Annotated in this window: 52 protein-coding genes and 1 pseudogene (1 of these 53 running past the window's edge); 31 read left to right on the forward strand and 22 right to left on the reverse strand. The window is 71.9% G+C overall.

The annotated features are described in order from the left end of the window. Positions 1-181 precede the first annotated feature (181 nt). Entirely contained in the window at positions 182-442 is a 261-nt protein-coding gene (gene rpsT, locus IF89_RS0103785; protein WP_030030523.1) for a 30S ribosomal protein S20, read from the reverse strand. A gap of 199 nt (positions 443-641) precedes the next feature. Between rpsT and lepA the strand changes: the two genes are divergently transcribed. The 3 genes from lepA to hemW all read left to right on the forward strand — a co-directional run bounded on the left by lepA (position 642) and on the right by hemW (position 5,984). Then, entirely contained in the window at positions 642-2,507 is a 1,866-nt protein-coding gene (gene lepA, locus IF89_RS0103790) for a translation elongation factor 4 (protein ID WP_030761032.1), read from the forward strand. Between the two features lie 235 nt (positions 2,508-2,742). Beyond that, a complete protein-coding gene (locus IF89_RS0103795) occupies positions 2,743-4,635 on the forward strand; it encodes an AMP-dependent synthetase/ligase (protein ID WP_030761034.1) in 1,893 nt (630 codons plus the stop codon). A gap of 116 nt (positions 4,636-4,751) precedes the next feature. Next, positions 4,752-5,984, forward strand: a complete 1,233-nt coding sequence (hemW, locus tag IF89_RS0103800; protein ID WP_030761036.1) for a radical SAM family heme chaperone HemW — start codon at positions 4,752-4,754, stop codon at positions 5,982-5,984. 55 nt (positions 5,985-6,039) lie between these two features. Here hemW and IF89_RS0103805 read toward each other — a convergent pair whose 3' ends face one another. Both IF89_RS0103805 and IF89_RS0103810 read right to left on the reverse strand, forming a co-directional pair. Continuing rightward, positions 6,040-6,849, reverse strand: a complete 810-nt coding sequence (locus IF89_RS0103805) for a DUF3097 domain-containing protein (protein ID WP_030761040.1) — start codon at positions 6,847-6,849, stop codon at positions 6,040-6,042. Between the two features lie 34 nt (positions 6,850-6,883). Then, positions 6,884-7,603 carry an MBL fold metallo-hydrolase gene (locus IF89_RS0103810; RefSeq protein ID WP_030761042.1) on the reverse strand — a complete coding sequence of 240 codons (720 nt, stop codon included), beginning with the start codon at positions 7,601-7,603 and terminating at the stop codon, positions 6,884-6,886. Between the two features lie 153 nt (positions 7,604-7,756). Between IF89_RS0103810 and hrcA the strand changes: the two genes are divergently transcribed. The 14 genes from hrcA (at position 7,757) to era (ending at position 21,087) form a co-directional block, all read left to right on the forward strand. Then, positions 7,757-8,773 (forward strand): heat-inducible transcriptional repressor HrcA, encoded by a 1,017-nt coding sequence (gene hrcA / locus IF89_RS0103815; RefSeq protein ID WP_030761045.1) that lies wholly within the window; start codon positions 7,757-7,759, stop codon positions 8,771-8,773. Next, positions 8,774-9,913: a molecular chaperone DnaJ gene (dnaJ, locus tag IF89_RS0103820; RefSeq protein ID WP_030027782.1), complete on the forward strand. Its 1,140-nt coding sequence runs from the start codon at positions 8,774-8,776 to the stop codon at positions 9,911-9,913. A 157-nt stretch (positions 9,914-10,070) separates the two neighbouring features. Continuing rightward, positions 10,071-11,162: a nitronate monooxygenase gene (locus IF89_RS0103825; protein ID WP_030761049.1), complete on the forward strand. Its 1,092-nt coding sequence runs from the start codon at positions 10,071-10,073 to the stop codon at positions 11,160-11,162. Then, on the forward strand, positions 11,159-11,902 hold the full coding sequence (locus IF89_RS0103830) for a 16S rRNA (uracil(1498)-N(3))-methyltransferase (protein WP_030761052.1): 744 nt from the start codon (positions 11,159-11,161) through the stop codon (positions 11,900-11,902). Before IF89_RS0103825 ends, IF89_RS0103830 begins: the two co-directional genes overlap by 4 nt. Before the next feature lie 79 nt (positions 11,903-11,981). Then, positions 11,982-12,341: a histidine triad nucleotide-binding protein gene (locus tag IF89_RS0103835; protein WP_030761056.1), complete on the forward strand. Its 360-nt coding sequence runs from the start codon at positions 11,982-11,984 to the stop codon at positions 12,339-12,341. 3 nt (positions 12,342-12,344) lie between these two features. Continuing rightward, a complete protein-coding gene (locus IF89_RS0103840; protein ID WP_030761059.1) occupies positions 12,345-13,250 on the forward strand; it encodes a ribonuclease Z in 906 nt (301 codons plus the stop codon). 151 nt (positions 13,251-13,401) lie between these two features. Beyond that, the gene (locus IF89_RS0103845; protein ID WP_030761063.1) at positions 13,402-14,496 is read left to right on the forward strand and encodes a carbohydrate kinase family protein; all 1,095 of its coding nucleotides are present in this window, start codon (positions 13,402-13,404) and stop codon (positions 14,494-14,496) included. Positions 14,497-14,644: 148 nt separating this feature from the next. After that, positions 14,645-15,685 (forward strand): PhoH family protein, encoded by a 1,041-nt coding sequence (locus IF89_RS0103850; protein ID WP_030761065.1) that lies wholly within the window; start codon positions 14,645-14,647, stop codon positions 15,683-15,685. A gap of 13 nt (positions 15,686-15,698) precedes the next feature. Beyond that, positions 15,699-16,196, forward strand: a complete 498-nt coding sequence (gene ybeY, locus IF89_RS0103855) for an rRNA maturation RNase YbeY (protein WP_030761068.1) — start codon at positions 15,699-15,701, stop codon at positions 16,194-16,196. Beyond that, positions 16,193-17,497, forward strand: coding sequence for a hemolysin family protein (locus IF89_RS0103860; RefSeq protein ID WP_030761070.1), 1,305 nt, complete (start codon positions 16,193-16,195; stop codon positions 17,495-17,497). The genes ybeY and IF89_RS0103860 overlap by 4 nt, the downstream gene beginning before the upstream one ends. After that, positions 17,494-17,847 (forward strand): MmcQ/YjbR family DNA-binding protein, encoded by a 354-nt coding sequence (locus IF89_RS0103865; RefSeq protein ID WP_030761073.1) that lies wholly within the window; start codon positions 17,494-17,496, stop codon positions 17,845-17,847. Before IF89_RS0103860 ends, IF89_RS0103865 begins: the two co-directional genes overlap by 4 nt. A 70-nt stretch (positions 17,848-17,917) precedes the next feature. Next, the gene (locus tag IF89_RS0103870; protein ID WP_030761077.1) at positions 17,918-18,274 is read left to right on the forward strand and encodes a cytidine deaminase; all 357 of its coding nucleotides are present in this window, start codon (positions 17,918-17,920) and stop codon (positions 18,272-18,274) included. Between the two features lie 1,015 nt (positions 18,275-19,289). Further along, positions 19,290-19,952 carry a hypothetical protein gene (locus IF89_RS49285; protein ID WP_324605297.1) on the forward strand — a complete coding sequence of 221 codons (663 nt, stop codon included), beginning with the start codon at positions 19,290-19,292 and terminating at the stop codon, positions 19,950-19,952. Positions 19,953-20,136: 184 nt separating this feature from the next. Next, positions 20,137-21,087 (forward strand): GTPase Era, encoded by a 951-nt coding sequence (gene era, locus IF89_RS0103880; protein WP_037878811.1) that lies wholly within the window; start codon positions 20,137-20,139, stop codon positions 21,085-21,087. Positions 21,088-21,117: 30 nt separating this feature from the next. Here the strand turns inward: era and IF89_RS0103885 are convergent, their stop codons facing one another. The 4 genes from IF89_RS0103885 to IF89_RS0103900 all read right to left on the reverse strand — a co-directional run bounded on the left by IF89_RS0103885 (position 21,118) and on the right by IF89_RS0103900 (position 24,147). After that, positions 21,118-21,804 carry an SAM-dependent methyltransferase gene (locus tag IF89_RS0103885; RefSeq protein ID WP_030761082.1) on the reverse strand — a complete coding sequence of 229 codons (687 nt, stop codon included), beginning with the start codon at positions 21,802-21,804 and terminating at the stop codon, positions 21,118-21,120. 132 nt (positions 21,805-21,936) lie between these two features. Beyond that, positions 21,937-22,752: a GNAT family N-acetyltransferase gene (locus IF89_RS0103890; protein WP_030761084.1), complete on the reverse strand. Its 816-nt coding sequence runs from the start codon at positions 22,750-22,752 to the stop codon at positions 21,937-21,939. 39 nt (positions 22,753-22,791) lie between these two features. After that, complete coding sequence (locus IF89_RS0103895) at positions 22,792-23,061, reverse strand: protealysin inhibitor emfourin (protein ID WP_030761087.1); 270 nt, start codon at positions 23,059-23,061, stop codon at positions 22,792-22,794. 9 nt (positions 23,062-23,070) lie between these two features. Continuing rightward, positions 23,071-24,147: a M4 family metallopeptidase gene (locus tag IF89_RS0103900; protein ID WP_030761091.1), complete on the reverse strand. Its 1,077-nt coding sequence runs from the start codon at positions 24,145-24,147 to the stop codon at positions 23,071-23,073. A gap of 438 nt (positions 24,148-24,585) precedes the next feature. Between IF89_RS0103900 and leuA the strand changes: the two genes are divergently transcribed. Beyond that, positions 24,586-26,349: a 2-isopropylmalate synthase gene (leuA, locus tag IF89_RS0103905; protein WP_030761093.1), complete on the forward strand. Its 1,764-nt coding sequence runs from the start codon at positions 24,586-24,588 to the stop codon at positions 26,347-26,349. A 76-nt stretch (positions 26,350-26,425) separates the two neighbouring features. On the opposite strand, the gene IF89_RS0103910 is transcribed toward leuA, so the two are convergent. Beyond that, complete coding sequence (locus tag IF89_RS0103910; RefSeq protein WP_030761095.1) at positions 26,426-27,184, reverse strand: SDR family NAD(P)-dependent oxidoreductase; 759 nt, start codon at positions 27,182-27,184, stop codon at positions 26,426-26,428. A gap of 150 nt (positions 27,185-27,334) precedes the next feature. On the opposite strand from IF89_RS0103910, the gene IF89_RS0103915 reads away from it, so the two are divergent. From IF89_RS0103915 to IF89_RS45810, 5 genes are all read left to right on the forward strand, one after another. Beyond that, a complete protein-coding gene (locus IF89_RS0103915; RefSeq protein WP_030761098.1) occupies positions 27,335-28,030 on the forward strand; it encodes a TerB family tellurite resistance protein in 696 nt (231 codons plus the stop codon). 555 nt (positions 28,031-28,585) lie between these two features. Next, positions 28,586-30,145: a nucleobase:cation symporter-2 family protein gene (locus IF89_RS0103920; RefSeq protein ID WP_030761101.1), complete on the forward strand. Its 1,560-nt coding sequence runs from the start codon at positions 28,586-28,588 to the stop codon at positions 30,143-30,145. An 82-nt stretch (positions 30,146-30,227) separates the two neighbouring features. Next, entirely contained in the window at positions 30,228-30,974 is a 747-nt protein-coding gene (recO, locus tag IF89_RS0103925; RefSeq protein WP_030761103.1) for a DNA repair protein RecO, read from the forward strand. 11 nt (positions 30,975-30,985) lie between these two features. After that, entirely contained in the window at positions 30,986-31,813 is an 828-nt protein-coding gene (locus IF89_RS0103930) for an isoprenyl transferase (RefSeq protein WP_030761105.1), read from the forward strand. Between the two features lie 25 nt (positions 31,814-31,838). Continuing rightward, a complete protein-coding gene (locus IF89_RS45810; protein WP_051806755.1) occupies positions 31,839-32,405 on the forward strand; it encodes a YcxB family protein in 567 nt (188 codons plus the stop codon). A gap of 96 nt (positions 32,406-32,501) precedes the next feature. Here IF89_RS45810 and IF89_RS41735 read toward each other — a convergent pair. Beyond that, positions 32,502-32,816: pseudogene (locus tag IF89_RS41735) on the reverse strand (Fur family transcriptional regulator); the annotation flags it as partial. On the opposite strand from IF89_RS41735, the gene IF89_RS47440 reads away from it, so the two are divergent. Continuing rightward, a complete protein-coding gene (locus IF89_RS47440) occupies positions 32,748-32,903 on the forward strand; it encodes a hypothetical protein (protein WP_234327647.1) in 156 nt (51 codons plus the stop codon). The pseudogene IF89_RS41735 and the gene IF89_RS47440 sit on opposite strands and share 69 nt — an antisense overlap. A 24-nt stretch (positions 32,904-32,927) precedes the next feature. Here the strand turns inward: IF89_RS47440 and IF89_RS0103945 are convergent, their stop codons facing one another. The 3 genes from IF89_RS0103945 to IF89_RS0103955 are packed head-to-tail and all read right to left on the reverse strand — an operon-like array spanning position 32,928 to position 35,616. Then, positions 32,928-33,791: a metal ABC transporter permease gene (locus IF89_RS0103945; RefSeq protein WP_043192825.1), complete on the reverse strand. Its 864-nt coding sequence runs from the start codon at positions 33,789-33,791 to the stop codon at positions 32,928-32,930. Continuing rightward, entirely contained in the window at positions 33,791-34,609 is an 819-nt protein-coding gene (locus IF89_RS0103950) for a metal ABC transporter ATP-binding protein (RefSeq protein WP_420706868.1), read from the reverse strand. The genes IF89_RS0103945 and IF89_RS0103950 overlap by 1 nt, the downstream gene beginning before the upstream one ends. Beyond that, positions 34,609-35,616: a metal ABC transporter substrate-binding protein gene (locus IF89_RS0103955; RefSeq protein ID WP_030761120.1), complete on the reverse strand. Its 1,008-nt coding sequence runs from the start codon at positions 35,614-35,616 to the stop codon at positions 34,609-34,611. Before IF89_RS0103955 ends, IF89_RS0103950 begins: the two co-directional genes overlap by 1 nt. A gap of 156 nt (positions 35,617-35,772) precedes the next feature. Here IF89_RS0103955 and IF89_RS0103960 point away from each other — a divergent pair, with 156 nt between their 5' ends. Further along, complete coding sequence (locus IF89_RS0103960) at positions 35,773-37,155, forward strand: glycine--tRNA ligase (RefSeq protein WP_030761123.1); 1,383 nt, start codon at positions 35,773-35,775, stop codon at positions 37,153-37,155. A gap of 168 nt (positions 37,156-37,323) precedes the next feature. Here the strand turns inward: IF89_RS0103960 and IF89_RS0103965 are convergent, their stop codons facing one another. From IF89_RS0103965 to IF89_RS0103975, 3 genes are all read right to left on the reverse strand, one after another. Further along, on the reverse strand, positions 37,324-37,917 hold the full coding sequence (locus tag IF89_RS0103965) for a TetR family transcriptional regulator (RefSeq protein WP_030761126.1): 594 nt from the start codon (positions 37,915-37,917) through the stop codon (positions 37,324-37,326). Between the two features lie 21 nt (positions 37,918-37,938). After that, positions 37,939-39,045, reverse strand: a complete 1,107-nt coding sequence (locus tag IF89_RS0103970; RefSeq protein ID WP_030761129.1) for an aldo/keto reductase — start codon at positions 39,043-39,045, stop codon at positions 37,939-37,941. Positions 39,046-39,239: 194 nt separating this feature from the next. Continuing rightward, complete coding sequence (locus tag IF89_RS0103975) at positions 39,240-40,688, reverse strand: MFS transporter (protein WP_030761132.1); 1,449 nt, start codon at positions 40,686-40,688, stop codon at positions 39,240-39,242. Positions 40,689-40,721: 33 nt separating this feature from the next. Between IF89_RS0103975 and dusB the strand changes: the two genes are divergently transcribed. From dusB to IF89_RS37620, 3 genes are all read left to right on the forward strand, one after another. Next, complete coding sequence (gene dusB / locus IF89_RS0103980) at positions 40,722-41,882, forward strand: tRNA dihydrouridine synthase DusB (protein WP_078628068.1); 1,161 nt, start codon at positions 40,722-40,724, stop codon at positions 41,880-41,882. Between the two features lie 364 nt (positions 41,883-42,246). Further along, positions 42,247-44,955: a pyruvate, phosphate dikinase gene (gene ppdK / locus IF89_RS0103985; protein WP_030761138.1), complete on the forward strand. Its 2,709-nt coding sequence runs from the start codon at positions 42,247-42,249 to the stop codon at positions 44,953-44,955. A gap of 386 nt (positions 44,956-45,341) precedes the next feature. Further along, positions 45,342-46,340, forward strand: coding sequence for an ArsR/SmtB family transcription factor (locus tag IF89_RS37620; RefSeq protein ID WP_030761141.1), 999 nt, complete (start codon positions 45,342-45,344; stop codon positions 46,338-46,340). A gap of 53 nt (positions 46,341-46,393) precedes the next feature. On the opposite strand, the gene IF89_RS0103995 is transcribed toward IF89_RS37620, so the two are convergent. Next, positions 46,394-47,554, reverse strand: coding sequence for an alkaline phosphatase PhoX (locus IF89_RS0103995; protein ID WP_030761144.1), 1,161 nt, complete (start codon positions 47,552-47,554; stop codon positions 46,394-46,396). Between the two features lie 518 nt (positions 47,555-48,072). Between IF89_RS0103995 and IF89_RS0104000 the strand changes: the two genes are divergently transcribed. Continuing rightward, positions 48,073-48,486 carry a VOC family protein gene (locus IF89_RS0104000; RefSeq protein WP_030761147.1) on the forward strand — a complete coding sequence of 138 codons (414 nt, stop codon included), beginning with the start codon at positions 48,073-48,075 and terminating at the stop codon, positions 48,484-48,486. A 26-nt stretch (positions 48,487-48,512) separates the two neighbouring features. Here the strand turns inward: IF89_RS0104000 and nirD are convergent, their stop codons facing one another. From nirD to IF89_RS0104015, 3 genes are read right to left on the reverse strand one after another with little or no spacing between them, the layout of a single operon-like run. Further along, the gene (gene nirD, locus IF89_RS0104005) at positions 48,513-48,845 is read right to left on the reverse strand and encodes a nitrite reductase small subunit NirD (protein ID WP_030761150.1); all 333 of its coding nucleotides are present in this window, start codon (positions 48,843-48,845) and stop codon (positions 48,513-48,515) included. Next, positions 48,842-51,367: a nitrite reductase large subunit NirB gene (gene nirB, locus IF89_RS0104010; protein WP_030761153.1), complete on the reverse strand. Its 2,526-nt coding sequence runs from the start codon at positions 51,365-51,367 to the stop codon at positions 48,842-48,844. Before nirB ends, nirD begins: the two co-directional genes overlap by 4 nt. 1 nt (position 51,368) lies before the next feature. Then, on the reverse strand, positions 51,369-52,676 hold the full coding sequence (locus tag IF89_RS0104015; protein ID WP_030761156.1) for an NAD(P)/FAD-dependent oxidoreductase: 1,308 nt from the start codon (positions 52,674-52,676) through the stop codon (positions 51,369-51,371). Positions 52,677-52,946: 270 nt separating this feature from the next. Here IF89_RS0104015 and IF89_RS0104020 point away from each other — a divergent pair, with 270 nt between their 5' ends. Next, positions 52,947-53,723, forward strand: a complete 777-nt coding sequence (locus IF89_RS0104020; protein WP_030761158.1) for a sulfite exporter TauE/SafE family protein — start codon at positions 52,947-52,949, stop codon at positions 53,721-53,723. Positions 53,724-53,737: 14 nt separating this feature from the next. On the opposite strand, the gene IF89_RS0104025 is transcribed toward IF89_RS0104020, so the two are convergent. Beyond that, entirely contained in the window at positions 53,738-54,367 is a 630-nt protein-coding gene (locus IF89_RS0104025) for a class F sortase (RefSeq protein ID WP_030761161.1), read from the reverse strand. 131 nt (positions 54,368-54,498) lie between these two features. Next, positions 54,499-55,041, reverse strand: coding sequence for a hypothetical protein (locus tag IF89_RS0104030; RefSeq protein WP_063831241.1), 543 nt, complete (start codon positions 55,039-55,041; stop codon positions 54,499-54,501). Positions 55,042-55,371: 330 nt separating this feature from the next. Here IF89_RS0104030 and IF89_RS0104035 point away from each other — a divergent pair, with 330 nt between their 5' ends. Next, on the forward strand, positions 55,372-55,845 hold the full coding sequence (locus IF89_RS0104035) for a gamma-glutamylcyclotransferase family protein (protein WP_051806757.1): 474 nt from the start codon (positions 55,372-55,374) through the stop codon (positions 55,843-55,845). 11 nt (positions 55,846-55,856) lie between these two features. On the opposite strand, the gene dnaG is transcribed toward IF89_RS0104035, so the two are convergent. Continuing rightward, positions 55,857-56,705, reverse strand: the final stretch of a protein-coding gene (dnaG, locus tag IF89_RS0104040; RefSeq protein ID WP_030761170.1) for a DNA primase. The gene runs 1,089 nt beyond the window's last position; 849 of the gene's 1,938 nt are visible here — the last part of the coding sequence; its start codon lies off the right edge, out of view; it ends in the stop codon at positions 55,857-55,859.

A 56,705-nucleotide genomic window follows, 5' to 3' on the forward strand; every position in this document is an offset into this window, starting at 1 on the left:
GTCGGGGAACGGCGAAGGCCCCGGGCGCCGCCCTGGGGAAGGGCGGAGGCCGGGGCCTTCGGTCACTGCTCTGTGCGCCGCACCCGCGTGGCGAACGCTTCGTGTGCGGAGCGGGGTGCCGGTCAGGAGCGGGAGAGAGGGCCCGCTGGGTCCCTTCCGGCGATCACATCGAGTGCGGAACTCAGATGGCGGCAACCTTGGAGGCCAGCGCCGACTTCTTGTTGGCGGCGGCGTTCTTGTGGATGACACCCTTCGAGACGGCCTTGTCCAGCTTCTTGGAAGCCAGGCGGGCCGCAGCGGTGGCCTTCTCCGCGTCGCCGGCGAGGATGGCCTCGTTGGCCTTGCGGATGAAGGTGCGCAGCTCGGACTTGACCGACTTGTTGCGAAGGCGAGCCTTCTCGTTGGTCTTGTTCCGCTTGATCTGGGACTTGATGTTCGCCACGAAAGAGCCTTTTCAGGTTCAGGATTTGATCTTCGGATGGTGTCTCGACTGCTGAGAGGGCACACGAGACACAGTCGCCCAGGCTACCAGGCGTGGTTCGACCGGCCCAAACCGAGCGCATCGCCCCGTCCATGGGACCATGGAGCCTGCGTACCGTTCGACAGTAGATCCGACAGCGACCCGAGAATCAGGACACTGCGTGCCCGCCATCCCCAGCCACGTGCCCGAGCCGAGCCGTACCGACCCGGCGCTGATCCGCAACTTCTGCATCATCGCGCACATCGACCACGGCAAGTCGACCCTCGCCGACCGGATGCTCCAGCTCACCGGTGTCGTCGACCAGCGGCAGATGCGCGCCCAGTACCTCGACCGCATGGACATCGAACGTGAGCGCGGCATCACGATCAAGTCGCAGGCGGTGCGCCTGCCCTGGGCCCCCACCGAGGGCCGGGGCACGGGGACCACGCACATCCTGAACATGATCGACACCCCCGGGCACGTCGACTTCACCTATGAGGTGTCGCGTTCCCTCGCCGCATGCGAGGGCACCGTCCTCCTGGTGGACGCCGCCCAGGGCATCGAGGCCCAGACCCTCGCCAACCTCTACCTGGCGATGGAGAACGACCTGGCGATCGTCCCGGTCCTCAACAAGATCGACCTGCCGGCCGCCCAGCCGGAGAAGTTCGCCGAGGAACTGGCGAACCTGGTCGGCTGCGACCCCGACGACGTCCTGCGCGTCTCGGCCAAGACCGGCCTCGGCGTCGACGCGCTGCTCAACCGCGTCGTCGAGACCGTCCCGCCGCCGGTCGGCGTCAAGGACGCCCCCGCCCGCGCGATGATCTTCGACTCGGTGTACGACTCCTACCGCGGCGTGGTCACCTACGTCCGTGTCGTCGACGGCACCCTCAACAAGCGCGAGCGCATCCGGATGATGTCCACCGGCGCCACGCACGAACTGCTGGAGATCGGCACCAACTCGCCCGAGATGCTGCCGGCCGACGGCCTGTCCGTCGGCGAGGTGGGCTACCTGATCACCGGTGTGAAGGACGTCCGCCAGTCCAAGGTCGGCGACACCATCACCCAGCAGACGGGCGGCGCCACCGAGTCCCTCGGCGGCTACAAGGACCCGAAGCCGATGGTCTTCTCGGGCCTGTACCCGCTCGACGGCTCCGACTACCCGGAGCTGCGAGAGGCCCTGGACAAGCTCCAGCTCAACGACGCCGCCCTGGTCTACGAGCCCGAGACCTCCGCGGCGCTCGGCTTCGGCTTCCGTGTCGGCTTCCTCGGCCTGCTCCACCTGGACGTGGTCCGCGAGCGCCTGGAGCGCGAGTTCGGCCTCGACCTGATCGCGACCGCGCCCAACGTGGTCTACCGGGTGGTGCTGGAGGACGGCAAGGAAGTCACCGTCACCAACCCGAGCGAGTTCCCCGAAGGCAAGATCAAGGACGTCTTCGAGCCGGTCGTCCGGGCCACGGTGCTCGCCCCGACCGAGTTCATCGGCGCGATCATGGAGCTGTGCCAGCAGCGCCGCGGCACGCTCCTCGGCATGGACTACCTCTCCGAGGACCGCGTCGAGATCCGCTACACCCTCCCGCTCGCCGAGATCGTCTTCGACTTCTTCGACCAGCTGAAGTCCAAGACCCGCGGTTACGCCTCCCTCGACTACGAGCCCACCGGCGAGCAGGCCTCCAGCCTGGTCAAGGTCGACATCCTGCTGCACGGCGACAAGGTCGACGCCTTCTCCGCCGTCTGCCACAAGGACGCCGCCTACGCCTACGGCGTGCGCCTCGTCGCCAAGCTGCGCGAGCTCATCCCGCGGCAGGCCTTCGAGGTGCCGGTCCAGGCCGCCATCGGCTCGCGCGTCATCGCCCGCGAGACCATCCGGGCCATCCGCAAGGACGTCCTCGCCAAGTGCTACGGCGGTGACATCTCCCGTAAGCGGAAGCTGCTGGAGAAGCAGAAGGAAGGCAAGAAGCGCATGAAGATGGTCGGCTCCGTGGAGGTCCCCCAGGAGGCCTTCATCGCCGTCCTCTCCAGTGACGAGTCCAGCGGCAAGAAGAAGTAGCCACGGATCCGCCACCCGGCGTACTCGGGCCCCCGCGCATCGGCGCGGGGGCCCGTTTCGTTATGAACCGGCCGCTCGCGGGCTCTTACGCGCACGCCGGACGGCCTCTAGTCTGATCACTGCTCGACGGTTACTCGCCAGTTCGGAAAGTCGACGGCTGCAAACCCGCCAGTCCCAAGCGCCCCCAGCGCCCCACGCCCACGCACTTCCCGCGTGGTTCGGTCCGGAGGATGTCGTGAGCGACACACAGACCTATCTCGAGAACCGCCCGCCCACCGTGGCGGTGCTCTTCCTTGAGCGCGTCGCAGCGACGCCGGATGCGGAGGCCTACCGGTACCCGGTGCCCGCGGCCGGCGGCCCGGGCGGCGCCGACGACTGGAAGTCGCTCAGCTGGAGCCAGGCAGCCGAGCGGGTCTTCGCCATCGCGGCCGGACTCATCTCCCTCGGACTCGAAACGGAACAGCGCGTCGCGCTCGCCTCCAACACCCGGGTCGAGTGGATCCTCTCCGACCTCGGCGTGATGTGCGCCGGCGGCGCGGTCACCACGATCTACCCCAGCACCAACGCGGACGAGTCCGCCTTCATCCTGTCCGACTCCGAGAGCCGGGTGCTCATCGCCGAGGACGCCGCGCAGCTCGCGAAGGCGCGCGAGCGCCGCGCCGACCTGCCGGGGCTGCGCCACGTCGTGGTCCTGGAGGCCGCGGACGCGGTGGCCGCCGAGGGCGACCCGGAGGGCTGGGTGCTCTCGCTGGCCGACCTGGAGGCCCGGGGCAAGGAGTACCTCGCCAAGCACCCCGAGGCCGTGGACGAGCGCATCGCGTCCATCACCCCCGAGCAGCTCGCCACCCTCATCTACACCTCCGGCACCACCGGCCGGCCCAAGGGCGTCCGGCTGCCGCACGACAACTGGTCGTACATGGCCAAGGCCATGGTCGCCACCGGCCTCATCGGCAAGGAGGACGTCCAGTACCTGTGGCTGCCGCTGGCCCACGTCTTCGGCAAGGTCCTGACCTCCGGGCAGATCGAGGCCGGGCACGTCACCGCCGTCGACGGCCGCATCGACAAGATCATCGAGAACCTGCCGGTGGTCCAGCCGACCTACATGGCGGCCGTCCCGCGCATCTTCGAGAAGGTCTACAACGGCGTGGCCGCCAAGGCCCGGGCCGGCGGCGGTGCCAAGTACAAGATCTTCCAGTGGTCCGTCGGCGTCGCCCGCGAGTACGCCAGGGTGACCCAGGACAACTTCCGCCGCACCGGGCGGGCGACCGCCCCCTTCGCGCTGACCACCAAGCACAAGGTCGCCGACGCGCTCGTCTACTCCAAGCTCCGCGAGGCCTTCGGCGGCAGGCTCCGCGCCGCGGTCTCCGGCGCTTCCGCCCTCGCGCCCGACATCGGCTTCTTCTTCTCCGGCGCCGGCGTCCACATCCTGGAGGGCTACGGCCTGACCGAGTCCAGCGCGGCCTCCTTCGTCAACCCCGGCGAGGCCTACCGCACCGGCACCGTCGGCAAGCCGCTTCCCGGCACCGAGGTCCGCATCGCGGACGACGGCGAGGTCCTGCTGCGCGGCCCCGGCATCATGCAGGGCTACCACCGGCAGCCGGACAAGACCGCCGAGGTCCTGGAGCCCGACGGCTGGCTGCACACCGGCGACATCGGGGAACTCTCGGCCGACGGCTACCTGCGCATCACCGACCGCAAGAAGGACCTGATCAAGACCTCGGGCGGCAAGTACGTCGCCCCGGCCGAGATCGAGGGCCGGTTCAAGGCGATCTGCCCGTACGTGTCGACCATCGTCGTGCACGGCGCCGACCGGAACTTCTGCACCGCCCTGATCGCGCTCGACGAGCCGTCGATCCTGGGCTGGGCGGCCGAGAACGGACTGGAGGGCCGCGCGTACAAGGAGGTCCTGGCGGCTCCGGAGACCGAACGGCTGATCGAGACCTACGTCCAGACCCTGAACGAGGGCCTCCAGCGGTGGCAGACGGTCAAGAAGTTCCGGATCCTGCCGCGCGACCTGGACGTCGAGCACGGCGACCTCACCCCCAGCCTCAAACTGAAGCGGCCGGTCGTCGAGCGTGAGTTCAAGCACCTGATCGACGAGATGTACGAGGGAGCCCGCGAGGCGTAGCGCCTGCCGCGGGCCCGGTGGGGCGGGGCTGGGCGGCCGGGCCGCCCCGCCGCCCTCCTGCCGCGCAGCGGACGCCGGCGGGCCGGAGCGGGCGTCCGGTACGGGATGATGGGGGTATGCCTTCCGCACTCCCCGACGGTGAACCCATGCCCGAAGACGGCTCGCTGCCGTCGCACGCCCTGGCGGGCGCGGGGGAGCGGCCGCTCGGCTTCTACCTGCACGTCCCGTACTGCGCCACGCGCTGCGGCTACTGCGACTTCAACACCTACACGGCCACCGAGCTGCGGGGCACCGGAGGGGTGCTCGCCTCCCGCGAGAACTACGCGGACACCCTGATCGACGAGGTCCGGCTGGCGCGCAAGGTCCTCGGCGGCGACCCGAGGCCCGTCCGCACCGTCTTCGTCGGCGGCGGCACACCGACGCTGCTGCCCGCCGCCGACCTCGTACGGATGCTCGCGGCGATCCGGGACGAGTTCGGCCTGGCCGACGACGCCGAGGTCACGACGGAGGCCAACCCCGAGTCCGTGGACCCGGCGTACCTGGCCGAGCTGCGCGCCGGCGGCTTCAACCGGATCTCCTTCGGCATGCAGAGCGCCAAGCAGCACGTCCTGAAGGTCCTGGACCGCACGCACACGCCCGGGCGCCCCGAGGCGTGCGTCGCGGAGGCGCGCGCGGCGGGCTTCGACCACGTCAACCTCGACCTGATCTACGGCACGCCCGGCGAGACCGACCAGGACTGGCGCGACTCCCTCGCCGCCGCCCTCGGCGCCGGACCGGACCACATCAGCGCCTACGCCCTGATCGTCGAGGAGGGCACGCAGCTGGCCCGCCGGATCCGGCGCGGCGAGGTCCCCATGACCGACGACGACGTCCACGCCGACCGCTACCTGATCGCCGACGAGGTCATGGCCGAGGCCGGCTACTCCTGGTACGAGGTGTCGAACTGGGCCGCCTCGCAGGCCGGCCGCTGCCTGCACAACGAGCTGTACTGGCGCGGCGCCGACTGGTGGGGAGCCGGACCGGGCGCCCACTCCCACGTGGGCGGGGTCCGCTGGTGGAACGTCAAGCACCCCGGCGCCTACGCCGCGGCCCTCGCCGAGGGACGCTCCCCGGGCGCGGGGCGCGAACGGCTCTCCGAGGAGGACCGGCGCGTGGAGCGGATCCTGCTGGAGCTGCGCCTCGTGGACGGCGTCCCGCTGTCGCTGCTGGCCCCCGCCGGCCTCGCGGCGTCCCGCAAGGCCCTCGCGGACGGCCTGCTGGAGCCGGGCCCGTACGAGACGGGGCGGGCCGTGCTGACCCTGCGCGGGCGGCTCCTGGCCGACGCCGTGGTCCGCGACCTGGTCGACTGAGTCGAGCGCTTCGGCAGCGGGCCGGACACGGGCGACTGCGGCACCTTCGAGCGCGTCAGGCCGCGCCGTCGCCCGTGACGAAGTCGATGAGCTCCTCCACGCGGCCCAGCAAAGTCGGCTCCAGGTCCTTGTAGGAGCCCACCCGGGACAGGATGTGCTGCCAGGCGGCGCCGGTGTTCTCCGGCCAGCCCAGGGCCCGGCAGACGCCCGTCTTCCAGTCCTGGCCGCGCGGGACCACCGGCCAGGCCGCGATGCCCAGCGCGGACGGCTTCACCGCCTGCCAGACGTCCACGTACGGGTGGCCCACCACCAGCACGTCCGGCGAGGTGACGGAGGCGGCGATACGGGACTCCTTGGAGCCCGGCACCAGATGGTCCACGAGCACCCCCAGCCGGGCGTCCGGCGTCGGACCGAACTGCGCCACCACCGCGGGGAGGTCGTCCACGCCCTCCAGGTACTCCACGACCACGCCCTCGATGCGCAGGTCGTCGCCCCAGACCCGCTCCACCAGCTCGGCGTCGTGCCGTCCCTCCACGTAGATCCGGCCCGCCCGGGCCACCCGCGCCCGGGCGCCGGGCACGGCGATCGACCCCGACGCCGTACGGGCCGGCGCCGCCGGACCCCGGGGCGGCCGGACCAGGGTGACCACCGCGCCGTCCAGCAGGAAGCCACGCGGCTCCATCGGGAAGACCCGGCGCTTGCCGAAGCGGTCCTCCAGGGTCACCGTGCCGGCCTCGCAGGCCACCACCGCGCCACAGAAGTCCGTCCCCGCGACCTCGACCACGAGGTCCGGTTCCGCGGCGACCTCCGGTACGGCCCTGGGGCGCTTCCACTGCGGGGTGAGATCGGGGGAGTACTCGCGCATCCGGCCGAGAGTAGGAGAGCCGTGCCCGCCGCGGCTACGACACGCCGGAACGGGCCGCCAGTGTGGCGCGTTGCGCACGCACGAAGTCCGCGGTGACCACCGCTCCGTGACCCGGCACGTACAGCGCGTCCTCACCGCCCAGCGCCAACAGCCGGTCCAGGGCGGCGGGCCACTGCCGCGGCATCGCGTCGGGGCCGGTCGACGGCTCGCCCGACTCCTCCACCAGGTCCCCGCAGAACACCGTCTCCCGTTCGCCCGGGACGAAGACGGCCAGGTCGTGCCCGGTGTGACCGGGCCCCACGTTCGCCAGCAGCACCTGCACCCCGCCCAGCTCCAGCGTCCGCTCGCCCGAGACCGGGTGCCCGGGCAGTACCAGCAGGTCCACCGCCTCGGCGGCCTCCGCCTCCGCGAGTCCGTGCCGCACCGCGTCCCCGCACAGCTCCTCCCGGCCCGACGCCAGCAGCGCGTCCAGTCCCACCGCGCCGAAGACCTGGACCCCGGAGAAGGCGGACGCGCCCAGGACGTGATCGAAATGCCCGTGCGTGAATGCGATATGGGTCACGCTCCGGCCCGTCAGCCGCTCGGCCTCCGACCTCACCCGCGCGCCCTCGCGCACGCTCGAACCGGGGTCGATCAGGAGGACCGACTCGTCCCCCACCACCAGTCCCACCGTGCAGTCCCACACCGGAAGCCGCTGCCGGCCGACCCGTCCGGTGAGCCGTTCCCAGCCCGCCTCTTCCCAACGCACGTCCATGCCGCGACGCTACCCTGGCGGGCCTCCCTTGCCACGGTCTCACCACCCGGCCGTACACTGAGCGGGGGCTCTTTGGCACTCGCACATACAGAGTGCCAACGAACGGCCGAACACGGCAGAACACGGCAACGGATGACGCTGGAGGTGCGCGCGATGCTCAGCGAACGCAGACTCGAAGTGCTGCGCGCCATCGTCCAGGACTACGTCGGGACGGAGGAGCCCGTCGGCTCCAAGGCGCTCACCGAGCGGCACCGGCTCGGCGTCTCGCCCGCCACCGTGCGCAACGACATGGCGGTGCTGGAGGAGGAGGGCTACATCGCCCAGCCCCACACCAGCGCCGGCCGGATCCCCACCGACAAGGGCTACCGCCTCTTCGTCGACAAGCTGGCGGGGGTCAAACCGCTGTCGACGCCCGAGCGCCGGGCCATCCAGAACTTCCTCGACGGGGCCGTCGACCTCGACGACGTCGTCGGCCGCACGGTGCGGCTGCTCGCGCAGCTCACCCGGCAGGTCGCGGTCGTGCAGTACCCCAGCCTGACCCGGTCGACCGTCCGGCACGTGGAGCTGCTCTCGCTGGCCCCCGCGCGCCTGATGCTCGTACTGATCACGGACACCGGGCGGGTCGAGCAGCGGATCGTCGACTGCCCGAGCCCCTTCGGAGAGGCCTCGCTGGCCGACCTGCGGGCCCGGCTCAACAGCAGGGTCGTCGGCCGGCGCTTCACCGATGTGCCGCCGCTGGTCAAGGACCTTCCCGAGTCCTTCGAGGCCGACGACCGCGGCACGGTCTCCACCGTGCTGTCGACCCTCCTCGAAACGCTGGTCGAGGAGGCGGAGGAGCGGCTGATGATCGGCGGCACCGCCAATCTCACCCGCTTCGGACACGATTTCCCCCTGACGATCAGGCCGGTGCTGGAGGCGCTGGAGGAGCAGGTCGTGCTCCTCAAGCTGCTCGGCGAGGCCAACGAGTCGGGGATGGCCGTACGGATCGGGCACGAGAACGCCTACGAGGGGCTCAACTCCACGTCGGTCGTCTCGGTCGGTTACGGTTCGGGCGGCGAAACGGTCGCCAAACTCGGCGTGGTCGGACCGACCCGCATGGACTACCCCGGAACGATGGGAGCGGTACGCGCAGTGGCACGTTACGTCGGACAGATCCTGGCGGAGTCGTAAGTGGCCACGGACTACTACGCCGTTCTCGGCGTGCGCCGCGACGCATCGCAGGACGAGATCAAGAAGGCCTTCCGGCGCCTCGCGCGTGAACTCCACCCGGACGTGAATCCGGACCCGAAGACGCAGGAGCGCTTCAAGGAGATCAACGCGGCCTACGAGGTGCTGTCGGACCCGCAGAAGAAGCAGGTCTACGACCTCGGCGGCGACCCGCTGTCCTCCTCGGGCGGCGGCGGTGGCGCCGGCGGCTTCGGAGCGGGCGGCTTCGGCAACTTCTCCGACATCATGGACGCCTTCTTCGGCCAGGCCTCGCAGCGCGGCCCGCGCTCGCGGACCCGGCGCGGCCAGGACGCCATGATCCGCCTCGACCTGGAGCTGGACGAGGCGGCCTTCGGGACGACCAAGGACATCCAGGTCGACACGGCCGTCGTCTGCACCACCTGCTCCGGCGAGGGCGCCGCCCCCGGCACCTCGGCGCAGACGTGTGACATGTGCCGCGGCCGCGGTGAGGTCTCGCAGGTCACCCGGTCCTTCCTGGGCCAGGTCATGACCTCGCGCCCCTGCCCGCAGTGCCAGGGCTTCGGCACCGTCGTCCCGACCCCCTGCCACGAGTGCGCGGGTGACGGCCGGGTCCGCTCCCGCCGCAGCCTCACCGTCAAGATCCCCGCCGGTGTCGAGAACGGCACCCGGATCCAGCTGGCGGGCGAGGGCGAGGTCGGCCCCGGCGGCGGCCCCGCCGGCGACCTGTACGTGGAGATCCACGAGCTGGCGCACCCGACCTTCCAGCGGCGCGGGGACGACCTGCACTGCACGGTCACCATCCCGATGACGGCGGCCGCACTGGGCACCAAGTGCCCGCTGGAGACGCTGGACGGCCTGGAGGAGATCGACATCCGGCCCGGCACCGGCTCCGGCCAGGCCATCCCGCTGCACGGGCGCGGCGTCACCCACCTGCGCGGCGGCGGCCGCGGAGACCTGATCGTCCACGTCGAGGTCACCACCCCGACCAAGCTGGACGCCCAGCAGGAGGAGCTGCTGCGCCAGCTCGCCAAGCTGCGCGGGGAGGAGCGGCCCATGGGCCAGTTCGCGCCCGGCCAGCAGGGCCTCTTCAGCCGCCTGAAGGACGCGTTCAACGGTCGCTGACGGCACGGCGCGCACCGCTTCGAGCCCGGCCCGGGTCCTCCCGGCCGGGCTCTTCGCGTGGCCCCGGAAAACCGTCCGCGGACCCGCCGGGAGGAGGAATGTGCCAGGCGAATGCGGTGATTCGGCCGCCCGCGCGGGACGTGGCACGATGCAGTGCATGTCCACCGCGGCGAACGGTCTCTCCTCCCATCCGATCGTGCAGGCCCCCATGGCCGGCGGCGCCTCCTGCCCGCCCCTCGCCGCCGCTGTGTGCGAGGCGGGCGGGCTCGGCTTCCTGGCCGGGGGCTACAAGACCGCCGACGGGATGTACCAGGAGATCAAGCAGGTGCGGGCCCTCACCCGCCGCCCCTTCGGGGTCAACCTCTTCATGCCGCAGACCGGGTACGTCGACCCGGCCGCGGTGGAGGCCTACCGCGGGCAGCTGGCCGGCGAGGCCAGCTGGTACGAGATCTCGCTCGCCGAGGAGGACCTCATCGGCACCAGCGACGACGGCTACGACGCCAAGCTCGCCATCCTCCTGGAGGACCCGGTGCCGGCCGTGTCGTTCACCTTCGGCTGCCCCTCCCCCTCCGCCCTCGCCGCCCTGCGCAAGGCCGGTACGTACACCGTCGTCACGGTGACCTCCGTGGAGGAGGCCCGCAGTGCGCAGCAGGCGGGCGCCGACGCCGTCTGCGTCCAGGGCGTGGAGGCAGGCGGGCACCAGGGCACCCACCGGGACGACCCCCAGATCGACGGCACGGCGGCCGTGGGACTGCTCGCGCTGGTGGCGCAGGTACGGGAGGCCGTGGCCCTGCCGATCATCGCCGCCGGCGGGGTCATGCGCGGTGCGCAGATCGCCGCGCTGCTGGCGGCCGGTGCGGCGGCGGCGCAGCTCGGGACGGCCTTCCTGGTCTGTCCCGAGTCCGGCGCGGACCCCCTGCACAAGAAGGCCCTGACCGACCCGCTGTTCGTCCGGACGGAGCTGACCCGCGCCTTCTCCGGCCGGCCGGCGCGGGGGCTCGTCAACCGCTTCGTGCGGGAGCACGGCCCCTACGCCCCCGCCGCCTACCCCCAGGTGCACCACCTGACCTCGGGTCTGCGCAAGGCGGCCGCGGCGGCCGGCGACGCACAGGGCATGGCCCTGTGGGCGGGCCAGGGGCACCGGCTCGCACGGGCCCTGCCGGCGGCGGAGCTGGTGGAGGTGCTGGCGGCGGAACTCGCCGAGGCACGGAGCACGTTGAAGGACATGCAGATGAGGAGTGCGTCATGACGGCCCCGGTGTTCGTGGTCGAAGAGATCCCTGAGGGGACGGAGTCCGTCCTGGACGGGCCGGAGGGCCGGCACGCCGTGTCCGTCAAACGGCTCGCTCCGGGCGAGCGGCTCGTCCTGACGGACGGCCGCGGCGGCTGGGCGGAGGCCGTCGTGAAGGCGGCCGAGGGCAAGGACCGGCTCGTCGTCGCGGTCTCCTCCACCGGCCGGGAGGAGGAGCCCGCCGTCCGTATCACCGTGGTGCAGGCGCTGCCCAAGGGGGACCGGGGCGAGCTGGCCGTCGAGACCATGACGGAGACCGGCGTGGACGCGATCGTGCCCTGGCAGGCCTCCCGCTGCATCACCCAGTGGCGCGGCGAGCGCGGGGCCAAGTCCCTGGCCAAGTGGCGGGCCACGGCCCGGGAGGCGGGCAAGCAGTCACGCCGGGTCCGCTTCCCGGAGGTGGCCGAGGCCATGTCCACCAAGCAGGTCGCGGCCCTGCTGGCCGGCGCCGACCTGGCGATGGTCCTGCACGAGGACCGCGACACCCCGTCGCAGGCCCTGGCCACGGCCGCGCTGCCGGCCTCCGGCAGTGTCGTCCTGGTGGTGGGCCCGGAAGGCGGCGTCTCCCCGGAGGAGCTGGAGGTCTTCGCCGCGGCGGGCGCCCACCCCTACCGCCTGGGCCGGTCCGTCCTGCGGACCTCCACCGCCGGCACCGCCGCCGCCGCGGTCCTGCTGGCCCGCACCGGCCGCTGGGCCTGACCGGCCGGAACACATCCCCGCGGCGGACGCCCGGATGGATACGATGCCCGGACCGATCAACATCACGGGAGGGTGAGCAATGGCCGGGGAACCGCAGGCCGACTGCCTGTTCTGCAAGATCGTCGAGGGTGCCGTCCCGGCGACGGTGGTCCGGGAGAGCGACACCACCGTCGCCTTCCGGGACATCAACCCGCAGGCGCCCACGCACGTGCTCGTCATCCCCAAGGTGCACTACCCGGACGCGGCCTCCCTCGCGGCGGCCGAGCCGGGCGTCGCCGCCGACGTACTGCGCGAGGCCGCACAGGTCGCCGCCGACGAGAAGATCGACGACCCCGGCTACCGGATCGTCTTCAACACCGGCGCCGGCGCCGGGCAGACCGTCTGGCACGCCCACGCCCACGTCCTGGGCGGCCGCGGCCTCCAGTGGCCCCCCGGCTAGCCCGTGTCCGCCAGAGAGTTCGTGGTGCTGGGCACCGCCAGCCAGGTGCCCACCCGCCACCGCAACCACAACGGCTACCTGCTGCGCTGGGACGGCGAGGGCATCCTCTTCGACCCGGGCGAGGGCACGCAGCGGCAGATGCTGCGCGCCGGGGTGGCCGCGCACGACATCAACCGGATATGCATCACCCACTTCCACGGGGACCACAGTCTCGGCCTCGCCGGGGTGATCCAGCGGATCAACCTGGACCAGGTCCCGCACCCCGTCGCCGCGCACTACCCGGCATCGGGACAGAAGTTCTTCGACCGGCTGCGGTACGCCACGGCCTACCGGGAGACCGTGCCCCTCCGGGAGGAACCCGTCGCCGAGGACGGCCCGGTGGCGCAGGGGGGCTCGTACCTCCTCGAGACCCGGCGGCTCTCCCATCCGGTGGAGTCCTTCGGCTACCGGATCACCGAGCCCGACGGGCGCCGGATGGTGCCCGAACGGCTCGCCCGGCACGGGATCAAGGGCCCCGACGTGGGCCGGATCCAGCGGGAGGGACGGCTCGGCGGCGTCACCCTGGAGGACGTCAGCGAGCCCCGGCCCGGCCAGTGCTTCGCGTTCGTCATGGACACCCGGCTCTGCCCCGGCGTGCACGCGCTCGCCGAGGGCTGCGACATGCTCGTCATCGAGTCCACCTTCCTCGACGAGGACGAACGGCTGGCCACCGACCACGGGCACCTCACCGCCGGACAGGCGGCGCGGGTGGCGCGGGAGGCGGGCGTACGCCACCTCGTGCTCACGCACTTCTCCCAGCGCTACACCGATCCCGCCGAGTTCGAGCGCCAGGCCCGGGCGGCGGGGTTCGAGGGGGAGCTCACCGTGGCCGCGGACCTGATGCGGGTACCGCTGCCGAAGCGGCGCTGACGCGGCCGGCCCGGGGACGCGCGCCGTCCCCGGGCCGGAGGGCACGTGTCGAAGTGATCTGCGCCACACTGGGTTCTGCTCCCGTCGCGGGCGGGAGACCTGGCAGATTTCACCGAGAAACGGCCCTTCGAGACCGACAGGGGAGACCACCGTGACCAGTGGGGACCTCGACAGCCGCACCGCAGCCCTGGACCCGCTCGGTCCGGTGCGCGACCCGGAGGAACCGGGCTGCGACGTCTTCCTGACCGGCACGGTCTTCCTCGACATCATCTTCACCGGCCTCGACTCGGCGCCCGTGCGCGGTACGGAGTCCTGGGCACGCGGCATGGGCTCCAGCCCCGGCGGGGTCGCCAACATGGCCACCGCCCTGGCCCGGCTCGGCCTGCGCACCTCGCTGGCGGCGGCCTTCGGCGACGACCACTACGGCGAGTACTGCTGGGACGCCCTGGAGCAGGGCGAGGGCATCGACCTGTCCATGTCGCGGACCGTCCCCGGCTGGCACAGTCCGGTCACCGTCTCGATGGCGTACGAGGGCGAGCGCACGATGGTCTCCCACGGCCACGAGGCCCCTCCGCCGGCGGGCCCCGGGCCCTTCCCGCAGTGCCCGCCGCGGGCCCGCGCCGCTGTGGCCTCGCTCGGGCCGGGCCGCGGCGAGGAGTGGATCGGCGAGGCCGCCCGGCGCGGCTCGCGGGTCTTCGCGGACGTGGGCTGGGACGAGAGCGGCCGCTGGGACCTGGGCGCCCTGGCCGACCTGGAGCACTGCGAGGCCTTCCTGCCGAACGCCGGCGAGGCGATGCGGTACACGCGCACCGAGTGTCCGCGGGCCGCGGCCCGCGCGCTGGCCGACAAGGTGCCCATCGCGGTCGTGACCATGGGCCCCGAGGGCTCGTACGCGGTGGACGGGCGCACCGGTGAGTCGGCGCACGTCCCCGGCATCACGGTCGACGCCCTGGATCCCACGGGCGCGGGCGACGTCTACGTGGCGGGGTTCGTCACCGGAACCCTGGCCGGCTGGCCGCTCGCGGACCGGCTGGCCTTCGCCGGACTCACCGCGGCCCTGTCGGTCCAGGAGTTCGGCGGCTCCCTCTCGGCCCCCGGCTGGCCGGAGGTGGCCCACTGGTGGCGGGGCGCCCCGGCCGCGCTGCGCGGCCGCTACGGCTTCCTGGACGACCTGATCCCGTCGGCCGCGACCCCGGCCGCCCGGCGCAGGGCCGTCCCCACGATCGGCTTCCGGCACTCCGCGTAGCCGGGGGACGGCGGAGCAGCGCCGTGCCGGGGGCGGCGGGGAAAACCTCTCGGGCAAGCCGCGGCGGCGACGTACGCTTGGTACTCCGGAGGCCGTCGATCGGCGCGGCCCCTCAGCAGGAGGTATGCGCAGGCCACAGTGCCGGCCCATGACTCAGACATCGACAGCCCACACCCCCGCGCCGGGGCAGGCGCGAGCGCACTTCACCGTACCGGCGACGCACCCGATGGTGACGGTGCTCGGCTCGGGCGACGCTCTGTTGCGCGTGATCGAGAAGGCCTTCCCGAAGGCCGACATCCATGTTCGGGGCAATCAGGTCAGCGCGATCGGTGAGGCGGCGGAAGTCGCACTGATCCAGCGACTGTTCGACGAGATGATGCTGGTGCTCCGCACCGGGCAGCCGATGACGGAGGACGCAGTGGAACGCTCGATCGCCATGCTCAAGGCGAGCGCGAACGGTGACGGCGACGGGCCCGAGACGCCCGCCGAGGTGCTCACGCAGAACATCCTCTCCAGCCGCGGTCGCACCATCCGCCCCAAGACCCTCAACCAGAAGCGGTACGTCGACGCGATCGACAAGAACACGATCGTCTTCGGCATCGGCCCCGCCGGTACCGGAAAGACCTACCTCGCCATGGCCAAGGCGGTTCAGGCCCTCCAGTCCAAGCAGGTCAGCCGGATCATCCTGACCCGGCCCGCCGTCGAGGCGGGGGAGCGGCTCGGCTTCCTGCCGGGCACCCTCTTCGACAAGATCGACCCGTACCTGCGCCCCCTGTACGACGCGCTGCACGACATGCTCGACCCCGACTCGATCCCGCGGCTCATGGCGGCGGGCACGATCGAGGTCGCGCCGCTGGCCTACATGCGAGGCCGCACGCTCAACGACGCGTTCGTGGTCCTCGACGAGGCCCAGAACACGACCACCGAGCAGATGAAGATGTTCCTGACCCGGCTCGGCTTCGACTCGAAGATCGTGATCACCGGTGACATCACGCAGATCGACCTGCCCGGCGGGGCCAGGAGCGGTCTGCGTCAGGTTCAGGAAATCCTCGACGGGGTACCCGACATCCACTTCTCCAGGCTCACGTCCGAGGATGTCGTCCGGCACAAGCTGGTCGGCCGTATCGTCGACGCGTACGAGAAGTACGACGACGGCCAGCAGGCCGCCAACGGCTACCAGCGGAAGTAGAACCCAGCGCACCATGTCGATCGACGTCAACAACGAGTCCGGAACCGAGGTCGACGAGCAGGCGATCCTCGACATCGCCCGCTACGCGCTCACCCGGATGCGGATCCACCCGCTCTCGGAACTCTCCGTCATCGTCATCGACGAGGACGCCATGGAGCAGCTCCACATCCAGTGGATGGACCTGCCGGGCCCGACCGACGTCATGTCCTTCCCGATGGACGAGCTCCGTCCGCCGTCGAAGGACGACGAGGAGCCCCCGCAGGGGCTCCTCGGCGACATCGTGCTCTGCCCCGAGGTCGCCAAGAAGCAGGGTGAGGAAGCCCCCACGCAGCACTCCATGGACGAGGAACTCCAGCTCCTGACCGTCCACGGGGTGCTGCACCTGCTCGGCTACGACCACGAGGAGCCGGACGAGAAGGCCGAGATGTTCGGCCTCCAGGCCGCCATCGTGGACGGCTGGCGCACCGAGCGCGGGCTCACCGGCCCGTCCCCGGCCCCCACCGTCTCGTGAGCGCCCCGCAACTGATCACCGGCGCGGTGCTGCTGGTGGTCGTGGCCTGGTTCGCGGCGTGCGCGGAGTCCGGCATCGCCCGCATCTCCATCTTCCGGGCCGAGCAGGCCGTACGGGAGGGCAGGCGCGGCAGCGACAAGCTCGCCCAGGTCGCCGGCGACCCCACCCGCTACCTCAACGTGGCGCTGCTGGTCCGGGTCACCTGCGAGATGGCGGCCGGTGTCCTCGTCACCTACGTCTGCCTGGACGAGTTCGGCGAGAACTGGACCGCGCTGCTGGTGGCCATCGCCGTCATGGTGCTGGTCTCCTACGTCGCCGTGGGGGTCTCCCCGCGCACGATCGGCCGCCAGCACCCCCTGAACACGGCGACGGCGTCCGCGTACGTCCTGGTGCCGCTCGCACGGATCATGGGACCGGTCCCGCAGCTGCTGATCCTGATCGGCAACGCGCTGACGCCGGGCAAGGGCTTCCGCAAGGGGCCCTTCGCCTCCGAGGCCGAGCTGCGCGCGATGGTCGACCTCGCCGAGAAGGAATCGCTCATCGAGGACGACGAGCGCCGGATGGTGCACCAGGTCTTCGAGCTCGGTGACACGCTCGTGCGCGAGGTGATGGTGCCGCGCACCGACCTGGTCTGCATCGAGCGCTACAAGACGGTCCGCCAGGCGACGACGCTCGCCCTGCGGTCGGGCTTCTCGCGGATCCCCGTCACCGGGGAGAACGAGGACGACATCGTCGGGATCGTCTACCTGAAGGACCTGGTCCGCAAGACGCACGTCAACCGCGAGGCCGAGACCGACCTGGTGTCGACGGCGATGCGCCCGGCGGTCTTCGTGCCGGACACCAAGAACGCGGGCGACCTGCTGCGCGAGATGCAGCAGGTGCGCAACCACGTGGCGGTGGTGATCGACGAGTACGGCGGCACGGCCGGCATCGTCACCATCGAGGACATCCTGGAGGAGATCGTCGGCGAGATCACGGACGAGTACGACCGGGAGCTCCCGCCGGTCGAGGACCTGGGCGAGGACCGTTACCGGGTCACGGCGCGCCTGGACATCACCGACCTCGGCGAACTGTTCAAGGTCGAGGCCTTCGACGACGAGGACGTCGAGACGGTGGGCGGGCTGCTGGCGAAGGCGCTGGGCCGGGTACCGATCGCGGGCGCCTCGGGGGTGGTGGAACTGCCCGACGGGCGTCCCCTGCGGCTGACGGCCGAGTCGCCGGCGGGCCGGCGGAACAAGATCGTGACGGTGCTGGTCGAGCCGGTGGCCGCGGCGGAGCCCGCGGGGGAGGAGGGCGCATGACCCCGGCGCAGCTGCGGGAGTTCCTGCTGGGCTTCAACGCGGCCGTGGAGGAGTTCCCCTTCACCCCCGAGACCTCGGTGTTCAAGGTGAGGGGCAAGATGTTCGCGCTCAGCGCGCTGGACGCCGAGCCGCTGAAGATCAACCTGAAGTGCGAGCCGGAGCTGGCGGTACGGCTGCGCGAGGAGCACGCGGCGATCGCGCCGGGCTACCACATGAACAAGCGGCACTGGAACACGGTGACGGTGGGCGGGGTCCCCGACGCACTGCTGCGCGAACTCGTCGAGGACTCCTACGACCTGGTCGTCGCGGGACTGCCGAGGGCCGAGCGCCTGAAGCTCGACCGGCCCTGATCCGGGCACCGGTCCGGGCGGGGCGGGGTCGTTGCGCGGGGCGGGCCCGGCGCTCCCTATGCTTTCGACCATGACGGAGAGCACCGGGATCGACCCCGAGGACAGCAAGATCATCACGCTGGCGCGCAGCGCCCGGGCCCGCAACGGCGTGCCCGAGGGGGCGGCGGTGCGGGACGAGACCGGACGTACGTACGTCGCGGGGACGGTGGAGCTCGACTCCCTGAAGCTGAGCGCGCTGCAGACCGCGGTCGCGATGGCCGTGGCCAGCGGGGCCCGGTCCCTGGAGGCGGCGGCCGTCGTGAGTGCCGCGGAGTTCCCGGCGGAGGCCGACCGGGCTGCCGTCCGCGACCTCGGCGGCCCGGACACCCCGGTACTCCTGGCAGCCCCCGACGGCACCCTGAGGTCCACGACCCCGGCCGGCTCCTAGTCCCCACCCCCGCCGCTGGTCGGCGCGCCATTCCAGTCTCGTCGGCGTTCGAGGCAGGGGTCCGGGCAGAGCCCGGGGCCCGGCGGGGCCGGGTTCCTGGTGCCGCCCCGGAACCCGCGGCCCCGTCGCTGCGCAAGCGCGTGCGGGCGGCCCCTGGGGGTGGGCCCGACGGCCCACCGGCGCCCGTCCCGCGCGACCGGCGGGGCCCCGGGGGCCGGCGTCCCGCTGCCATCTCCTGATGGGCCATCAGTCGATGCGGGGCCCGCGCATTGACTTCTTCCGCTGCCCGCTCGTGAATGGCCCCTGCGCGGGGCTCGGCGCGAGGCGACCCAGGGGCGGGGGCGGGCAGTGCGAACACGGGCGCGGAACCGGAGATGGTCGGCGGCGGTCGGCGCGTTCGCCCTCGCCGCCACGGCCGGGGGCGCCCTCGGCGGACCCGCCGCGGCCCAGGGTGAGGCGCCCCCGGGGCAGGTGGAGTTCCCGACGCAGTGCCGGGCCCCCCAGGAGGCCGGTCTTGCGCCCGTCGACGGCCCCACCACCGCCCGGATCACCGTGGACGACCCGGCACCCGGGGTCGGCGACACCGTCACCGTGACCTACCAGGTGGTCAGCACCCCCGCCGCGCCCCCGGTCGGCGGTGTCGGGGACGGCGGCGCACTTCCCGCAGACGTGCCCCCACCGACCGGCCGGATCCTGCTCGGGGGTGCCCAGAGCGGAGAGGTCACCGTCGTCGCCCGGCGCAACGACCCCGTTCCGGCCGGCGCGCCCCTCCCCGCCGTCACCATGACCGGCACCTTCCCCGTCACCCCGCCCGGCGAGATCACCCTCGCACGCGCGCCACCTGCTGGACCCCGGTACCACCTGCACCCCCGTCGTCACCGCCCCCGCCCCGGCCCGGCTGACCGCCACCGAGCTGCCCACGGCCAACCTCCGCAGCGTCTTCCCCGCCTCCGGCCACGGCCGGCCCGGAGCCCCGGTCAGGGTGACCGCGGCCGGATTCCCCCCGGGTGCCGCCGTGACCGTCGCGGGCCGGGCCGGCGCGGCGGAGACCACCGACCGGGCGGGCGCCACCGCCGACGACCTGGGCACGGCCGTCGTGGACCTGACGGTCACCGACCGTGCGACCACCGCCGTGGTCGCCTACGAGGGCGAGGCGTGGTCCGCGCGGCAGGGCTCGGGCCCGGCCGCGTACACCGTCGTCGCGGACGCCGCCGCCCCGCCGGCGTCCGGCACCGGGAAGGCCACCGCCACCGTCGGGCCGGGCGCGCTCGGCATGACCCAGACCGGCCGGGACATCACCCTCGGCGCGGTGGCGTACGGCGGCGGCGCAGCCGCCCCCGGCCGGATCGGCACCGTCACCGTCACCGATGCCCGGGGCGGCCCGGCCGGGTGGACCCTGACCGGCAGGATCACCGACTTCACCGGCCCGGGCGGGGTCGCCGTCCCGGGCGCGTCCCTGTCCTGGACCCCGTCGTGCACGGCGGCCCCGGGCAGCCCGAGCCGCTGTACGCCGGGCAGCCCGGGCGCCGTCGGCCCGGAGGGCGCCCTCCTGGCGTCCACCCCGGACGGGCCGCAGACGGGCGGCACCTTCACGATCGACGCCGTGGTCACCCTCCACGTCCCTCCCTACACCCGACCGGGCGCCTACACGGCAGTCCTGACGCTGACCCTGTCGTGACCCCCCCGGACAGCGCCGGCGCAGCGCCTCCCGGCGCCGCCGGCGCGTGGTGCCGCCCACGGTCCGCGCAGGGGCTGGGGACACGGCTCAGGGACGCACCTCCCACGCCGCCCACCCCTCGCTCGCGGCTGTGGTCCCCGTCACCGCCCCGGTCTGGTCGGCGCGGGGAGCCGCATCGGGGAGAATGGCCCGTATGAGCGATCGTTCCCCCGAGTCCACCGCCCCGCACCGTGCGGGCTTCGCCTGCTTCGTCGGCCGTCCCAACGCCGGGAAGTCGACCCTGACCAACGCACTCGTGGGCACGAAGGTCGCGATCACCTCCAACCGGCCGCAGACCACCCGCCACACCGTCCGCGGCATCGTGCACCGCCCCGACGCCCAGCTCGTCCTCGTCGACACGCCCGGCCTGCACAAGCCGCGCACGTTGCTCGGCGAACGCCTCAACGACGTCGTGCGCACCACCTGGGCCGAGGTCGACGTCATCGGCTTCTGCCTCCCGGCCGACCAGAAGCTGGGCCCCGGCGACAAGTTCATCGCCAAGGAGCTCGCGGGGATCAAGAAGACCCCCAAGATCGCCATCGTGACCAAGACCGACCTGGTGGAGTCGAAGGCCCTGGCCGAGCAGCTCCTCGCCATCCACCAGCTGGGCGCCGAGCTCGGCATCGAGTGGGCCGAGATCGTCCCCGTCTCGGCGGTCGGCGACAACCAGGTCCAGCTGCTGGCCGACCTGATCGCGCCGCTGCTTCCGGAGAGTCCGCCGCTCTACCCGGAGGGCGACCTCACCGACGAGCCCGAGATGGTCATGGTCGCCGAGCTGATCCGCGAGGCCGCCCTGGAAGGCGTACGGGACGAGCTGCCGCACTCCATCGCCGTGGTCGTCGAGGAGATGATCCCGCGCGAGAACCGCCCGGCCGACCGCCCGCTGCTCGACATCCACGCCAACGTCTACATCGAGCGGCCGAGCCAGAAGGGCATCATCATCGGCCCGAAGGGCTCCCGGCTGAAGGAGGTCGGGATGAAGTCGCGCAAGCACATCGAGGCGCTGCTGGGGACTCCCGTCTTCCTCGACCTCCACGTGAAGGTCGCCAAGGACTGGCAGCGGGACCCCAAGCAGCTCCGCAAGCTCGGCTTCTGACCGGCTGCCCCTGATCCGCCGGAGCGCCCCTCAGGCGAGGCGCCGCACCTTCAGCAGGTTGTCGGGGCGGGTCCCGGGCCGGCCCTCGGGATCGGTCATGGGCTGCAGGTGCTCCGCCGCGCTCAGGACCTCCCAGCCGCCCTCCGGCAGCTCCAGTTGGGCGAGGACCTCCTGCGGGGTGGGGAAGTGGATGTCCGCGTGGGCGTCCGGGTTCCACGAGGGTCCTCCGGCGTGGCCGACCACGAGCAGGGTCCCGCCGGGCGCCACCGCGGCGGCGGCCCGGCGCAGGATCCGCTCGCGCGGGAAGTCCCCGTAGCTGTGCAGGAAGCACGCCGAGACGAGGTCGAACTCCCCCTCGGGGAAGGACTGCGCGAAGTCGTGGCGCTGCCACTCGACGCGGTCGGCCACCCCGGCCTCCGCGGCGTGCTCGGCGGCGCGGCCGAGCGCCACCGTGGAGATGTCGGTGGCGGTGACGCGCCACCCGCGGCGGGCCAGCCACACGGTGTCCGCGCCCTCGCCGCAGCCGAGGTCGAGGGCCCGGCCGGGCGGGAGGTCCGCGGCCTCGCGGACCAGGAGGGCATTCGGGTTGCCGCTCCAGATGCGGGTGCTTTCGCTGTAGCGCCCGTCCCAGAACTCCTCGCCGCCCGGGACGGGACCGTTCCCGCTCTCCTCCGCAGTGTCGTGCGAGTGCGGGTGGGGGTGCTGGTGCTTCGACATGGGGCCTCTTCCGCTCGGGGTTCGTCGTGCCCCCGATGCTGCGCCCCTCCCCGCCCTGTCGGCAAACCTTGTTGCCGACCCGGCAAAAGCGGGCGGGCGCCCGTCAGCGCGGCCCGGGCCGCAAGCAGCCGTTCACGCCCCGGGCGCGGCCGGCGGTTCGGCGATCAGGGCCGTCGCCAGGCGGCGGAAGCCGGCGCGGCCGTAGATGCGCGCCACGTCCTCGTCGCCCGCCGAGAGGAAGACCGTACGGGCGCCCCGCGCGCGGGCCTGTGCGACGAGGGCCGCGGTGACGCCGAGGGCCAGGCCCTGGCGGCGGGCGGACGGGAGGGTGCCCACGCCCACGACCTCGGCGACATCGCCGACCGGGTTGAACATGCCCGAGCAGAGCACCACACCGTCCCGTACGGCGGCCGCCATCCCCGAGGTGCCGGCCGCGAGCTTCGCCGCGACGTCCGCCCGGCGCGACTCCGTCGCCGGGTCGGCCGTCGCGGCCGCCAGTTCCGCCGGACCGGCCTCGCCGACGGCGGTCCCCGGGTCGGCGAAGGCCAGCGCCGGCACCGCGACCGCGGCCGCCAGCAAGGGGTCCTCGGCGTCGAGGAGCCGCACCTCCGGGTGCCGGGGCAGCTCCTCGGCGGCCTCCAGCACCATCAGCGGGTGCGCGTGGACGCGCAGACCCGCCGCCTCCACCGCGGGGCGCAGCGCCGGGCTGGTCTCGGCGACCCATTCGAAGGCCTCGGGCACCCCGAGCTCGCGCTGGCGGGCGAGCACCCGTTCCACGTCGGCGGCCGTCGCGTCGGAGCCGCCGAGCGTGGGCCGCGCGTAGTACGGCCAGCCCGAGCCCTCCTGGACGAAGAGGGTCAGGGCGCCGAAGTCCTCGGCGCGGGCCCCGCCCACCCGCGGCACGGTGTCGTAGTAGCGCTCCAGCTCGGACAGCGTCGAATCGATCATGCGAGAGGTCATCCGGACATCCAAGCAAAGGTGCGTCGGTCAGGCACCTTCTTTCAGGACCCGGGAGATGAGCGCCCGCTGTGCCTCCGACAGGTGCGGCTCGACGCACGTGACCGTCCGCCCGTCCACCGTGATCCGGTAGGAGAAGCCGTCCCGGACCCGGTCCGCCGGGTCGCCCGGCGGACCGGGCCGCAGTGCGAGCTGCGCCAGGGCCTGCCACTCCCGTTCGTCCGGCAGGCCCGAGGTGTCCACCTCGGCCCGGCGCTCGATGCCCGCGAAGCCGCCCGTCCGTACCACCAGAATCCGCATGGGAGCCGTCTACCCCGCGAACGGGACGCCCACGACCGACCACGCCTTCTGCAGCGCCTGGTGCTCCGCCCCGCCGTCCCCGTAGCGGGCGGCGGCGGCCGCGGTGGAGAGCCGGGCGAACTCCGCGAAGTCCGCCTTCGGGGTGAGGGCCCCGCCGGTCAGGGTGTCGTACCAGATCTGTCCGGCCCGTTCCCAGGCCTTGCCGCCCAGCTCGGTCGCGGCGATGTAGAAGGCGTGGTTGGGGATGCCGGAGTTGATGTGGACGCCGCCGTTGTCGCTGTGGGTGGTGACGTAGTCGTCCATGGTGGCCGGCTGCGGGTCCTTGCCCAGTTCGTCGTCGTCGTAGGCGGTGCCCGGTGCCTTCATGGAGCGCAGGGCGACCCCGGTGACGTCGGGGCCGAGCAGCCCGGCGCCGATCAGCCAGTCGGCCTCGTCGGCGGTCTGCTCCAGTGAGTACTGCTTGATCAGGGAGCCGAAGACGTCGGACATCGACTCGTTCAGGGCGCCGGACTGGCCGCGGTAGCGCAGGTTCGCGGTGTACTGGGTGACGCCGTGGGTCAATTCGTGTCCGATGACGTCCACCGAGACGGTGAAATCGAGGAAGAGGTCCCCGTCCCCGTCGCCGAAGACCATCTGCCGGCCGTCCCAGAAGGCGTTGTTGTAGTCCTCGCCGTAGTGGACGGTGGCGTCCAGGGGGAGTCCGGAATCGTCGATCGAGCGGCGCCCGAAGCCCTTCAGGAACAGCTCGTACGTCGCCCCGAGTCCGGCGTAGGCGCGGTTCACCGTGGCGTCCTTGCTCAGCGGGTCGCCCTCGCCGCGGATCTTGGTCCCGGGGAGCTGCGTGCGGTGCTGGGCGTCGAAGACCGTGCGCCGCGGGTCGTCCCCGGCCGGCGCGGCGAGCGCGGGCGCGATCCCGCGCACGGCGGTGACCCGGCGCCGGGTGCGCAGCAGGGAGTCGCGTTCGAGGGTGCGCTGGGCGAGATCGGCGCGGCGGGTGTTCCCGGACAGGGCGGCCTTGTCGAGGAGGTGGGGCGGCACGACCGTGCAGAAGACGGGGTGGCGGGAGGGGGTGTGGGAGGCATCCATGCCCGGCAATGTGGCACCGCGTGACGTCGGTGTCACTAGCTGCAACCATGATTCATTCGGTTGTGTCACCTTCCGCCGGTGCAGAAACGTGCCGGGGTGCGTCGCGGCGGGTGGCGTCCGGCGGTGGTGTGATCGCACGGCCCGGCCGGGGCGCGCCTCGGGGGATCGGCCCGACCTGCTCCGGGCGAACGAGGCTTGGCTTACATTTGGTGCAAATCGGACGCGCGGGTCTTGCATACTGAAACAGGTCCTCGCGTTACGGCGCGGCTCGGCTAGGCTCGGCCCATCATGCGTTTCGGGCTGCTTCTCCTTAGCTGCCGCGGCGAGGGTCTGTAGTCGTAGGCCGGCCCCCTCCCCGCGGAGTTTGGTGTTGCGGTTTTCACTACCGCCGTCGGCCGTCCCAGCGAACTACCGCGGACACGCGAGGAGCCCCACGCCATGAGCCAGCAGCCATTTGTCGGTCGCCCCACGCCCATCACGAACGCGACCCACTCCCAGAAGCCCTCCGGCATGCCGATCCACAAGTACGGCGCCTACGAGCAGGTGGACATCCCCGACCGGACCTGGCCGGACGCCCGCGTCACCAAGGCCCCCCGCTGGCTGTCCACCGACCTGCGGGACGGCAACCAGTCGCTGATCGACCCCATGACGCCCGCCCGCAAGCGCGAGATGTTCGACCTGCTGGTACGCATGGGCTACAAGGAGATCGAGGTCGGCTTCCCGTCCTCCGGCGAGACCGACTTCGCCTTCGTGCGCTCCATCATCGAAGAGGGCGCGATCCCGGACGACGTGACCATCTCCGTCCTGACCCAGGCCCGCGAGGACCTGATCGAGCGGACGGTCGAGTCGCTGGTCGGCGCCAAGCGCGCCACCGTGCACCTGTACAACGCGACCGCGCCGACCTTCCGCCGGGTCGTCTTCCGAGGCTCCAAGGAGCAGATCAAGCAGATCGCCGTCGACGGCACCCGCCTGGTCATGGAGTACGCGGAGAAGCTGCTCGGCCCGGAGACGACCTTCGGCTACCAGTACAGCCCGGAGATCTTCACCGACACCGAGCTGGACTTCGCCCTGGAGGTCTGCGAGGCCGTCTGCGACGTATGGCAGCCGGCCGAGGGCCGCGAGATCATCCTGAACCTGCCCGCCACCGTGGAGCGCTCCACGCCGTCCACCCACGCGGACCGCTTCGAGTGGATGGCCCGCAACCTGACCCGCCGCGAGCACATCTGCATCTCCGTACACCCGCACAACGACCGCGGCACCGCCGTCGCCGCCGCCGAGCTGGCCCTGATGGCAGGCGCCGACCGCATCGAGGGCTGCCTGTTCGGGCAGGGCGAGCGCACCGGCAACGTCGACCTGATCACGCTGGGCATGAACCTGTTCTCGCAGGGCATCGACCCGCAGATCGACTTCTCGCAGATCGACGAGATCCGCCGCACCAGCGAGTACTGCAACCAGATGCCGGTCCACCCGCGCCACCCCTACGCGGGCGACCTCGTCTACACCGCCTTCTCCGGCTCCCACCAGGACGCCATCAAGAAGGGCTTCGACGCCATGGAGGCCGATGCGGCCGCCCAGGGCAAGACCGTCGACGACATCGAGTGGGCCGTCCCGTACCTGCCCATCGACCCCAAGGACGTCGGCCGCTCCTACGAGGCGGTCATCCGGGTCAACTCGCAGTCCGGCAAGGGCGGCATCGCGTACGTCCTGAAGAACGACCACAAGCTGGACCTGCCGCGCCGCATGCAGATCGAGTTCTCGAAGATCATCCAGGCCAAGACCGACGCCGAGGGCGGCGAGGTCACGCCGAAGGCCATCTGGGACGTCTTCTGCGACGAGTACCTGCCCAACCCCGAGAACCCCTGGGGCCGCATCCAGCTGCGCTCTGGCTCGACGGCCACCGACAAGGACGGCACGGACACGCTGACCGTCGAAGCGGTCGTGGACGGCGTGGAGACGGTGCTGAACGGCACCGGCAACGGTCCGATCTCGGCCTTCTTCGACGCGCTGGCCGGCATCGGCATCGACGCCCGCCTGCTGGACTACACCGAGCACACCATGAGCGAGGGCGCGTCCGCCGTCGCCGCCTCCTACATCGAGTGCGCGATCGACGGCCGGGTCCTGTGGGGCATCGGCATCGACGCCAACACCACCCGCGCCTCCCTGAAGGCGGTCATCTCCGCCGTCAACCGCGCGGGCCGCTGACCACCCCGGCCGTGGACCCCGCTCCTGCCGACCAGGGGCGGGGTCGCGCCGTTCCCGGGGCCGCCCCCGGCGGGCGTCAGCGGGCCAGGTAGCCGCCGTCCACGGGGACGATCGCGCCGGTCACGAACGACGCCGCGTCCGAGGCCAGGAAGGCGATGACGCGGGCCACCTCCTCCGGCTCGCCGAGCCGGCCCATCGGGTGCGCCCCGGTGACCTCCGCCAGGTACTCGGGCCCGCCCGGCTCGTCCTGCAGCGCGATCACCCGCTCCGTTCGGATCGTTCCGGGAGCCACCGCGTTGACGCGGATCCCGTGCGCCGCCCACTCGACCGCGAGGTGCTTCGTCAGCCCCGACGCGACGAACTTCGCCGGACCGTACGCGGCCTGGCGCGCCTGCCCCGCCACCCCCGAGATCGAGGACACGCAGACCAGCGCCCCACCGGGGCGCGGCTGCGCGGTCATCGCCTCGATGGCGTACTTGCAGGTCAGGAACATCCCGCGGCCGTCGACCGCCATCACGTGGTCCCAGTCCTGCGCGGTGGTCTCGCGAACGTCCGACAGAGGGAGCACCCCGGCGTTCGCCACGGCGACGTCCAGGCGCCCGTAGGCCTCCACGGCGGCGGCGACCATCGCCCGGCTGTCGTCCGGATCGGAGACGTCAGCGACCACCGCGGTGACCGCGAGGCCCTCGGCGGCCAGATCCGCACGGAGGGCCTCGACCCCCGGGCCGTTGATATCGGCCGCGGTCACCCGGGCACCGGAGCGGGCCAGCAGTACCGCGGTGGCCCGCCCGATCCCACTCGCGGCCCCGGTCACCAGACACGACTTCTCGTCCATGCGGCAGACCCTAAGCGGAACCGGGGGTGCAGATCGGCCAACTCCCGCTCGGGGGGCATGTTGTCTTGTCGCACGACTGACGCAGCCTCACCGATGTGGCTAACATCACGCCAACCCGGCGATGCTGCCGGACGACCACGGAGGTGCGACGTGCTGCCAGTTCGGGGTGGGGACGGCCGGAAGCTGACGGTCTGGGGCATCCGTACCACCTGGAGCACCGTGGGTGACGGGGAGTTCTTCTGCCCGGACTGCGGGGGCGACCGGAACTACCGCAGGCGCACCGGCCGCCGCCGGTTCACCGTCCTCGGCGTGCCGCTGCTCCCGCGCGGACACGCGGGACCCGTCGTGGAGTGCCAGGGCTGCCGCGCCCGCTTCGGCACCGACGCCCTGGACCACCTCACCACCACCCGGTTCACCGCCCTGCTGCGGGACGCCGTCCACACCGTGGCGCTCGCCGTCCTCGCCGCGGGCGGGACGGCCTCGCGCAGCGCGCTGGAGGCCGCCGTGTGCACCGTACGGGCCGCGGGCTTCCAGGACTGCACCGAGGAGCAACTGGAGTCGCTCGTGGAGGCGCTGTCCGCGGACGAGGGCCGGCTCGGGCTGTACGACATCCCGGAGTGCTGCGGGGCCGCGCTGTCGATAGAGCTCCACGAGGCCCTCGAACCGCTCGCGCCGCACCTGGCGGGTCCCGGACGGGAGTCCGTCCTGCTCCAGGGGGCCCGGATCGCCCTCGCGGACGGTCCGTACATCCCGGCCGAGCGCGAGGTGCTCGCCACGGTCGGAGCGGCTCTGCGGATCGGTGCGGACGACGTGGCCCGGCTGCTGTCGGCGGTGCGCGCGCCCTGAGAGTCCCTGCGTACGCCCGGGGGGCGCGCGGAAGCGTCCGGAACCGTTCGACAGAGTGCGGTCCGACGTAACGATCCGGCCTCGCGAGGGCCGAAATCTCGCCTGGTGAACACTCCGTGGGCCGCGGAGCCGATTGCTCCGGGCCCGTTCAGGTCGCCCGCCGGGGTGCCCGGACGGGCCCTTCGCGTATGCGTCGCTGAAGCGCCGCACAGAACGTCCTGCCAGCTCACAGGCGGTGCGTCGCACGCTCGCCCGGCCGGGGCGCCCCGCCGGAAGGCCGCCGGCCCATACCCTCACCCGCGGTGCATCACCACTGGAGAAATCCACAGATCTGAAGCCCGTCGCGGTCAACAGTTTGTAGAAGTCGACGATATCTGTGAGGCCTCCCACAGGCGTTCAATTCCGGTCACACGCCGAGAAGCCGCCGCCCCGCACAGCGGGACTTCGATCCACGTGACGTACGGAAACCCTGGCGAACCAACGGGTTAGCGACCCACTTCGCCCAGGGACAACCAGATCTCCTCTCACGTACCTACCTTGAAGGGCAAGGCTGAGATGGCACGTGTCGCCGCCCGGCTTTCCACCGACGGAAAGCAGAGCACGCACCCGGTCGACGAGGTGCTCCCCCTCCCCAAGCTCGCGCTGTACGGCTTCCAGCACGTACTCGCCTTCTACGCCGGCGCGGTGATCGTCCCGATCATCGTGGGCAGCGCACTCAAGCTGAGCCCCGAACAGCTGGTCTACCTGATCAACGCGGACCTCTTCACCTGCGGCATCGCGTCGATCATCCAGGCGTGGGGCATCGGTCGGATCGGCGCGCGACTGCCGCTGATCCAGGGCGTGACCTTCACCGCCGTGTCCCCGATGATCGCCATAGGCCTCGGGGCGGGCGGCGGAACAGCCGCCCTGCTGGTCATCTACGGCGCGGTCATCACCGCCGGCATCGCCACCTTCGCCTTCGCCTGGCTGCCCGCCAAGGCGTTCCGGGCGGTCATGCGCCTCTTCCCGCCGGTCGTCACCGGCACCGTGATCACCGTACTCGGCGTCGTCCTGATCCCGGTCGGCCTCAACGACGCCGCCGGCGGCCTCGGCAGCCCCGACTTCGGCGAGCCGAAGAACTTCGCCTACGCCGGCGGCACGATGCTGTTCATCCTCGTGCTGATGAAGCTCGGCAGGCCGTTCCTCTCCAGCATCGCGATCCTCCTCGGCCTGGTCGTCGGCACCGGCGTCGCCTTCCTGCTCGGCGACGCGAAGTTCGGCGACGTCGCCAAGTCCGACTGGATCGGCGTCACCACCCCCTTCCACTTCGGCGTCCCGAAGTTCGAGTGGTTCCCGATCGTCCTGATGCTGATCGTCATGCTGATCACCATGGTCGAGACGACCGGGGACACCTACGCCGTCGGCGACATCACCGGCAAGGAGGTCGACAGCGAGACCGTGGCCCGCGCCCTGCGCGCCGACGGCGCCGCCACCGCCCTCGGCGGTGTCCTGAACTCCTTCCCGTACGTCGCCTTCGCCGAGAACGTCGGGCTCGTGCGCATGACGAAGGTGAAGAGCCGGTTCGTGGTCGTCGCCGCGGGTGTCTTCATGATCGTCCTCGGTCTGCTGCCCAAGGCCGCCGCGATCGTCGCCGCCGTTCCGCACGGAGTCCTCGGTGGCGCCGCCACCGTCATGTTCGCCATGGTCGCCCTGGCCGGTATCCAGACCCTGGGCAAGGTGGACCTCAAGGAGGAGAAGAACGCGCTGATCGTCGGCGTCTCCCTCGCCTTCGCGCTGCTCCCGGCGACCGTCCCGGTCTTCTTCACCGAACACATGGACGCCGACCTGTCCTCGCTGCTGAACAGCGGCGTCACTCTCGGAGCCACGGCTGCCATCGTGCTCAACCTCATCTTCAACGGACCGGCCAAGGACGACGCCCACGGCGCCGCTCCGGAGGAGGGGGCCAAGGCCCTCGCCGGCGCCGAGGTCGACACCGCGCCCGGCTCCGGCGCCCCCGCCGAGGGCGTCGTCGCCGACGCGGTCCCGGCGACGGTGCCGGCCCAGGCCCCCGCCGCCGCCCCCGCAACCGAGAAGGCGGGCGACGCCGACCCCTCGCCCTCCCCGTCCTCCTCCTGACCTCCCAAGGGGTGCCGACCCCTCGCCCGGACCACGACCCCGGGCGAGGGGTCGTCGCTGCCCGGTGCTGGACAATGGGCGCATGAGTCTGTTCCGCGACGACGGCATCGTGCTGCGCACCCAGAAGCTCGGCGAGGCGGACCGCATCATCACGCTGCTGACCCGCGGCCACGGCAGGGTGCGGGCCGTCGCACGGGGGGTGCGCCGCACGAAGTCCAAGTTCGGCGCCCGGCTGGAACCTTTCTCCCATGCCGACGTGCAGTTCTTCGCCCGCGGCAGCGAACTGGTCGGCCGCAGCCTGCCGCTCTGCACCCAGACCGAGATCATCGCCCCGTACGGCAACGGCATCGTCACCGACTACGCCCGCTACACCGCCGGCACCGCCATGCTGGAGACCGCCGAGCGGTTCACCGAGAACGAGGGCGAGCCCGCCGTGCAGCAGTACCTGCTGCTGGTCGGAGCCCTGCGCACGCTCTCGCGCGGCGAGCACGAACCGCACCTCATCCTCGATGCCTTCCTGCTGCGCTCGCTCGCCGTCAACGGCTACGCACCCAGCTTCGACGACTGCGCGAAGTGCGGCATCCACGGTCCCAACCGGCACTTCTCCGTCGCCGCGGGCGGGGTCGTCTGCGGGGACTGCCGCGTGCCCGGCAGCGTCGTACCCTCGTCGGAGGCCATCGCCCTGCTCAGCGCCCTGCTGACGGGCGACTGGGGGCATGCCGACGCGTGTGAGGCGCGTCACGTGCGGGAGGGCAGCGGGCTGGTCTCCGCCTATTTGCACTGGCATCTGGAGCGCGGGCTACGCTCCCTGCGATACGTCGAGAAATAGGAGCTGGGCACATGGCACGACGCGGGATTCTGGGACGCTCTCGCCGGGAGTACAAGGTTCCCGAGCCGCACCCCTCCGGTGCGGTCCCGCCGAAGATCCCCGGCGAGCGGGTCCCGAACCACGTCGCCGTCGTCATGGACGGCAACGGCCGCTGGGCCAAGGAGCGCGGCCTGCCGCGCACCGAGGGCCACAAGGTCGGCGAGGGCGTCGTGCTCGACGTGCTCAAGGGCTGCCTGGAGATGGGCGTCAAGAACCTCTCCCTGTACGCCTTCTCGACGGAGAACTGGAAGCGCTCGCCCGAAGAGGTCCGCTTCCTGATGAACTTCAACCGCGACGTCATCCGCCGCCGCCGCGACGAGATGAACGAACTCGGCATCCGCATCCGCTGGGTGGGCCGTATGCCGAAGATGTGGAAGTCGGTCGTCCAGGAGCTCCAGGTGGCGCAGGAGCAGACCGTCGACAACGACGCCATGACCCTGTACTTCTGCGTGAACTACGGCGGCCGTGCGGAGATCGCCGACGCGGCGCAGGCCATCGCCCGGGACGTGGCGGCGGGCAAGCTCGACCCGTCGAAGGTCAATGAGAAGACCTTCGCGAAGTACATCTACTACCCCGACATGCCCGACGTGGACCTGTTCCTGCGCCCGAGCGGCGAGCAGCGCACCTCCAACTACCTGATCTGGCAGAGCGCGTACGCCGAGATGGTCTTCCAGGACGTGCTGTGGCCCGACTTCGACCGGCGCAACCTGTGGGCGGCGTGCCTGGAGTACGCCCAGCGCGACCGCCGCTTCGGCGGGGCCGTCCCCAACCAGCCGGAGGGCCCGGCCGCGTCCGGCTGACGCCCCTGACTTAAGATCCCCGCCCATGGACACCACGGGCGGGGATCCGCTGTACCGGATACACGAGGCGGCCTCGGCGGGGCGGGCGGTCGCACTCCGCTACACGCCGACCGTCGCCGACATGGCGGACGGCCTGCGGGCCCACGGGCGGTCGAGGGCGGGCCGCCGCCAGCGACTGCCGTTCATCCTCATCGGCCTGGTGGGGCCCGCGTACGCCGCCGTCATCGTGGCGCAGGAGGGCGGTTCCGCCGGGTCGGCCGCGGCGCTGGCCACCGTGGGCCTCTGCGGCTGGGCCTTCGTGCTGTTCGGCCACCGGATCATGGCCGCGACGACCCGAGGGCTGCTGGCGGCGGCGGGGGAGTGCCGGGCGGTCGTCGCCGCGGAAGGCGTCACGGTCGACTCCGAGCAGGGCTCCGTCCATCTGCGCTGGAGCGCGCTGTCGGACTACGCCGAGACCGGCGCGACCTTCATGCTCTTCTCCGGCGACAAGAGGATGCTCGGCGGGGTCCTGCTCCCCAAGCGGGGCCTGACGGGTCCGGGCGACGCCGACGTGCTGCGGGCGGTCCTGGACGCGAACCTGAGGCGGCTCTAGGGGGTGTTGCGAAAGTCCTGTGCGGTGCCCGCGGTGTCCGGTGCGTGCTCTCGGCGTGCCGGGCGAAGGCCCTCGTACTGGGCGTACTCGGGGCTCCGTGTGGGCGACGTTCACGTAGCCGTGCTCGGCCGCGATGGACTCCGCCCACTTCTCCACGGCCGGACCCTCCACCTCGACGGCCCTGCCGCACTTGCGGCAGACCAGGTGGTGGTGGTGGTCGCCGGTGGAGCAGCGGCGGTACACGGACTCGCCGTCGCTGGTGCGCAGGACGTCGACCTCCCCGGCGTCCGCGAGGGACTGCAGGGTGCGGTAGACGGTGGTCAGGCCCACCGAGTCACCGCGGTGCTTGAGCATGTCGTGGAGTTCCTGGGCGCTGCGGAACTCGTCCACCTCGTCCAGCGCAGCGGCCACTGCGGCCCGCTGGCGAGTGGATCGTCCTCGTACTGGCGCGGTATTCATCTCGCCAGGCGCAGTCGCCACCGGTTCCTCCTCGTGTAGGCCTGCGGCCATTGTGCCAGCCCGCTAGACCTTCACATCGTCGCGCGTGCAGACCTCTTCGGCCGCCAGCGAGGCTCGGGCCCGGCGGCGGGCCAGGGGGCCCGAGAGGGCGGCCATCACCATGAAGACGCCGATCGCGAGCAGCACGATCGTCGCGCCCGAGGGCACGTTGATGTAGTAGGTGGCCGCAGTACCGGTCAGCGAGACGGTCACGCTGATGGTCATGGCCAGGCCCAGTGTCGTGGCGAAGCTACGGGTGAGCCGCTGGGCGGCGGCGACCGGGATCACCAGCATCGCGCTGACCAGGAGCAGGCCGACGATGCGCATGGCGACGGTGACGGTGACGGCGGCGGTGACCGCCATCAGCAGGTTCAGGGCGCGCACCGGCAGCCCGGTGACCCGGGCGAACTCCTCGTCCTGGCAGACGGCGAAGAGCTGCCTGCGCAGACCGATCGCGACGGCGAGGACGAAGGCGGCGAGCAGGGCCATGGCGGTCACGTCCTCGGTCGCGACCGTGGTGATCGAGCCGAACATGGAGCCCAGCAGGCTGGCCGTCTGGCCGCCCCCGAGATTGATGATCATGACGCCGCCGGCGAGGCCGCCGTAGAAGAGCATCGCGAGGGCGACGTCTCCGCTGGTCCTGCCGCGGGTGCGGATCAGCTCCATGCCGACGGCGCCGACGACGGCGACGAGGGTGGCCATCCAGACGGGGCTGGTCTGCAGCACGAAGCCGAGGGCGACGCCCGTCATCGCCACGTGGCCGAGGCCGTCGCCCATGAGGGCCTGGCGGCGCTGGACGAGGTACGTACCGATGGCGGGGGCCGTGATGCCGACCAGCGCGGCCGCGATCAGCGCGCGCTGCATGAAGGCGTAGTCGAGGATGTCCATCAGCTCAGCAGTCCCGTCCGCAGGGGCTCGGCGTCGTGCGCCGCGTGGGGGTGAACGTGGTCGTGGCCGGGCAGGGCGTGCTGGCCCACGGCCTCCGGCGGCGGCCCGTCGTGGACGACGCAGCCGTCGCGCAGGACGACGGCGCGGTCGATCAGGGGCTCCAGGGGGCCCAGCTCGTGCAGGACGAGCAGGACGGTGGAGCCGGCGGCGACCTGCGCGCGCAGGGCGCTCGCCAGGACCTCCTGGTTGGCGAGGTCCACGCCGGCCATCGGCTCGTCCATGATCAGCAGTTCGGGTTCGACGGCGAGGGCCCGGGCGATGAGGACGCGCTGGTGCTGGCCGCCGGAGAGGGCGTCCACCGAGACGTCGGCGTGGGAGTCCATGCCGACCAGGGCCAGGGCGCGCCCGATGGCGTCCTTGTCGGCCTTGCGCAGGAGCCCGAAGCGGGAGCGGGCGAGCCGGCCGGCGGAGACGACCTCGCGGACGGTGGCCGGGACGCCGCCGGCGGCGGTGGTGCGCTGGGGGACGTACCCGACGCGCGACCAGTCGCGGAAGCGCTTGAACTCCGTGCCGAAGAGGCTGAGCGAGCCGTCGGTCAGCGGGACCTGGCCCACCACGGCGCGGACGGCCGTGGACTTGCCGGAGCCGTTGGCGCCGAGCAGGGCGACGACCTCGCCGCGGTGGACGGCGAGGTCGATTCCGCGCAGCACGGGGCGCGAGCCGAGCGAGGCCCGGGCCCCGCGCAGGGATATGACGGGCCGGTCGTCGGCCGGCCGGGGCGGGGACTGCATGGCTCGCGCCTCCGTTGCTGCTGTCATCACTTGGCTCCGAGTGCCTTCTGCAGGTTCTTGAGGTTGGACCGCATGACCTCGAAGTAGTCGGCGCCCTGGGACGTGTCGGTGATGCCCTCGATCGGGTCGAGGACGTCGGTCTTCAGGCCGGTGTCCGCGGCGAGGGTCTTGGCCGTCTTGTCACTGGCCAGCGTCTCGAAGAACACGGTGGTGACATTGTCCTTCTTCGCGACCGCCTGCAGCTCCTTCATCCGGGCCGGGCTGGGCTCGGACTCGGGGTCGACGCCGGAGATGCCCTCCTGGTCGAGGCCGTAGCGCTCGGCGAGGTACCCGAAGGCGGAGTGGGTGGTGATGAAGGTCCGGGACGCCGTGTTCTTCAGGCCGTCCTTGAACTCGGTGTCCAATGCGGTCAGCTTGCCGACCAGTTCGTCGGTGTTCTTCTTGTAGTCCGCCGCGTGGTCCGGGTCGGCCTTCTCCAGGGCCGCGCCCACGCCCTTGGCGATCTCCGCGTACTTGACGGGGTCGAGCCAGACGTGCGGGTCGGTGCCGGACTCGCCGTGGCTGTCGTCGTGGCCGCCCTCGGCGTGCGCCTCGCCCTCCGCGTGCGCCTCGCCCTCGGCGTGCGGCTGTTCGGAGCCGTGGTCGTGGCCGGAGTCGCCGTGGGCCTCCAGCTCGGTGAGGGTGGCGGCGTCGACGATGCTCTTCACACCGGACTGGGCGACGGCCTTGTCGACGGCGGGCTGGAGGTTCTTCAGGTAAAGGACCACGTCGGCCTCGCCGAGCTGCGCGGTCTGCTTGGGAGTGATCTCCAGGTCGTGCGGTTCGACGCCCGGCTTGGTCAGGCCGTCGACCTTCACGTGCTCCTTGCCGATCTGCTCGGCGACGAACTGCAGGGGGTAGAAGGACGCCGTCACGCCGAGCTTGCCGTCCTTGCCGCCCACGGCTTCCGCTCCGGAGCAGGAGGTCAGGGCCGTGGTGCCGAGGGCTACGGCGCCGGCGAGGACGGCGGTGGGTATGAGGCGTCGTACGTTCATGACATCCATTTTCATCAAAAATGGAAACGGTTGTCAAAAACCCAGGTGGGGGCCGGGAGCGGGCGGGGCGTGGAAGGGGAACCGATTTGAAAGGGGGGGTGCGGGCGCCGGTAACCTAGGGACTTCGCCGTTCGTCCTCGTAATGAAGAGAGCACCGTGGCCGCCGACAAGATCGACACCATCGTCAGCCTGAGCAAGCGCCGTGGCTTCGTTTTCCCCTGCAGTGAGATCTACGGCGGCTCCAGGGCTGCCTGGGATTACGGTCCGCTGGGTGTCGAGCTCAAGGAGAACATCAAGCGCCAGTGGTGGAAGGCGATGGTCACCGGGCGTGAGGACGTCGTCGGTCTCGACTCGTCCGTGATCCTGGCCCCCGAGGTCTGGGTGGCCTCCGGCCACGTCGCCACGTTCTCGGACCCGCTGACCGAGTGCACCTCCTGCCACAAGCGCCACCGCGCCGACCACCTGGAAGAGGCGTACGAGGCCAAGCACGGCCGACTTCCCGAGAACGGCCTGGCCGACGTCAACTGCCCCAACTGCGGCGTGAAGGGCCAGTTCACCGAGCCCAAGCAGTTCTCCGGCATGCTGGAGACCCACCTCGGCCCGACCCAGGACACTGGCTCGAAGGCGTACCTGCGCCCCGAGACCGCCCAGGGCATCTTCACGCAGTTCGCGCAGGTCCAGGTGACCTCGCGGAAGAAGCCGCCCTTCGGCATCGCGCAGATGGGCAAGTCCTTCCGCAACGAGATCACGCCGGGCAACTTCATCTTCCGCACCCGCGAGTTCGAGCAGATGGAGATGGAGTTCTTCGTCAAGCCGGGCGAGGACGAGCAGTGGCAGGAGTACTGGATGCAGGAGCGGTGGAACTGGTACCGCGACCTGGGCATCCGCGAGGAGAACATCCGCTGGTACGAGCACCCGAAGGAGAAGCTGTCCCACTACTCGAAGCGCACCGCCGACATCGAGTACCGCTTCAACTTCGGCGGCAGCGAGTTCTCCGAGCTGGAGGGTGTCGCGAACCGCACCGACTACGACCTGAAGGCGCACTCCGCGGCCTCCGGCCAGGACCTCACCTTCTTCGACCAGGAGGCCGGTGAGCGCTACACCCCGTACGTCATCGAGCCGGCAGCCGGTGTCAACCGCGCCATGCTCGCCTTCATGCTGGACGCGTACAACGAGGACGAGGCGCCGAACGCCAAGGGCGTCATGGAGAAGCGCACCGTGATGCGCCTCGACCCGCGCCTGTCCCCGATCAAGGTCGCCGTCCTGCCGCTGTCCCGCAACGCGCAGCTGTCGCCCAAGGCCAAGGGCCTGGCCGCCGACCTGCGCAAGAACTGGAACATCGAGTTCGACGACGCGGGCGCCATCGGCCGCCGCTACCGCCGCCAGGACGAGATCGGTACGCCGTTCTGCGTCACCGTCGACTTCGACACCCTGGACGACAACGCGGTGACCGTGCGCGAGCGCGACACCATGAAGCAGGAGCGCGTCTCCCTGGACCAGATCCAGGGCTACCTCGGCAGCCGCCTGCTCGGCTGCTGACCCCGCAGGACGAACGGCCGGTGGCCCGGCGCGCAGCCCGCGCGCCGGGCCACCGGCCGTTGCCGTCGGCCGCGCGGGCAGCCCGTCGGGGCGCCGGCCCGGGCAGCGGACGGGGCGACCCGTTCCGGATGGCCCGGCGCGGACCGGGCGGGCACAGACGGGCGGGCGTCAGGGGCGCAGGCCCCGGATCACCAGAGCGGTGACCGCCTCGAACTCCGCCACGATGGTCGGGGAGAACCACTCCGCCGCGAACTGGGGGTCGTGGAACCGCCCGGTGGCGTCGAAGACCGCCCTGGCCGCGGCCGGTACGTCGGGCGCCGCGAGCGAGCCGTCGGCGACGCCCTGGGCGATGATCCGGGCCAACTGGTCGATCAGCTCGGTCAGATGCTGCTCCACCGTCCCGCTGTTCTCGGCGAGGAGCACGGTGTAGGTCGCGAACAGCTCCGGATCGTCACCCGCCTTGTGGCGCTTGGCCTCGAACAGCGCCTCCAGCCAGGCTTCCAGCTTGGACGGCGCGCTCTCGGCGGAATCCGAGGCGATCTGATCCAGCACGACGACGCTCCTGGCGAGCCAGCGGTCGGTGACGGCCTCGCGCAGTGCGGCCTTCGAGGGGAAGTGCCGGTAGACGCTGCCGTGGCTGACACCCAGCGCACGTGCCACGTCCACCACCGTCGCCTTGGTGGGACCGAAGCGTCGCAGCACCTCCTCGGTGGTTTCGAGGATGCGCTCGGGGGTCAGGGGCTCGGCGGCAGCGGGTGGCATGGATACGACCGTACCGCCAGCTCAGTGCTCGCTGTCGAGGTGGGCCATCTGCGCCGCCGGATACCGCTCGCCCGCTGCCGCCCCGACGGGCACGGCCTCCTCGATGGCGGCCAGGTCTCCCGCGCTGAGGGCGAGGTCCATGGCACCCAGTGCCTCGGCGAGGCGGTCCCGGCGCCGGGCGCCCACCAGCGGCACGATGTCCTCGCCCCGCGAGAGCACCCAGGCGATGGCGGTCTGGGCGACGCTCACCCCCCTGTCGTCGGCGACCTTGCGCAGGGCCTCGACGAGGTCGAGGTTCCGGTCGAGGTTCTCGCCCTGGAAGCGGGGGCTCATCCCGCGGAAGTCGCCCGCAGCCAGGGCGCGGTCGCGGGTGAAGTGTCCGCTGATCAGGCCGCGGGACAGCACCCCGTAGGCCGTGACGCCTATGCCCAGCTCGCGTGCCGTCGGCAGGATGTCCTGCTCGATCCCGCGGGATATCAGGGAGTACTCGATCTGGAGGTCGGAGATCGGCGCCGCGGTGGCGGCCCGGCGCAGGGTCTCGGCGCCCACCTCGGAGAGGCCGATGTGGCGCACGTGCCCGGCTCGGACGGCTTCGGCGATCGCGCCGACGGTCTCCTCGATCGGCACGTCCGGGTCCACACGGGCGATCCGGTAGACGTCGATGTGGTCCCGCCCGAGCCGCTGGAGCGAGTAGGCAAGGAAGTTCCTGACGGCGTCCGGGCGCCCGTCATAGCCGGTGAAGCCGCCCTCCACCGTGCGCAGCGCGCCGAACTTGACGCTGGTCAGCGCCCGGTCGCGGGCCGCCGGGGGCGCGGTGCGCAGGGCTTCGGCGATCAGCAGTTCGTTGTGCCCCATGCCGTAGAAGTCGCCGGTGTCGAGCAACGCGCTCGCGCCCTCGGGCACGGCGTCCAGATACGCGTGGATGGTCGCGATGGACTCCGAGCGGTCGGCCTCCCCGTACAGGGCGGACATCCCCATGCAGCCCAGCCCGACCGGAAAGACCGTGGGGCCGGTGCGGCCGAGGCGCCGAGGAGGGGCGGCGGTCGTGGGCGCCGCAAGTGGTGTCGGCGTCGTAGGAGTGCCGGCGGAGCCGGCGGTGGTCGCGTCGATGCTCTCGTGCGTCGTCATGAAACGAGAATGGCATGGCGGATGACAGATTTCAATATCTGTCACCCGTCAGGACGGCTGCGCCGCGCCGGCGCATGTCGCCGACGCGATCAGGACATGGAACAGGGCGGAGGACGAGGACACACGGCGAGCGGCGTGAACGACGCGCGGGTCCCAGCGGCCCGGCCCTCGCGTCGTTGCACCGCCGCGAGGCCTCAGGGGCGGGAAGATCCCACGGTCGCCGCGGGGCCGGCCGGCTCCTGCAGGGCGCGGGCGGTGCGTTCGGCCGTCGCCCGGGCCCAGCTGCCGCTCGTCGCCGCGCCCACGACGAGGACCAGCAGCCCGCACAGGGTGATGATCCACCAGGCCGGCTGGGCCGCCCCCGAGAAGTCGGCGCCGCCCGCCAGCCCGGCCGCCAGCACCGAGCCGATGACCGCGACGCCCAGCGTGCCGCCCGTCTGCCGGCTGGTGGAGGCGATGGCCGCCGCCACACCCGCCTGCGAGCGCGGCATCCCGGACACCGCGGTGTTGGTGATCGGCGCGTTCACCATGCCGAAGCCGAGCCCGAACAGCACGTACCCGGTGAACAGGAGCGGATTGGAGGTCTCCGCCTCGAACAGGGCGAACAGCAGCCCGCTCCCCGCCATCGCCACCCCCGCGATCAGCAGGCAGATCCGCGGCCCCCGGCTGCCCACCAGCCGCCCCGCCAGCGGCGCGAACAGCACGGTCAGGCCGGCCATCGGCAGCATGTACAGCCCCGCGTGCAGCGCGCTGAGCCCCCGTACGTCCTGGAGGTAGAGCGTGTTGAGGAAGAGGAAGCCGGCCAGTCCGGCGAAGGCGCTGATCGCGATCACCGTCGAGCCGCTGAACGGCGCGCTGCGGAAGAACCGGAGGTCGATCAGCGGCTCTGCGCGCCGCGGCTCGTACACGAGCAGCCCCACGAAGGAGGCGAGGGCCACCACCGCGCACCCCATGATCAGCGGCGAGCGCCAGCCCGCGGCGGGAGCCTCGATGATCCCGTACGTCAGGCTGCCGAGCAGGGCGATGACCAGTACCTGACCCAGCGGGTCCGGGCGGCGCGGCCGGGCCGCCCGGGATTCCGGGATGTGCCGCAGGGTGAGGGCGAGCGCCACCAGCCCGATCGGGATGTTGATCAGGAAGATCGAGCGCCAGCCCACGGAGTCCACCAGCGCCCCGCCGATCAGGGGGCCCGCCGCCATGGAGATGCCGCCGACCGCGCCCCACACGCCGATCGCCCGGGCCCGCTCGGCCGGGTCGGTGAAGGTGTTGGTGATGATCGACATCGCGACCGGGTTGAGCATCGCGCCGCCGACCGCCTGCACCATCCGGAAGACGATGAGCCAGCCGAGGCTGGGCGCGAGCGCGCAGAGCAGGGAACCCAGGCCGAAGGCCAGCAGCCCCGCGACGAACACCTTGCGGCGGCCGATCCGGTCCGCCGTGGAGCCCATGAGCATCAGCAGCGAGGCAAGGACGAGGGTGTACGCGTCGATGCTCCACTGCAGCCCCGCGACCGAGGCGTCCAGCTCGCGGCGCATCGAGGGGAGCGCGACGTTCAGCACGGTGTTGTCGAGGCTGACGATGAGCAGGCTCATGCAGCAGATCGCCAGGACGATCGTGCGCTGCCGGTGACTCGGCTCGATCATGCGCCGATGCTACGTCCGCGCGACCCCCTCGGCATGCGGGACAATGGGCGGATGACCACGCTCCCCCCGCCGCTCGCGATCGGCCCGCACACCGTGCAGCCCCCGGTGGTGCTCGCCCCCATGGCCGGCATCACCAATGCCCCGTTCCGTACCCTCTGCCGGGAGTTCTCGGGCGGCAAGGGGCTGTTCGTGAGCGAGATGATCACGACCCGCGCTCTGGTCGAGCGCAACGAGAAGACCATGCAGCTGATCCACTTCGACGAGACCGAGAAGCCCCGGTCGATTCAGCTGTACGGGGTCGACCCGGTGACGGTCGGCAAGGCGGTCCGGATGATCGTCGAGGAGGACCGCGCCGACCACATCGACCTGAACTTCGGCTGCCCCGTCCCCAAGGTCACCCGCAAGGGTGGCGGCTCGGCGCTCCCGTACAAGCGCAACCTGCTGCGCGCGATCCTGCGCGAGGCCGTCGCCGGGGCGGGCGACCTGCCGGTGACGATGAAGATGCGCAAGGGCATCGACGACGACCACCTCACCTATCTCGACGCCGGCCGCATCGCCGTCGAGGAGGGGGTCACCGCCATCGCCCTGCACGGCCGGACCACCGCCCAGCACTACGGCGGCACCGCCGACTGGGACGCCATCGCGCGGCTCAAGGAGCACGTGCCGGAGATACCGGTCCTCGGCAACGGCGACATCTGGTGCGCGGAGGACGCCCTGCGCATGGTCCGCGAGACCGGCTGCGACGGCGTGGTCGTGGGCAGGGGCTGCCTGGGACGCCCCTGGCTCTTCAACGACCTGGTGGCGGCCTTCGAGGGCCGGCCGGAGGACTTCCACCGTCCGACGCTGCGCGAGGTCGCGCAGACCATGCACCGGCACGCCCAGCTGCTGGGGGAGTGGATCGGTGACGAGACGCGCGGCGTGATCGACTTCCGTAAGCACGTCGCCTGGTACCTGAAGGGCTTCTCGGTCGGTTCGGAGATGCGCAAGAAGCTCGCGGTGACCTCGTCGCTGGTCGAGTTGAGCGCTCATCTGAGCGAGCTCGATCTGGATCAAGCCTGGCCGGAGAGTGCCGACGGTCCGCGCGGCCGGACGTCCGGAAACAACCGAGTTGTCCTGCCGGACGGCTGGCTGAAGGATCCGTACGACTGCGCCGGTGTGAGCGAGGACGCGGAACTGGACACCTCCGGAGGCTGACAAATCGCCCTGCGTGGTGCGTGATATACACCACGCATGGGAGAGGTTTCGCTCAGATGAGCAGATAAGTCACGGGTAAGACTTTCAAAGGGTGGCACTGGGTGCCACCCTTTGTGCGTTCAAGACTTGAACGCAAATGTATCGATGATCGCTCATCCGAGCGTGAACAAGCCTCACGAGCCCCTTCCTCCTTCGGGACCTGAACGCTGATCGGCCTTTCTGGTTACCCTTGAGTTACTTTCGATCTGCTGGCGCACGGGTGGTTACAGCCGTATGACGGCCAAGTGGACGTACCCAGAAGCCTTCGATCTGGGTATGTTCCTGGCCGTCAGGGCAGCCACCGAGCCTCGAGGAGTCGAGACCCGTGTCGGAAAACAAAGATCAGAAGTTCGTCTACGACTTCACCGAGGGCAATCGCGACCTCAAGGACCTCCTCGGCGGCAAGGGAGCCAACCTCGCCGAGATGACCAACCTGGGTCTCCCGGTTCCTCCCGGCTTCACCATCACCACCGAGGCCTGCAAGGTCTACCTCGAGAGCGGCTCGGCCCCGGCCGCGCTGCGCGACGAGGTCAGTGCCCACCTTGCGGCGCTCGAGTCGAAGATGGGCAAGAAGCTCGGTCAGTCGGACGACCCGCTGCTGGTCTCCGTGCGTTCCGGCGCCAAGTTCTCCATGCCCGGCATGATGGACACCGTCCTCAACATCGGCCTCTCCGACGAGTCGGTCGCCGGCCTCGCCGCCCAGGCCGGTGACGAGCGGTTCGCGTGGGACTCGTACCGCCGCCTGATCCAGATGTTCGGCAAGACGGTCCTCGGCGTCGAGGGCGAGCTCTTCGAGGACGCCCTGGACGAGGCCAAGGCCGCCAAGAAGGTCACCGTCGACACCGACCTCGACGCCGCCGACCTGAAGAAGCTCGTCAAGGTCTTCAAGAAGATCGTGGCGAAGGAGGCCGGCCGCGAGTTCCCGCAGGACGCCCGCGAGCAGATGGACCTCGCGGTCGAGGCCGTCTTCAACTCCTGGAACACCGACCGCGCCAAGCTCTACCGCCGCCAGGAGCGCATCCCGAGCGACCTGGGCACCGCGGTCAACGTCTGCTCCATGGTCTTCGGCAACCTCGGCCCCGACTCCGGCACCGGCGTCGCCTTCACCCGCGACCCCGCCAGCGGCCACGCGGGCGTCTACGGCGACTACCTCCAGAACGCCCAGGGCGAGGACGTCGTCGCCGGCATCCGCAACACCGTGCCGCTCGCTGACCTGGAGTCCATCGACAAGGCCTCGTACGACCAGCTCATGACGATCATGAGCACGCTGGAGACCCACTACAAGGACCTCTGCGACATCGAGTTCACGATCGAGCGCGGTCAGCTGTGGATGCTCCAGACGCGCGTCGGCAAGCGCACCGCCGGCGCCGCCTTCCGCATCGCCACCCAGCTCGTGGACCAGGGCCTGATCGACGAGGCCGAGGCCCTCCAGCGGGTCAGCGGCCACCAGCTCGCGCAGCTGATGTTCCCGCGCTTCGACGAGGGCGCCAAGACCACCCTGCTGGGCCGCGGCATCGCCGCCTCCCCGGGCGCGGCGGTCGGCAAGGCCGTCTTCGACTCCTACACGGCCGTGAAGTGGTCCCGGTCCGGCGAGAAGGTCATCCTGATCCGCCGTGAGACCAACCCGGACGACCTGGACGGCATGATCGCCTCCGAGGGCATCCTGACCTCGCGGGGCGGCAAGACCTCCCACGCCGCCGTCGTCGCCCGCGGCATGGGCAAGACCTGCGTCTGCGGTGCCGAGGAACTCGACGTCGACACCAAGCGCCGCCGCATGACGGTCGGCGACACGGTCATCGAAGAGGGCGACGTCGTCTCCATCGACGGCTCCACCGGCAAGGTCTACCTCGGCGAGGTACCCGTCGTACCGTCCCCGGTCGTCGAGTACTTCGAGGGCCGCATGCACGCCGGCGCCGACGACGCCGACGAGCTGGTCGCCGCCGTGCACCGGATCATGGCCTACGCGGACCGCGTGCGCCGCCTGCGGGTGCGCGCCAACGCCGACAACGCCGAGGACGCGCTGCGCGCCCGCCGCTTCGGCGCCCAGGGCATCGGCCTGTGCCGCACCGAGCACATGTTCCTCGGTGAGCGCCGCGAGATGGTCGAGCGCCTGATCCTCGCCGACACCGACGACGAGCGCGAAGAGGCACTCAGTGCCCTGCTGCCGCTGCAGAAGCAGGACTTCATCGAGCTGTTCGAGGCGATGGACGGCCTGCCCGTCACCGTCCGCCTGCTCGACCCGCCGCTGCACGAGTTCCTGCCCGACATCACCGAGCTGTCGGTGCGCGTCGCCCTCGCCGAGTCCCGCAAGGACGCCAACGAGAACGATCTGCGCCTGCTCCAGGCCGTCCACAAGCTGCACGAGCAGAACCCGATGCTGGGCCTGCGCGGCGTCCGCCTGGGCCTGGTCATCCCCGGCCTGTTCGCCATGCAGGTCCGGGCGATCGCCGAGGCCGCGGCCGAGCGCAAAAACGCCAAGGGCGACCCGCGGGTCGAGATCATGATCCCGCTCGTGGGCACCGTTCAGGAGCTGGAGATCGTCCGCGAGGAGGCCGACGCGGTCATCGCCGAGGTCGAGGCCGCCACCGGCACCACCCTCAAGCTCTCCATCGGCACCATGATCGAGCTGCCGCGCGCCGCCCTGACGGCCGCCCAGATCGCCGAGGCCGCGCAGTTCTTCTCCTTCGGCACCAACGACCTGACCCAGACGGTGTGGGGCTTCTCCCGCGACGACGTCGAGGCCAGCTTCTTCACCGCGTACCTGGAGAAGGGCATCTTCGGGGTCTCGCCCTTCGAGACCATCGACAAGGACGGTGTCGGCTCCCTCGTCCGCCACGCGGTGGAGCAGGGCCGGGCCACGCGTCCGGACCTCAAGCTCGGCGTCTGCGGCGAGCACGGCGGTGACCCCGAGTCCGTCCACTTCTTCCACGAGGTCGGCCTCGACTACGTCTCCTGCTCGCCCTTCCGGATCCCGGTGGCGCGCCTGGAGGCCGGCCGCGCCGCCGCCGAGGCGAAGGGCAGCGACAGCCGCTGACTCCGCCGGGCCCCCAGGGGCCCCACAGACCGCGCTCGTCCCCGGGTTCCCTGACTGCCCGGGGGCGGGCGCGCCTCATTTGTTTGTTCAACAAGTCTTAACGCCAGCAGGCGGTGGACGGATCCCCACCCGTCCACCGCCGCTGTCATTCTGCCGGGCACGTCGGCGCTTCCCAGTGCGACCGACCGCCAGGCCCCGCAAAGCCCCCCACGGCCTTCGCGGAGCGTTTCGGTCGCACCGGAGTGTGCCCGGCGGAGTACAGGATTTCGGTTGTCACGCCCCTGCCGAAAGGGGTTTCAACTGTGGCCGAAAGGGCGTGGTGACCACGTGTGACTGCGTGCATACTCATGGGGCGGGGGGATTGCGGTTGCACAGGTGGGGGTTCGGTGCTGCGTATCCATTTCACTGGAGTGGACCTGGCACGTGTACGGATGGCAGGGCGTCCCGATGCGTTGTGGGAAACCATTCTCAGCTTTCACCGCTTAAGAGACCGGCGTGACGCCCGGTTGTTCGGTGAATGGCGTACTGAAACCCGGAGCAGGTTGAATAGTGAAACACGCACGCTCGGTATGCTCATACCGAGTCGTGGTTATTTCCCGGATTTCCTGACCCCTGTGGAGGGGCAGTACGGGTGGGACGTGGGCCTCGACGCGCTGCGCGGGATCCGTCCCGAGCGGATGCGCCGCGAGCTCCAGCTCCTCGGTGCCGGGGCGCCCACAACGCCGCGGCTGCGGGACTTCATGGAGGGCGGCACCAAGCAGCTGCCCCGGCTCATGGGCGAGCTGCGCGCCTACCACCGGGCCGCCGTGGAGCCGTACTGGACCCACATACAGGCCCAGATAGAAGCCGAACGGGCGGCACGCGGCCGCGCGTTGCTCGACGGCGGCGCCGACGAGCTGCTGGCCTCGCTGCCGCCCATGCTGCGCTGGCGGGCCCCGGTGCTGGAGTGCGACTACCCGGTGGACCGGGACGTCCGGCTGCGCGGGCGCGGGCTGCTGCTCCAGCCGTCCTTCTTCTGCCGGCGCACCGCGGTGACCCTGCACGACCCGGAGCTGCCCCCGGTGCTGGTCTACCCCGCCGCCGCGCAGCTCGCCTCCGCCCCCGGCAGCGGCGAGGCGGCCCGGCCGGCGGAGGAGCAGCGCCACAGGACCCTCGGCAAGCTGGTCGGGCACACCCGCTCGGTGGTGCTGCGGGCCATCGGGGACGGCGCCACCACCAGCGAGCTGGCGCGCCGTGCGGGTGTCTCGCTGGCCTCCGCGAGCCAGCACGCCTGCGTGATGCGCGAAGCGGGCCTGGTCACCACCCTGCGCCGCGGCAATGCCGTCCTGCACACCGTGACCCCGCTGGGGGCGGCCCTCCTCAAGGGCGGGGCGGTGGCCTCCTGAGACGCCGGCGGCCCCCGGCCCTGGAGGGGTCGGGGGCCGCCGGGAGCCGTCCGTCAGGTCCGGAACGGACCGGTCACCTCGTAGGTGATGCCGCCGGAGGAGCTGCCGCTCGTACCGCGCTGACTGGAGAAGTAGAGGCGGTTGCCGGCGGGGGAGAAGGCCGGGCCGCAGATCTCCGAGGAGGACTGTCCGGTGATCCGCAGGAACGGCGCGACCACGTCGTCCGGGGTGATCACGCAGATCTCCATGGTGCCGCCGTCCTCGGCGACGTACAGGTCGCCGTACGAGGAGCCGGTGACGTTGTCGACGCCCGTCAGCGGGGCGGCGCCGCCGGGCACGAGCGAGTCGTCATAGGCGAGCTCGTAGGTGCTGTTCGTGAGGTTGAGCTGCCAGACCCGGTTGTCGCCCTTGGTGGTGAACCAGACGGTGTCGTTGGCGTAGTGGCAGCCCTCGCCGCCGCTGAACCTCTTGGCGCCGGAGACCTGGCTGCGGGTCACGGTCGGCGAGCCGTCCGGGTCCGGGACGTTCTGCCAGGTGAAGGAGCCGGAGGTGCCCGTTCCGGCCTTGAGGACCTGGAGGGTGCCGGAGGAGAGGTTGCCCCACGTGGTGGGCACGAAGCGGTATAAGCAGCCGTCCGACTCGTCCTCGGTCAGGTAGACGACCTTGCGCACCGGGTCCGCCGCGGCGGCCTCGTGCTTGAAGCGGCCCATCGCCGGGCGCCGCACCGCCGCGTTCACGCCGTACGGGTCGGTCTCGTAGACGTAGCCGAGGCTGACCTCCTCGCAGGACAGCCAGGTGTTCCACGGGGTCCGGCCGCCGGCGCAGTTCTGCCGGGTGCCCGAGAGGATCCGGTAGGCACCGGTGACGGTGCCGGAGGAGTTGAACTTCACCGCGCTCGCGCCGCCGGAGGGGTTGATCTCCGAGTTGGACACGTAGATCCAGCCCGAGCCGTCGGCGAAACAGGCCCCGCCGTCCGGGGCGTTGTGCCAGGTGTACGAAGTACCGCTGACGGTCTGGCCCGAGCGGGCGATCACCCGGCTGGTGAAGCCGCTGGGGAGCATGATGCCGTTGGCGTCGGCGGCGCCGAGCGCCCCGTACGGACCGGCGCCGGGCTGGGCGGGCGCCGCGTAGGCCGCCCCGTGCATCAACGTGCCGCCGAAGGCGGCCGCCGACGATCCGATCACTGCGCCGCGCAGGAAGGTACGACGTTCCACGGTCACTCCTGTGGGAGGAAGGCCCCGCGGCCGGTCGGACGCGGGGTCGCACGCGTCGAGGAACCTAGGAGGCGCCAGTTGCCGTGGCGCCAAATCCTCATTACGCCCGGGCGACCGGTCGGCGTTCAATCCCGCTGCATGAGTTTTCCGCGCCCCGCGGCTTTCGCAGCCCGAAGCCCGCCGGAAGCAGGACGCATAGGTCCCGCGCCGATTCCCCGGACCGCGGAGGGCGTTCGCACAGCGCCGCGTCCGCGAAGACCCCCGCCGTCCGGCGCCGGCGGCACCGGACGCCCGGTGGTCCGCACCGGCCAGTTCCGGCCTGTCTCGGCGGCCGGCGTTTGGGGCGCCGAGCGGCCGGGGACGAGGTGGAGCCGCAGCCGTGGGCACCGCTCTGACCTGCACATTCGCCGGTCCGCCAGAAAAGTTCCAAAAAAGTTCGCGCACGGCGATGAGTTGTCCGCAGCCTCCCGGTCTACCTCTCGACAGCACCGACCGAGCAAGCAGAGAGAAGGACCTCGATGTCCGCGACCATGATCTTCGTCAACCTGCCCGTCAAGGACCTGGACGCCAGCAAGGCCTTCTGGGGCAAGCTGGGCTACGGCTTCAACGCCCAGTTCACCGACGAGAACTGCGCCTCCATGGTCATCAGCGACACCATCGTCGCGATGCTCCTCACCGAGGCCCGCTACAAGGACTTCACCCACAAGGAGATCGCGGACGCCACGAAGACGTCCGAGGTGCTCCTGTGCCTGAGCGCCGAGAGCCGCACCGCGGTCGACCGGCTGGTGGACGCGGCCGTCGCGGCCGGCGCCACCGAACCCCGTCCGGCCCAGGACCACGGCGTCATGTACGGCCGTGCCTTCGACGACCTGGACGGCCACACCTGGGAGATCATGTGGATGGACCCGGCCGTCGTCCAGAAGCAGGACTGACGACCGGGCCCCTCTCCCCCTGCCGGTCAGGAGGTCGCGGCGGTCCGCACCGGGTAGGTGCGGACCACCACCTCCTCGTCGTCCAGGCAGCGCCCCGTCTCCAGGTCGAAGCGCTGCTTGAGCAGCGGGGAGGCCACGAAGGGCCGGCCCGCCGCCGCCCCGACCAGGCCCCGCGAGAGGACCTGCGCCCCCGTGAAGGGGTCCTGGTTGCCGATGGCGTACGCACGCCCCGCGCGGTCGACGAACACCGCGGCCTGGCTGCCGTCCGGCAGCAGCGCCGCGACCCCTCGCCCGGGGACGAGGGCCGACAGCTCGCACACCGTCAGCCAGCCCTGCGCCACTTGCAGTTCCACGGTCATCGGACGGCACCTCCTATGGTCAGGACGGCCAGGTCGGGCTTGACCTGGTCGCGCTCGGGGACGAACCGCACGGTCGGGTCGGGGGCGCCGGGCGCGTTCACGAAGGACACGAACCGGCGCAGGCGCTCCGGGTCCTGGAGCGTCTCGGCCCACTCGTCGCGGTAATGGGCCACGTGGTCGGCCATCAAGGACTCCAGCTCGGCGCACAGCCCCAGCGAGTCGTGCACGACCACGTCCCGCAGGTGGTCGAGGCCGCCCTCCAGCCGCTCCAGCCAGGTGGAGGTCCGCTCCAGCCGGTCGGCGGTGCGGATGTAGAACATCAGGAACCGGTCGATGAGCCGGACCAGTTCCGCGTCGGACAGGTCCTGGGCCAGCAGGTCGGCGTGGCGCGGTGTGGCCCCGCCGTTGCCGCCCACGTACAGGTTCCAGCCGCTCGCGGTCGCGATGACCCCGAAGTCCTTGCTCTGCGCCTCCGCGCACTCGCGGGCGCAGCCCGACACCGCCGACTTGAGCTTGTGCGGGGCGCGCAGGCCCCGGTAGCGCAGCTCCAGGTCGATGGCCATGCGGACGCTGTCCTGGACGCCGTAGCGGCACCAGGTCTGCCCGACGCAGGACTTCACCGTGCGCAGCGCCTTGCCGTAGGCGTGCCCCGACTCGAAGCCCGCGTCGACGAGGCGCGCCCAGATACGCGGGAGCTGGTCCACGCTCGCGCCGAACAGGTCGATGCGCTGACCGCCGGTGATCTTCGTGTAGAGCCCGAAATCACGGGCCACCTCGCCGATCACGATCAGCTTGTCGGGGGTGATCTCCCCGCCCGGGATGCGCGGGACGACCGAGTAGGAGCCGTTGCGCTGCATGTTCGCGAGGAAGTGGTCGTTGGTGTCCTGCAGGGCCGCCTGTGCGCCGTCCAGGACGTAGCCGCTCGCGCCGAGCGTCGCCGCGAGCGAGGCGATGATCGAGCCGATCGCCGGCTTGCAGACCTCGCAGCCGTCGCCGCCGCGGGCCTCGGGGCGGCCGTGGCCGTCGAGGATCTCCTCGTAGGAGGTCAGCCGGCGGGTGCGGACGATCTCGTAGAGCTCGGCGCGGGTGTAGGGGAAGCAGCCGCACAGCCCCTTGTCGGCGGAGGCCGGGAGCAGCTGGCCGATCACCTTGATGCAGCTGCCGCAGCCGGTGCCCGCCTTCGTGCACTTCTTGACCTCGGGCAGGGTGGCGCAGGCGGTGATGGCCTTCTTCGTGACGTTGTGGCAGGAGCAGATCACCGCGTCGTCCGGGAGGGCGGACGGGCCGAGTGCGACGGGTGCACCGACGCCCGCGGGCAGGACCAGCTGCTCGGGCGCGACGGGCGGGACGCTGCCGGTCAGCGGCCGCAGCAGTCCGTACGCGTCGGCGTCGCCGACCAGGACCCCGCCGAGGAGGACCCCCTCGGGGGAGACCACGAGCTTCTTGTAGACGCCGGAGCGGGAGTCCGACCAGACGACGTCCAGGCTGTCGGGGGCGTTGCCGTGGGCGTCGCCGAAGGAGGCCACGTCCACGCCGAGCAGCTTGAGCTTGGTGGAGAGGTCGGCGCCGGTGAACTCCTTCTCCCGGCCCAGCAGGTCGTCGGCGGCGGTCTCGGCCATCTCGTAGCCGGGGGCGACCAGGCCGTAGACGCGGCCGTCGACGGCGAGGGCGCACTCGCCGATGGCGTAGACGTGGGGGTCGGAGGTGCGGCAGCGGGCGTCGACCGCGATACCGCCGCGCTCACCGACGTCCAGGCCGGCGTCGCGGGCCAGTTGGTCGCGGGGGCGGACGCCGGCCGAGAAGACCACGAGGTCGGTGTCGACGGCGGAGCCGTCGGAGAGCCGCATTCCGCTGACCCGGCCGTCCTCGCCGGTCACCACTTCCTGGGTGCCGACACCGGTGTGGACGGTGAGGCCCATGGACTCGATGGTGCGCAGCAGCGCCGCGCCGCCGCCCTCGTCGACCTGGACCGGCATCAGGCGCGGGGCGAACTCGACGATGCGGGTGGTGAGACCGAGCCCCTGGAGGGCGCCCGCGGCCTCCAGCCCGAGCAGACCGCCGCCGACGACCGCGCCGGCGGTCCTGCCCTTCGCGTACTCCTCGATGGCGAGGAGGTCCTCGATGGTGCGGTAGACGAAGCAGCCGGGGGCGTCCTTGCCGGGGACGGGCGGGACGAAGGGGTAGCTGCCGGTGGCCAGGACCAGGACGTCGTACGGGAACACCCGCCCGGAGCGGGAGGTGACCGTGCGGGCCGCCCGGTCGATGTGCTCGGCCGGGTCGTCGAGGTGGAGGGAGATGCCGTGCTCCTCCATGAACCCGGCGGGCGTCATGGACAGGTCCTCGGGGGTGCTGCCGGAGAAGTACGAGGTCAGGTGCACACGGTCGTAGGCGGGCCGGGGCTCTTCGCAGAGCACGGTGATCCGGTGCGTGGCGGTGACCCCGCGCTCGGCGAGCGCTTCGAGGTAGCGCTGGCCGACCATGCCGTGCCCGATGAGCACGATCGTGGGCGAGGGCTCGGTCATGTCAGTGGCCTCCGTCGTCGGTGAGCAGGTGGAACAGGTCGTGCGGTGCTTCTCCGCCCTCCCAGGTACGGGCGAGGGCGCCCACCGTGGACAGCTCGCCGAGCAGCACCCCGCCGACGAGGCGGTCGCCGCGCAGGACGACCTTGCGGTAGGTGCGCCGGGTGCCGTCGGCGAGACGGACCACGTCGTCGCCGGGGCGGGGGGTGGTCTCGCCGAAGGCGGCGAGGTCAAGGGAGCCCTGTCCGGCTCCGCCGAGGGTGAGGCGGGTGAGGGCGCGGGTGCCCGTGTAGGGGGCGGAGCCGCCCGTCAGGACCGCGGCGAGCGCGTCGGCCTGCTCCAGGGCGGCGCCCGCGAGCCCGTAGACGTGGCCGGCGTGCTCGGCGCAGTCGCCGATGGCGTGGATGTGCGGGTCACTGGTGCGCAAGTGGTCGTCGACCACGATGCCGGTGCGCACGTCCAGGCCGGCGGCCTTGGCGAGACCGGTGCGGGGGCGTACGCCGCATGCCAGCACCACGAGTTCGGCCTCCAGCCGGTAGCCGTCGGCGAGCTCGACGCCGGTGACCTTGCGCGGGGTGTCGTCGCCGCGCCGGATCCCGGCCTCCGCCCGGCCGGTGCGCCGGGCAGGGGATGTGAGGCGCAGTCCCGGCAGCCGGGCTGTGGGTGATCCCGTGGTGACGAGGCCGCGGACCCGGCACTCGGTGTGGATCTCCACGCCCAGCTCGGTCAGGTGTGTCGCCAGCAGGGTGGAGGCCTCGGCGTCCAGGTGGCGCTCCATCAGGCGCTCGCCCTGCTGGGCGAGGACCACCACGGCGCCGCGTGCGGCGAGCGCCCGGGCGGCCGAGACGCCCAGCAGGCCCCCGCCGATCACCACCGCCCGCACCCCGGGGCGTACGGCCGCGGAGAGGGCCAGGCAGTCGTCCATCGTGCGGAACGCATGCACCCCGTCGGGCAGTTCCCGGCCCTCCGGCTCGAACAGCCCGCGCAGCGGCGGGAGCACTGCGTTCGAGCCGGTGGCCAGGACCAGCGTGTCGTACGGGGCCACCGTGCCGTCGTCGCAGTGCACGGCCCGTTCCGCCCGGTCGACGCGCACCGCCCGGACTCCGCGCCGCAGCGCCTGCCCGGGAGCCGGGAGGGCGGTCACCACCGGCGCGTACCGGCCCGCCAGGACCTCCGCGAGCAGGACCCGGTTGTACGGGACGTGGGACTCCTCGCCGAGGACGGTCACCGTCGCGGCCGGGCCCAGCCGGTCCGCGAGCCGCAGGCCCGCGAGGCCGCCGCCGATCACCACCACACGCTGTTCCGAGGTCATGCCACGAGGGTGCGCGGCCGCTGTTTCCCCGCCGCATCGCTCCTGTTACCCGGACGGAACGCCGACCTCAGCGTCCGGTGCACGGGCCGGTGAGGCCTCCCCCGCGGCCCTCGACGCGGCCCGGTGTGCTCTGCGCCGCGCCTCTCCCGTGCGGTCCGTGCCGGCCGCTGCGGTGGCCCGGACCGGGTCCGGCCGGGCGAAGCTCAACCTTTGCGCAAGTTTCCGAAGATTGCATGGCGAGTGCACCCGACAGCTCCATAAGGTCAGTACGTGCCTGACATATCAACGACCATGATCATCGTGCTGTGCGTGGCGGCCGCTGCGGCGGGCTGGATCGACGCGGTGGTGGGCGGCGGCGGCCTGCTGCTCCTGCCCGCCCTCCTGCTCGGCGTGCCCAACGCCCATCCCGCCACCGTCCTCGGCACCAACAAGGCGGTGGCCATCGTCGGGACGGCCGGTGCAGCCGTCACCTACGTCCGCAAGGCCCCCGTGGACGTGAAGCTCGCCGTCCGCATCGGTCTGGCCGCGCTCGCCGGGTCCATGGGCGGCGCCGCGCTCGCGGGCGGTATCAGCAAGGACGCCCTCCGGCCGATGATCATGGTCGTGCTGGTGGTCGTCGCAGGCTTCGTGCTCTTCCGGCCGGGCTTCGGCACCGTCCCCTCCGCCTCGCCCGTCAGCCGTGCCCGGGTGCTGCTCGCCATCGCTCTCGCCGGACTGGGCATCGGCTTCTACGACGGCCTCATCGGGCCGGGCACCGGCACCTTCCTGGTGCTCGCCCTGACCGCCCTGCTCCACCTCGACCTGGTGACGGCCTCCGCCACCGCCAAGATCGTCAACTGCTGCACCAACGCGGGGGCGCTCGCAATGTTCGCCCACCAGGGCATGGTGCTGTGGCAGCTGGCCGCGCTGATGGCGGTGTTCAACCTGGCCGGCGGCATGATCGGTGCGCGGATGGCACTCAAGAAGGGCAGCGGCTTCGTCCGCGGTGTCCTGCTGACGGTGGTCGGCGCGCTGGTGGTCAAGCTCGGCCTGGAGCAGTGGGGCTGACCGGCCGGAGCCGCTCAGTACGTGCCGGTGAGGTGGGCGAAGACGACCACGTTGCCGCGGTAGCCCGTACGCGGTGAGAACCCGCCGCCGCAGGTGATCACCCGCAGCTCGGCACGGGACGAAGGGCCGTACACACGGGTGTCGGGGAAGGTCCTGGCGTCGTGGACCTCGACCGCGTGGACCGTGAACACGGCCGTGCGGCCGTCCGCGCGCAGGACCTCGATGGAGGCGCCGCGGCGCAGCGCGCCCAGGTGGTAGAAGACCGCCGGCCCGGCGGTGTCGTCCACGTGCCCTGCGATCACGGCGGTGCCGGTGGCGCCCGGGGTGGTGCCCTCGCGGTACCAGCCGGCCAGGTCGCGCCGGTCGGGCGGGGGGACCTCAAGGTGCCCGGCCCGGTCCAGCCCGAGTCCGATCAGAGGGGCGTCCACCCGGATGGAGGGGATCCTGATCCGCCCGGGCGGCGAGCCGGGCAGCGGGGCGATGCCGGGGCCCACGGTGCCGGCGGCGGTCAGGGCCTCGGCGGGGGAGGGCAGCGGAGGCCCGACCGGCTCACGGGAACCACTGGTGACGAGCCAGATGCCGATGCAGGCGGCGAGTGCGAGGAGTCCCCCGTGGCGGGCGGTGGGGCGGAAGTCGCCGGCCATGCGTACCCCCTCCGCGTCTCGTCCGAAGTCAGTGGCCGTCGCCCGGCCCCGCGAACGGGGGGGACCTCGCGGGGGCGGGCGACGGGGGACGGTACCGGTCGGACCGCGGCCGGAGCCGCGGTGGGCGTCCGTCAGCTCCGCGTGCCGCTCGCCCGGCGACGCAGGAGCCAGGTACCGCCGACGGCGGTCGCGGCCAGTACGGCCGCTCCCGCCGCGATCTTGGCGGGGTCGGTGGTGGTGGTCGTGCCACCGCCCACCCCGGTGTTGACGTGGCCCTGCGGGCCGCGTTCGGTGACCACCAGGTCGCCGGTGGCGAACTTGCCGTTCGCGCAGGTCGCACCGATGCCGTAAGTGCCGGGCCGGGTGCCGCGGGCCACCTGGAACTGGCCCACGACGACCTCCTTGTGGGTGCCCCGGACCAGCTTGAACCGGCCGCCGCCGACCGTGGTGGCATCGCCGTCGGCGTGGCCCCCGGGGCCGCAGGCCGTGGTGTTCACGGTGACGGTCGCGCCGGGGGCGGCGGACTTCGGCCAGACCTCCAGCGCGGCGAAGTCTCCGGGCGCGAAGCCCACCACGCCGAGGTCCGCGGCGGCGACCACGCCGGCGACCGGGCCGGTGAACGCGACGAGGGTCAGCGTGGTCGCGGTCAGCACGTGGGCGGTACGTCGGCGCATGGGACTCTCCCTGAAGACACGGGGTCGTGCTCTCCGAGGAAACCCGGCCCGGCCGCCGCCCGCCTGCTGATGTCCCGTCAGGTCCGCCGCGCTGCCCGCCCTCGGGAATTGTCGGCGCAGGTCAGAAAGGGGTCGGAGCCGTCAGGGCCGCCCGCGCCGTCCGGGTGACCGGATGCTCCGGACGGCCGATGGCAGGGTGCCCGCGGCCGCCGCACCCCGGCCGGTCGGGTTCGCCAGGAACAGCCGTGCGTACCGTGGTGGGGCGCAGCGGAGGAGCCGGGACCTTCGGCCCGGCCGCGGAGCGCTGCGCCATACCCGAGGGAGGGCTCCGTGACATCGGTCGAACGGCCGCAGGAGACGACCACCGCCGCGCTCCCGTTCTTCGTGTACGGGACCCTGCGCCCCGGCGAGGTCAACCACGCCCTGTTCCTGCGGGGCCGCACCGCCTCCGAGGAGCCCGCCCGGCTGCCGGACGCGGCCCTCTACGACGGACCGGGCTACCCCTACGCGGTCCACCGGCCGGGCGCCACCGTCGTCGGGGAGCTGATCACGGCGGCGGCCGGCGGCTACGCGGAGCTGCTCGCCGCCCTGGACCAGCTGGAGGAGTACGAGGGGCCGGGCCGGCCGGGGAACGTCTACGACCGGATGGCCCGTGACGCCGTGCGACCGGACGGCACCGCGGTGCGCGCCTGGGTGTACCTCGCCTCCCCTCTGATCGCCCGCGACTTGCGGGAACGCGGGACCGAGATACCCGGCGGAGACTGGTTCAACCGGTCCGCCGCGCCCTCCAGGCACGAGGCCTGAGTGCCTGAGGCCTACAGCCCTTCGGCACCGCGGTTGCGCAGGCGCTGGCCGTACTGCTGGAGGACCCACAGCTCCTCCTGCACGGCCGCCAGTTGCTCGGGCGGGGCATGCGGGCCCAGCCGGGACAGCGTGCCCTGGATCTCGTGGACCCGGCGGTCGACGGCGCGCAGCCGTACCTGGACGAGCTGGACCCCGGCGTAGACCTCGTCCACCGTCTTCGCGTGGATGGCCTCGACCGCCAGCTCCGTGACGAGGGCGCGCACGGTGTCGTTGGGGGCGGCCTCGCGGACCCGGGCCAGATAGTCCTCCGTGCCGAGCGCGGCGCCGCCCGCGTCCAGGATCGCCTGGCGCACGGCGGCGTAGGGCGGAGCGGTGAACTCGTCCATCCCGTACGCGTCGAAGGCCGGGGAGACCAGGGCCGGCCGCTGGAGGGCCAGCTTCAGCAGCTCGCGCTCGGTGCGGTGGGCGGGGCTGCGCAGGTTCAGCGCGGGACCCCCGGCCGGCTGCGGAGCCGGGGCCTCCACGGCCTCGTAGGAGGATCGGCCGCGCTGGGGGCCGCCCCGCTGCGGACCGCCGTGCTGCCCGCCCTGCGGTCCGCCGCCCTGGCCGCGCTCGCGCGCCCACCGGGCGAGCTGGGCGACCCGCTTGACCACGAACTGCTCGTCGCGGATGCCCAGCATGCCCGCCAGCTGGACCGCCGACTCGTGTTGGATGGCGATGTTCTTGATGTTGGCGACCACCGGAGCCGCCTCGTCCAGGGCGGCGGCCCGCCCCGCCGGGTTCTCCAGGTTGTGCCGGGCGACGATGTGTCGCAGGGCGAACTCGAACAGCGGCGTACGGGACTCCACCAGGGCGGCCAC

The sequence above is a fragment of the Streptomyces sp. NRRL F-2664 genome, assembly GCF_000719345.1.
In the GTDB taxonomy this organism is placed as follows: Bacteria; Actinomycetota; Actinomycetes; order Streptomycetales; family Streptomycetaceae; genus Streptomyces.

What these genes read in the sequence shown, in the direction of transcription:
- ybeY (WP_030761068.1), top strand. Translation starts at nt 15,699, where the DNA reads ATGTCGATCGACGTCAACAACGAGTCCGGAACCGAGGTCGACGAGCAG.
- IF89_RS0103975 (WP_030761132.1), bottom strand. Translation starts at nt 40,688, where the DNA reads ATGATCGAGCCGAGTCACCGGCAGCGCACGATCGTCCTGGCGATCTGC.
- IF89_RS0103830 (WP_030761052.1), top strand. Translation starts at nt 11,159, where the DNA reads ATGACGGCCCCGGTGTTCGTGGTCGAAGAGATCCCTGAGGGGACGGAG.
- IF89_RS0103970 (WP_030761129.1), bottom strand. Translation starts at nt 39,045, where the DNA reads ATGACGACGCACGAGAGCATCGACGCGACCACCGCCGGCTCCGCCGGC.
- IF89_RS0103955 (WP_030761120.1), bottom strand. Translation starts at nt 35,616, where the DNA reads ATGAACGTACGACGCCTCATACCCACCGCCGTCCTCGCCGGCGCCGTA.
- IF89_RS0103835 (WP_030761056.1), top strand. Translation starts at nt 11,982, where the DNA reads ATGGCCGGGGAACCGCAGGCCGACTGCCTGTTCTGCAAGATCGTCGAG.
- IF89_RS45810 (WP_051806755.1), top strand. Translation starts at nt 31,839, where the DNA reads ATGGACACCACGGGCGGGGATCCGCTGTACCGGATACACGAGGCGGCC.
- IF89_RS0104000 (WP_030761147.1), top strand. Translation starts at nt 48,073, where the DNA reads ATGTCCGCGACCATGATCTTCGTCAACCTGCCCGTCAAGGACCTGGAC.
- dusB (WP_078628068.1), top strand. Translation starts at nt 40,722, where the DNA reads ATGCGGGACAATGGGCGGATGACCACGCTCCCCCCGCCGCTCGCGATC.
- IF89_RS0104015 (WP_030761156.1), bottom strand. Translation starts at nt 52,676, where the DNA reads ATGACCTCGGAACAGCGTGTGGTGGTGATCGGCGGCGGCCTCGCGGGC.
- IF89_RS0103910 (WP_030761095.1), bottom strand. Translation starts at nt 27,184, where the DNA reads ATGGACGAGAAGTCGTGTCTGGTGACCGGGGCCGCGAGTGGGATCGGG.
- IF89_RS0103805 (WP_030761040.1), bottom strand. Translation starts at nt 6,849, where the DNA reads ATGCGCGAGTACTCCCCCGATCTCACCCCGCAGTGGAAGCGCCCCAGG.
- IF89_RS0103950 (WP_420706868.1), bottom strand. Translation starts at nt 34,609, where the DNA reads ATGACAGCAGCAACGGAGGCGCGAGCCATGCAGTCCCCGCCCCGGCCG.
- IF89_RS0103895 (WP_030761087.1), bottom strand. Translation starts at nt 23,061, where the DNA reads ATGCGGATTCTGGTGGTACGGACGGGCGGCTTCGCGGGCATCGAGCGC.
- IF89_RS0103930 (WP_030761105.1), top strand. Translation starts at nt 30,986, where the DNA reads ATGGCACGACGCGGGATTCTGGGACGCTCTCGCCGGGAGTACAAGGTT.
- IF89_RS0103810 (WP_030761042.1), bottom strand. Translation starts at nt 7,603, where the DNA reads ATGGACGTGCGTTGGGAAGAGGCGGGCTGGGAACGGCTCACCGGACGG.
- IF89_RS0103920 (WP_030761101.1), top strand. Translation starts at nt 28,586, where the DNA reads ATGGCACGTGTCGCCGCCCGGCTTTCCACCGACGGAAAGCAGAGCACG.
- leuA (WP_030761093.1), top strand. Translation starts at nt 24,586, where the DNA reads ATGAGCCAGCAGCCATTTGTCGGTCGCCCCACGCCCATCACGAACGCG.
- era (WP_037878811.1), top strand. Translation starts at nt 20,137, where the DNA reads ATGGCCCGTATGAGCGATCGTTCCCCCGAGTCCACCGCCCCGCACCGT.
- IF89_RS0104030 (WP_063831241.1), bottom strand. Translation starts at nt 55,041, where the DNA reads ATGCGCCGACGTACCGCCCACGTGCTGACCGCGACCACGCTGACCCTC.
- IF89_RS0103870 (WP_030761077.1), top strand. Translation starts at nt 17,918, where the DNA reads ATGACGGAGAGCACCGGGATCGACCCCGAGGACAGCAAGATCATCACG.
- IF89_RS0104025 (WP_030761161.1), bottom strand. Translation starts at nt 54,367, where the DNA reads ATGGCCGGCGACTTCCGCCCCACCGCCCGCCACGGGGGACTCCTCGCA.
- IF89_RS0103945 (WP_043192825.1), bottom strand. Translation starts at nt 33,791, where the DNA reads ATGGACATCCTCGACTACGCCTTCATGCAGCGCGCGCTGATCGCGGCC.
- hrcA (WP_030761045.1), top strand. Translation starts at nt 7,757, where the DNA reads ATGCTCAGCGAACGCAGACTCGAAGTGCTGCGCGCCATCGTCCAGGAC.
- IF89_RS0103885 (WP_030761082.1), bottom strand. Translation starts at nt 21,804, where the DNA reads ATGTCGAAGCACCAGCACCCCCACCCGCACTCGCACGACACTGCGGAG.
- IF89_RS0103900 (WP_030761091.1), bottom strand. Translation starts at nt 24,147, where the DNA reads ATGGATGCCTCCCACACCCCCTCCCGCCACCCCGTCTTCTGCACGGTC.
- IF89_RS0103825 (WP_030761049.1), top strand. Translation starts at nt 10,071, where the DNA reads ATGTCCACCGCGGCGAACGGTCTCTCCTCCCATCCGATCGTGCAGGCC.
- hemW (WP_030761036.1), top strand. Translation starts at nt 4,752, where the DNA reads ATGCCTTCCGCACTCCCCGACGGTGAACCCATGCCCGAAGACGGCTCG.
- IF89_RS0103850 (WP_030761065.1), top strand. Translation starts at nt 14,645, where the DNA reads ATGACTCAGACATCGACAGCCCACACCCCCGCGCCGGGGCAGGCGCGA.
- IF89_RS0103965 (WP_030761126.1), bottom strand. Translation starts at nt 37,917, where the DNA reads ATGCCACCCGCTGCCGCCGAGCCCCTGACCCCCGAGCGCATCCTCGAA.
- IF89_RS0103890 (WP_030761084.1), bottom strand. Translation starts at nt 22,752, where the DNA reads ATGATCGATTCGACGCTGTCCGAGCTGGAGCGCTACTACGACACCGTG.
- IF89_RS0103865 (WP_030761073.1), top strand. Translation starts at nt 17,494, where the DNA reads ATGACCCCGGCGCAGCTGCGGGAGTTCCTGCTGGGCTTCAACGCGGCC.
- recO (WP_030761103.1), top strand. Translation starts at nt 30,228, where the DNA reads ATGAGTCTGTTCCGCGACGACGGCATCGTGCTGCGCACCCAGAAGCTC.
- nirD (WP_030761150.1), bottom strand. Translation starts at nt 48,845, where the DNA reads ATGACCGTGGAACTGCAAGTGGCGCAGGGCTGGCTGACGGTGTGCGAG.
- nirB (WP_030761153.1), bottom strand. Translation starts at nt 51,367, where the DNA reads ATGACCGAGCCCTCGCCCACGATCGTGCTCATCGGGCACGGCATGGTC.